Genomic DNA, 57671 nt, shown 5'->3' with positions numbered 1-57671 from the left:
GCGCCATGCACTTATCAAGGTACTTAAAGAACGCCTCCCCACCCTGGCTGCTGGCATAGAAAGAACTAAGCAATGAGTCATGGCTCCAAAATGAATGCCCCCCCCCAATTAGTATTGAGCACCGCTTCATCTAACGAGCAACACAAACAGTAACGAGCCGTATCAATAGTGTCCAAATCAACGTCGTGGTGGCGTAGTCGGTTCTCATAATCTCTAAGTTTTTGTGCCAACGTCTCTTTTAGAAACAACGGGTCAGAATGAGTCGCTGTCGCTCGAATTTGACCAATAATGGATAAAAGACCATTCGCTTCTGCCAATAAAGGGTTGTTCCCATAAGCAACCACTGAATCGTTATTCACCAATTCAGGACTTTTTGAGATAACTACCGTATTATCCGCTGACTTTTCTGATGGTGGTTTCGGTGCGGGCGCTCTTCCACCCGGTGTTGGTTTTACGATCGTTTGTTCCATACTGAGCACACCTATTGACTAATACTCCACAGCTCAAGGTCAGCATTCGGAAAATGCCCCGATAAATGCAGCGCAATACCACCACTGTCTTTCAGCCTCATCCAAAACGGGCCTTTCTTGACTACTTCGAAGTAGACATAACCCGTTTGGTAAGGGATCTGCCTCGGTACTACACTCAATGGCGCTACGTTTATGCCATTAATCTGATTGTTGATCAGATCACGAATCTGCTCCGCTGGTCCAAACTTGAGCTGCGCCGGGACTAAACGTCTGATTTCATCTGTTGTCGTATCAGCTTTGACCGCAAGCACAAACTGGCATGATTCAAGTAAACGCTTATCTGGAAGTGGCGTCACTTGAATTCCATATTGTCGTGGCTCCAAAGGAAGTTTGCTTGCTGTTTGATCAAGGACAACGCTCAGATATTGACTCAGAACTTGATTCAATTCGCTATAAACACTTGATACATCTAAGTGATCGTATGTAAGTAAGCTTGGCATCCTCTTGGTTTTGTCAGAAAACGTAGCTAATTCACCAATATAACCTTTCAGGGTCGTAGCTAATTCCAATGGATGTAGCCTGTCTAGGTCACTAAAGTGCTTTAACATCGCCTCATACCTGTTCAACATTTGTAGCATGATGAAATCAACAGCAGATGCAGATGCGGCTTTGCCCTTAATCAATCGCTGCGCAATAACGTCGGCACGCATCTTTGTCATCGCAATAACGTTACGCAAGTAAGCCGACATAACTTTGTCGCTAAGTAAATTGATAAGCGGTGGAACATACGAATCGTCTAGTATTACTTCGCCTTCTGCCGTTACCTCTTTTATTTTCAAAATCGGTAACTCAACATAACCCGCTAATTTGTCATTGCTGGCTTTCAGTTCTAGGTTTAAGGCTGCGACTTGAATCGTTTCTTCATCCTGCCCAGTGAGATTATCTATAACGTCAACGTCTTTAAGTACATAACGAGAAACAATCGCCTCACTTACATCAGAAACATTTTTACCTTTGACATTTGAAAGGGGAAGAGTGATTTTTACTAACGTATTTTCTACGTCTTTATCAATAAATAAAGGCACAACCGAATCGCTGGCTGTTAAGGTATTAACCAGAGTCATATCTGGCAAAACTGCCTCAAAGTGATCTAATTCAATCAGACCATCTTTTAATGCATGTTCTTTTACTCGACATTTCCAAACCCCCCAATTATAAGCCCCACCAAACTGATGTAAGCCTTTGAATTCTTGAGAGGTTGCGCGTTCATGTTGTTGAAAGTGCTGGGGACGTAAAAACATCCCTTCGCACCAAGCCGTCTTGGAGTATTGCGTCATTTATAATTAGCCAACTAAACGTTATTTTACGACCAAAGACAGATCTTCTAACAGAATTTGATAGGTGTTGTAACCGGTCTTATCCACTTCAATGACTTGTCGCCAATTTGAATTTTCAATATCTCGAAACGCTGCGACAATGCCTAAGTATTCAGTCTTTGGAGACATACTTGCCTGATATGTTTCTTTCTGACCTGGAGTTAATGATATTTCATATTTATTCACTAAATCAGGACCTAAGACTTTTTCACTTTCTTCATAAATTGAAAAAAAATCCTGACTTTCAAAAAGGGTATTTGATGTTAATTCAAAAACATACACGACTACAGGGGATGGCCTACCATTGGAGTCAGGGTTAATATTGTGATTTGCTGTTATTTCTAAATCTGAATATGGATCAACAACTAAATTGGCTGCTGAGCATCCAAATAAAACCATTGAAATTAATAACAAAATGTACTGATAAACTCTTTTCATCACCCTATTTCCTAGCTTTTATTTTTTAATGCTAACTCATAGTGTTTAGCGAAATCTTCTAAATAAAATGGAGATTCTTTATTGATAATGTCATCGGATAGCTTTTCATGAATATCCTCAAACCGCTTCCAACTTTGAGCATATTTCCTTGCTGGAATAACCTTATTAATAACCGTGTCTTTAGCTAAAGCTTCTGAGTATATCGACGTAGGTTCAACAAGCGACATAACACTTGAAACCGTACCCTCAACACCTTTCATTAACGCTTGTTCATGACTTTCTATATCACTAAACGCTTCTTTAATGGCTGCACTTGGCTTTAGGAAACTTGCAGTTTGACGGTTATATAAGTTATGAATTGCATCTTCTAAATTCGCAGAGAACTTCAGAGGATTATTTTCTGACTTCCGAAACGCAGTATGACTAAGTCGATTTGTTTGTTTAAATACCGCTCGATTGTGCAGCGTTTCCATTAAACCAACTAACATCAAAGAAAATGATTCCCCCAGTTGTTCAAACCATTGCTCTCTGTTATCGCTGGGAATCATCGTTGGATCAATACCCGCTCCTTTAATGAACGCCGCAAGCTCGCTCCCTTTACTATCAAATTTGGGAGTTGATTGACGTTCTAGCTGTCGTGGGGTTTCCGGTACAGGTGTAGGATCTACACTCTGTTTTTCTGGTTTGGGGATATCAATAAAATCATCGACTAAGCCAATATCTAGTTGAAAGTCAGAAGGAACACTCTCATTCAAAAGCTCACTGGCACTAAGGCCGAGGTCTACAAACTCTGCTTCAGATGAACTCGAGAATGCTTCAGGTTCTGAACTGGAACGAAAGTTACTTTCCTGATTATTGAATGCCTCAGTGCTAGTTTGAATACTTACTGAAATTTGGTAATCCCCTAAACTAACCGTATCGTCGTCACTTAGTGCAATCTCATGTCCTTGGCCCACAGGTGTCACAGCGTTATTAACAAACGTGCCATTAGTTGATAAGTCTTTTATCAAGTATTTATCACCAAACTTGATGAGCTCTCCGTGAGTTCCGGATACTACTCTTTCAGGGTCTGGCAGTGTCCAATCACATTGCTCAGACCGACCAAACGTAACTTTGGCATGCTCATCACTTGATTCAAACACAAACTCACTCTCAATCTCTGGAGTAAATTTGTGAAAACTTGTTATGGTTAAAACCAACTTCATGTAAACCTCGCCAAAGACCTGCTAAATATTATTTTTAATTTTATTATTAGTCACTTTCTTATTAACAGTAAGATTAATAAAAACCTTAAACCTGCCATTGAAAATCATGCACGGAATAATGAATCATTTTTTTATCAAAGCAATCACGTATTGTTCAACAATTTTAATTATCCAACCAAGTTCAAATTTTTGACACTTAGACTTTCATCAATAAAAAAACGAATGTTAGTTTGGCCGCGAAATTCTAACATAATGACTTTTCATTGAGCAGAAAGGTATATATTCCCCCATCATTTATACGGAGTTCTTGTGATGGAAGACAGCAATAAAAACAATTCTATAAATAATAAAGATAGCGGAGACAAAACTAAAATTGTAAAGACTCAAAAACGAGACAATGCAATTCAATCAAATAAAGTTGCTAGCAATGAAGGCTCCGTTCAAAATAAAAATGAAACAAATACAAAACTGTCTCAAAAAGAAAACACTCCGTTAGTTAATAAGAAAATAAACAATAAAAATAACACATCAAATAATGACAAAGATGTTATTAATGAGAATTTAATAGGCACAACTGTCAAAAATCGATATGAAATCGAGTCGGTTCTTGGCCATGGCGGACTTTGTGATGTTTATTTGGCAAAAGATAAGATATTAGAATCTTCAGGTTCAGAAGCCCCTTACGTAGCATTAAAGATTTTACAAAAAGAGTTTGCATCTCAACCAGAGACTGCACGCATGTTGATACGTGAAGCTCAGCAAACACAAAGATTAAGCCACCCTAATATTATTAGGGTTTTTGATTTTGGTGTTGATGGCGAAATATATTTCTTAGTGATGGAATATATTAACGGGGAAACATTAGAGAATTTAATACAACGATCTAGGCCGCATGGGCTGAAGTTTAATGCAACTTTATCGATTCTAAATCAGGTACTTGACGCGCTGTCTTACGCCCATTCACTTGGTGTCGTGCATGCCGATTTAAAGCCCGCTAACGTCATTTTAACGTCTGAAGGTAATGTTAAATTACTCGACTTTGGTGTATCTAAAACTCATCAATTAAAGCAAGATCAATACGCAGCTAAACGTAAATCCGAAAATGTGGAGACTCTTGGTTATACTCCAAACTACGCATCGCTCAACTTGTTGTCGGGTAAAGAGCCAAACTTAAGCGACGATATGTTTGCGCTATTTTGTATTGCTTACGAGTTATTGAGTTGCAAGCATCCTTATTCAAGAACTCCTGTTAATGAAGCTCTCAAAAAGAAAATGAAGGTCTCGAAACCTACTAATATGCCAGCATCTAAGTGGCCTATCTTTGCACGCGTGTTTTCAACTGGCATCATCCCCAAAGACCTTACCCCAGAGCAGTTAAAACAAAAGTTGAACTTGCGATATTGGCCTATCGTTAGCGGTGTAGCTGCAAGCGTACTATTGGTTACCGGAATCGTGTTTGGCTATCAACAACAACAAGAAACCATCTCTGATTTAGAAATAGCTATTAACAAGCAAAATGATCAGATTAATGGGCAGGAATGGTTGCTTGATACACCGCCAGAAAAAAGCTTGTCACTGATTAATAGTGAGAAAAACTTACACCCGGTGATTAAAGCTGGCTTACTACGACAGCACAAGAGCTACCTTCTAAGTGAGTTTGAATCTGAGATTGATCAGGTTCTAAATTCTGATGCTAACAACTATCCAAATTATGATGAAATCGAGTCTGTACTAAACAAAGCAAAAACCTACTACCCTGACTCACATAAAATTGAAGTTCTGGCGTTAGATATTCAATCAAGCAAGCACTCCACATTGCTTTCGATAGCCAGACAAATCAATAGCCAACTGGAAAAGTCTCGATACAGTAAAGAAGAAGACAGTAAGTCCATCTATGAACTGAAAGATGAGTTAAATCAAATTCATCAGGATTACCCATTTACACCAAGCTCATTATCTAGCGATGTTTTTGGTAAACACCTAACTGAAGCACTCAAAAATAAAGATGCTGCAGCACTTGTTGCGCTAATTAAGGTTGGGAATACTTTCTTCTCAAACGTTGAAGAGCATCAAAACAACTTAAAAATAAGCAACGCGATGAAAGATGCAGTTCTCGAAATGAAACTGTATGAGACCGCGCTAGACTCTAACGATCCTCTACCATTTCCGGACGAGGCTGCTCGAATTTTGTTCCAAGAGGAATTCGAAAACTTCTATTACCGCCTAGAAAAGGCAAGAACAACAACTCACCTCGATAACTTAGTGAAAGATGTTGATCAGTTTTCGAAGAACTTTCCTATCGGTTTTCAAGATATTAACGATTTGAGATTCAAAACTGCAGATAAATACCTGCGCTTCTCCGACATACTACTCAATAAGAGAAGGACCACAAGCGCAAGACGTGCAATGAAGAAGGCGAACGAGTTAATGAGGCAGGTAGAACAGGACTCCAAGCAAAGCTAATTGTACAAAAGGGGCGCAAGGCCCCTTTTTTGCGTCAATCTACTTGCCATTATGCAACTAGGTTGCTAGCTTGTATTTGTACTCGATTAGGAGAGTTGACCTTGACTGAAGGAATAGTCAAAGTTGGCGAGCGCTTGGCTTACTTGTTTGATGATTGCTTTAAACTAGGTAGACAAGACTGTTCCCAACCCAGCATTTTATTTGTAACCCACTATCACGTAACTTGTGTTGCCACGACACGAGTGCAAAATGCTTTGCACAAAAGATTAGATCATAGACACTTGTATATAAGTCAAAGTGTACCGAACAATAACTTTGTTTTTATGAGTCTAGCTCAAGTGATAAGCACACTGTTCAGCGCTCAACTCCCCCCACTTCAACGTTCCTATCCGATACATTTTTCTACCTCGCGGTTAGTCAGAGGTAAACATGATTAATTTTGATGTTCTCAATAAATACATGGAGAACGACGTAGATCTTATCGTCACCGTTTTTTCCACATACTTAGAAGACCACGCCAATGACATACAGCGTATCAATGAGTTATACGCAAACAAATGTTGGCCGGAACTCTACTTATTGGCTCACAGCCTAAAGGGCATTCTAGAAAGCTTTGGTGAAGAAACCGCTGTCATTGTTTTCACAAAAATAGAAGCAGAAACAAGAAACGATAACGAGCCAGATAGCTCAGATATAGCTATAGTTACTAAAGAGCTAGCTGCCATTAATCAACAAATCTTTGCTTACTTGAAGAATATGCAATAAAACAAATTAAGGCTTAACTGGGGGAAATATGGCAATGAACAATAGCAATTTCAAGGAGCTGATTGAGTCTCTCAAAGACTTAACGCCAACTCAAAAGAGGTACTTGCTTAGTCGTACAAAGATGGCGTTAGATGATGAGAGCAATATGCTAAACATCAGTGATATACTGACACCAGAAGAGTTGGAAGCATTATTGTCACCTGCACCAACCACAAATACAAAATAACAATAACATACAACGTAACCTTCAGATTAACGCTAGGGACCAGGTGGGGTGAATAGATCTTGCTTGGTTGTTAGTTTTTCGCCGTTCCTCTTCACTAAAACAAACGTGTTTTTTCCAATCTCTTTTTCTAACTTGAACTGATCAGATAATTGAGCGACTAACATCAGTCCACGACCTGAAGCAGACCAACTATCATCATCCATTAAGTTAGGAGCCTCAATCTGTTTATTTTTATGTTGGTTGAATGTCATTTCATTGATTGACGCTCCGTAGTCAGAAACCCTAAGTTCAATGAAATCTGACATTGGGTCACATCTAATCCTACACTCCACGTCTATCGGCTTGCCTTCAATTTCACTGTAAGAATGGATGTAAGCATTGTTCATAAGCTCAACAACACAAAGCTCCAACGACTGAGCCGTACTTAACGATACTTGATTATCCATTAAAAACTTAGCAACCTCTTTACTCGCACTTCGAGAGCGAGTAAGGGATCCACCGTAAGTTCGTTTAAACTCGCTCTGGAACATTCTTTTCCTTTATCCCTAGGCTATCAGCCACGCCACCTTACTTGTAAAAGACTCGCATCATCATCAAACTCATCTTTGTTCTGCCACGATTGTACTTGTTCAAAGACACATCTAGCCTGCACTTCTGCTTCTAATTGCGAAGTACAAACAGCTTTTATACTTGATGCCAACCTTTGTACTGAAAACATCGCCTCGCCTCGCCTCGCTTCTATCAAACCATCCGAATAAAGCCATACTACATCCCCCTCACTCAGAATAATTTGATTATCAACGTACTCCATCGGCTGCAAAGCGCCAATCATAAAGTTGTCTTCACCCGCCAGCTCTGTAGTTTCGGTGCTCGCTCGCCAAACAAGGAACTTAGGATGACCAGCAGTACAATAGCGAAGTTGTCCTGATTCTGTATTAAGAATGGCATAAACCATGGTGAAATAAAGCTGACTGTTCCTAGTTTGCTGATACCTTCGGTTTAGCCGATCAATAACGGCTGCTGGTTCACTGATACAGTAGTCGCCATCTCTTAGCTCCATGGTTATCGAATCAGGTCCCAGATTTTGAGATAACGTCTGTTGGATAGAAAAAGCCATCAAAGCAGACGAAACACCATGACCTGAAACATCGAAAACATAAAATGCGACATGTTGTTCATCAAGCTCAAAATACCCCAACATGTCACCACCAATCTGGGAGCACGGTTTGTAGGCGTAACTAAATTGCATGTTCTGGATCGACGACTCCGCTGGGAGTAGTTGCTCCATCAGGTGACTAGCAGACTGTAAATCTTGATGGATCATTCGATAGGCTGCATCTAACTCTTTATTTCTCTCAACGAGTTTGTTGTGCAGTTCTAAAGTACGAAACCCCGCGCGGATTCTGGCCTGAAGTTCCTCTACAGACGTCTTCTTATCCACAAAGTCATCTGCGCCAGCATCGATGCCTTTCACGATCGAGCTTTGGTCATTTCTAGAGGACAATAAAACAAAGAAAATGTAACGTTCGCTAACTTGTGATTTTAATTGCCGACACAGCTCAATACCATTAATGCCAGGCATCATTAAGTCACTAAGTACAAACTGAATATCTTTGCGATAAGTCAGCACTTCAAGTGCGGATTGTCCGTCTTCAACAGCAATAACTTCATATCCCTGCTTTTCTAATGCACTGCTGATATAAAGTAGTACTGTTTTACTGTCATCGACCAAAAGAATGGATTTCATTCGCCTCCTTAAGACGGTAGTCGGGCACGCTAACGTAGAACACTAGTCACTGATTGCTCATTTCTAAAACGACTATAATCTTCAGCTAATAACTGGTGTTGATATCGAGTGTAAGACAGCGCCTCATTGGAGATTAATATCTGATGCTCTTTCTCTATTAACTGACTTTGCAGTTTTTCAATCTGTTCATTCTGCTGTGTGTTATTGAGGTACAGCGCGACGAGACCAAAGACCGAAACCATTAAAAGAGCAATAAGAACATTATTGATAGTTTTAACTTGAATACGCATGACCTCTCCTTGTCTATTAATAGACTTCCCACTATGAAAAGAACGTCTACAGACTAAGAGCGCTAGGCTCTAAAACGCATTGAAGCCCATTGAGGTTGTTTTTCCAATTATAGGCGATAGGAGACAAAATAAGAAAAAAGCTGAAGAATTTGAATATCCTTGTGAATTCGAAAGGCAATAGCAGCGAGCAATGATCTACTCGCTGCTGGTACATCAACTTAGAAATGCAGGCCGAGCTGAAACTTGCTCATACCAACGCGCAATGTTTGGTGCAGTAGTAAACACATCGATTTCTAGGCCTTTAATTGCAAAACCAATCAAAATAAAGCCTGTAATATCGACGATAGTAAAATGGTCAGCGGCAATGAACTCGCTTTCACCAAGTCGCTTATCTAACAACGGTAAAAACTCTTGCACGCGTTGCTTGGACTCTTCGCCCCACTCTTTAACACAACGCTCTCTATCTTCATAGATAGCTGTGATGTTTCTAAATGCTTGAAAAGCAGCATACAGACCTTGAAACTCCACCACGCGATGCCACATTTCCACTTGCGCGCGCTCAAGTTGGTTTGCCCCAAACAGAGCTAAATTATTTTCAAACGCTTCATCCAGATAACGACAAATTGCGACGCTCTCACAAATCGTCGTGCCATCTTCAAGCTCAAGCAATGGCACTTTTCCATTGACGCTTTTTTGCTTGAAATCTTCCGCTAGATTTTCGCCGTCACGCACATTTAAAGCGATGCGTTCAACATCGCCACCAATTTCCTTTAAAAAAATGCTAACTCGCTTACAACTTGGAGTTATCGCAGTTTCGTAGAGCTTCATTTTATATCCTTTTTTCTTTTTCTAACCGATTGGTTAGGATATACTGTAGCCAGTTTATAAACGATCAGTCAAGAACTTCATTTCCCAAAAGTTGTTCAATAAGTTTAGGAGTGGTTTGAGAAAAACCGCTCAGGTAGGTACGCATATGGCAAGAAAAGCCAACTTCGATCGAGAAGAAAAACTATTAGTCGCTATGGACGTTTTTTGGCGCAAAGGTTTCGCTAATACATCCATTTCTGATCTCACCGACGAGTTGAACATCAACCGCTTCAGTCTTTACAACACCTACGGTGATAAGCAGCAGCTTTACTACGAAGCACTGGATGCTTATCTAAAAAAAGTCTCGTTGCCCTCACTCACCGACTTAGAGAAAGACGGCGCATCCCTGCCAGAACTTGAGTCTTTCCTTAAGTCCTTTGCAGAGCTGCAACGCAAGCGAAGTTGTGGGTGTTTTATTCAAAATGCGTTGATTGAGCATGCAGGTGAAGACGATGACGTACTGCGCAAAGGGCATTTTTTGTTTGACCATCTTATCGACATCATTGCGGATGCACTAACCAATGCGCAAAAAGAAACCTTAGTGCCCAAAACGCTGAAACCAGAAGAGCTTGCTCGTTTTGTTCTCAACAACATGCAAGGTATGCGCGTGCTTGGCAAAGCCAAACGTTATGCCGATTTGGATACGGCGCTTTCCTGCTTGCTGGTTTTGATTAGGAAATAACATGTCGATTGAAGTGATAGCAGTACGCCTTACCAAAGGCATGGACTTAAAGCTGAGCCTAGCGAAATTGGTCGAGCAGCATGGTATCAAAGCAGGCTCGATTGCTTCATGCGTTGGTTGTATCTCTGACCTAAACCTTCGTTTGGCTGGTGCAGAGAGTACGTTAACCAAACAAGAGCCATTTGAAATTGTCTCTGTGATGGGAACCCTAACGCCTGAACATCAACACGTTCATATCTCGGCGTCAGATCGTGATGGACGAGTCTGGGGCGGGCATTTAATGGAAGGCACGGTTATAGACACCACCGCAGAATTGATCATCCATTCTTATCCAGAACTTGAGTTTACCAGAGCGATGGACGACTCGACTGGCTATACCGAGCTACAAGTGAATTCTTGCAAATAGTCAAAAGCTCCAGAGCCACACTCTGCTGTCTCTGGAGCCTTATTCGCTTGTCTCTTACGCCAATAATTTATTCATATCGAGCAAGCTAATTTCGAGGATCATTCTTCGACTAAGTAACAAACCTGATTATCGTCGACCGTTACTTGCCACGTTTTTAGACAGTGCGCTTCGTCTTCCAAACACTGCCCGCTCTTTAGGCTGAAATGCTGTTTGTACAGTGGTGACGCAACACACATCTCACCATCAATATCGCCGACAATCCCTCGACTCATCACGTAAGCCTTGCCTATTGGGTCCCAATCTTGAACGGCGTAAACACCGCTATCAGGAATGTAGAATAACGCGACATGCTCGCCTTCAATCAACACAGTGGCACCGATGAACGGCATTAGGTCATCAAACTGACACAATTTCACTTTGGTTAAAGCTGCCATTTACACCTCCTGTTTCACCGGAATACGCTGACCGCGCACACGTTGGTACGGCAAGACTTTGCTGCCCGACGTGCTGTTCAAGAAAGGACGGAAGCGCTGCAGTTTTTGAGGATTATCCAACGTACTCTTCCACTCACACTGATAGGTATCTACGACTCGTGCCATTTGCTCATCCAATGAATCACATAGATTCAGAGAGTCATCCAAAATCACTTGTTTAAGGTAGTCTAAGCCCCCTTCCATGTTCTCCATCCACACTGACGTACGCTGCAAGCGATCTGCGGTGCTGACGTAGAACATCAATACTCGGTCAATCATGGTGATCAACTCTGATTTGGATAAGTCGGATGCAAACAAATCAGCGTGTCTTGGTCTCATGCCGCCATTACCACAAACGTATAGATTCCAGCCGTTTTCGGTGGCGATCACCCCAATGTCTTTACTTTGCGCTTCTGCACACTCGCGAGTACAGCCCGATACGGCAAACTTAAGCTTATGGGGCGCTCGCAATCCTTTGTAGCGGTTCTCTAACTCAATGGCTAATCCAACTGAATCATCAACACCATAACGACACCAAGTAGAACCCACGCACGATTTCACGGTGCGCACCGATTTACCGTAGGCGTGCCCTGTTTCAAAACCAGCATCAATTAAGGTTTGCCAGATTTCAGGAAGCTGTTCTAACTGCGCGCCAAATAAATCCACGCGCTGACCGCCAGTGATCTTGGTGTACAGATCGTATTGCTGAGCGACTTCACCAAGTACGATGAGTTTGTCTGGTGTAATTTCGCCCCCCCGGAACACGAGGTACAATCGAGTAAGAGCCGTCTTTTTGCAGGTTAGCCATAAAGGCATCGTTAGAATCTTGCAGAGACTGATGCTGTGGCTCCATGATGTGTTCATTCCACAAAGAAGCAAACACAGATGCTGCTGTCGGCTTACAGATATCACACCCATGCCCTTTGCCATGCAGTGCGATTAAGGTGTCGAAGTCTTTGATCTGTTCCACTTGGCAAATATGGAACATCTCTTGGCGACTTAACTCAAAGTGCTCACAAAGGTGGTTGTTAACCTCTACCCCCATGGCTGCCAATTGCGTATCCAATACCGACTTCACCATATTGCTACAGCCACCACAGCCAGTACCGGCTTTGGTGTTCGCTTTAAGGTCCGTCAGGTTGGTAGTGCCAGCTTGAATCTCGGCAACTAAGTCGCCTTTTGTGACGTTGTGACAAGAACAGATAATGGCGCTGTCTGGCATCTCTCCATCAAGCATTCCGGTATCAAACAGCAGGTTCGCCGCGTGGTTTGGCAAGACAGTTTTGTTCAAATAACACTGCAAAAGCGCATCGTAGTCACTGTTGTCACCGACGAGAATCGCACCAAGTAATTGGGTACCACTCGCATCAACCACCAGCTTTTTGTAGATGCTTGCTACCGAATCTTGCAAGACCATTTCTTGTGCGCCTTCGGTTTGCATTTGTGCATCGCCGATAGACGCCACATCCACCCCAAGCAGCTTGAGTTTGGTGCTCATGTCTGCACCTTTAAAACCTTCGCTTGGCATTCCAGTCAAGACATCGGCAGTGGTTCTCGCCATGGTGTAACCGGGTGCGACTAAGCCAAAGATCTTCTGTTCCCAAAGGGCACATTCGCCAATCGCGTAAATGTTCTCATCGCTGGTTTGGCATTGGTTGTTAATCACAATGCCGCCTCGCTCGCCTATTTCTAGCTCAGCCAGCCTTGCCAACTCATCTTGAGGACGAATGCCTGCGGAGAAGACAATCACATCCACTTCGAGAGGATCTTTGTCTTTAAATACCATACGATGCTTAGCCGTTTCACCATCGCAGATTCGTTCCGTACCCGTTGAGGTGTGAACGGTTAGCCCCAGCGCTTCAATCTTCTCTTTTAGCACTAAGCCAGCACCATCGTCTAACTGCACGGGCATCAGGCGGGGAGCAAATTCAATAACGTGAGTTTCTAACCCCAATAGCTTGAGTGCGTTTGCCGCTTCTAAACCCAATAAGCCACCGCCAATCACTGCACCTGTTCTTGCACCTTCACATGCCTTCTTGATTTGTGAAAGATCATCAAGCGTGCGATAGACAAACACGTTGTCTCTGTCTTTACCTTCAATTGGCGGCACAAATGGGTAAGAACCGGTCGCGAGCACAAGTTCGTCGTAACCCAGCACATCTTCACCATCAAGAAGAATGCGCTTTTGCTCTCTGTCGATGCCTGTTACTTGGCTGCCAAGTACGAGTTGGATGCCATGCATGTCGTACCATTCTTGGTTGCTCAGCATCAAATCATCATGAGACTTACCCGCAAACAAAGAGGACAACTTTACACGGTCATACGCGATAAAACGCTCTGCACCAATCACGGTAATTCGGTGCTCCAAATGCGCGTTTTTCTGCACTAATTGCTCGACGAGGTGTTGCCCGACCATACCGTTGCCTACCACAACGATGTGGCTCAATGCGTTCTTTACTGGAATCGTTAAAGGACTGTTCATCGCTGCCTCCTTATGCCGTTTGCGCTGCGTTTTTGGGTTGGTCTTCTTTCGAAGCAGGAATCTCGACTTTGGATTGCTTCTCGTAAAGGAACTTCAGCACCGCTTGTCGACACTTCTGATACTGCACATCATCCGCCAGTGCGACACGCTCACGAGGGCGAGGTAGATTCACTTCTAACACTTCACCAATAGTTGCAGCCGGTCCGTTAGTCATCATCACGATTTTGTCAGATAGCAGCACCGCTTCATCCACATCGTGAGTAATCATAATGACGGTGTTGTTTAGCTCGGCTTGGATCTTCATCAGTGCATCCTGTAAGTGCGCACGAGTTAACGCATCCAACGCACCAAATGGTTCATCCATCAGTAGAACCTTTGGTTGAAGTGCCAGTGCTCTCGCAATGCCGACTCGCTGCTTCATACCGCCCGAGATTTCATCCGGCTTTTTGTGCGCGGCATGCTGCATTTGAATCAACTCCAAATAGTGGTTCACTTGTTCCTGAATCCACGCTTTGCCCTTTTTGCCGGCAATTTGTTTTACAGCTAACTCAACGTTTTGATACACGGTTAACCAAGGCAATAATGAATGGTTTTGGAACACCACTGCGCGGTCAGGTCCTGGTCCAGCTACTTCTCGTCCATCGACGATCACGCCGCCATCTGTTGGCATGTGTAGCCCTGCGACTAAGTTCAATACCGTTGATTTACCGCAGCCAGAGTGACCAATTAGGGATACAAACTCGCCCTTATTGATTTGTAAATCGACGTTTTTAAGCGCGATGAACTCGCCATCTGGCGTTGAGAATCGCATCCCTAAACGCGTTAGATCTAATAATGCTTTTTCCATGATCTTTTCCCTTATCTCAACGCTTGTTGTTTATTCCAAGACAGCCACTTTTGAAGTTGCAGCATGCCTCTATCGAGCATCAAACCGATAAAACCAATAGTGATGACTGCCACCATGATGCGACCCAATGATGCCGAACTGCCGTTTTGGAACTCGTCCCAAACGAACTTGCCTAACCCTGGGTTCTGCGCGAGCATTTCTGCTGCAATCAATACCATCCAAGCGATACCTAAAGAGAGACGTAAACCGGTGAAGATCATTGGAATGGCAGAAGGTAATACGATGGTGCGGATGTGCTGCCACCACGAAAGTTGAAGCACTTTACTCACGTTGATTAAGTCTTTATCAACGCTCGTTACACCCACTGCGGTATTAATCAGCGTCGGCCATAAGCTACATAGCGCTACTGTGATCAGAGAGTTAATGAACGACTTAGCAAACATCGGGTCATCACTCACATAAGTGGCACTTACAACCATAGTAACGATAGGCAGCCAAGCTAAAGGTGAAACAGGCTTAAGCAATTGAATGATTGGGTTGAACGCTTGATACAGCCCTTGATTAAGACCAAGCACGATGCCAAGCGGAATCGCGACAACCGTCGCCAGCAAAAAGCCCGCAGTTACGGTCACTAAGCTTGTTATGATTTGGTCGAAAAACGTCGGTTTACCTGTGTAGGGACGAATCTTCACTTCCGCGTCCGGATTCTTGGCTAACTTCGCAGCATTGCGTTTTTCCTGACGCTCGATAAAAGCTTGTTCCTTTTCTCGTTCTTGCCAATGGTCATCGATAAGGTTGCTGAACTGCTGAAAAGTTTGCACAGGTCCCGGTAGCGTACCTAATGAAGTTTGCACTTCTCTCGCTGCTAAGTGCCACATTGCCAAAAAGATCAGCAAGCCAATGACGGGCAAAAGCACCAACCGACTTCGGTTCACTACCTGCTTAGCAGGAAAAAGGGAAATGACATTACTAGACATACTCACTCCTAAGAAATTTACATCCTTGTTATTGCGGGCAGACTCACCTGCCCGCTGTATTTTTTGTAGGACTGCTCATCCTAAACTTTGTCTTTTCCTTTTAGCCCGATAGAGAACTTCTCTAGATATTTATTTGGCTCGCGACCGTCATAAACGATGTTGTCGATAAAGTGTGTTTGTGGCGCGCGAAAACCATCTTCAGCGCTGAAGTCTGGGAAGTCTTTTTTGCTCAACACACCATCTTCAATTAGCGCTTGAGCTGCTTGTTGGTAGATATCTGGACGGTACACCTCTTTTGCGACATCCATGTACCAATCATCGGATTTCTCGCTTGAGATTTGCCCCCAACGGCGCATTTGAGTCAGATACCAAATCGCATCGCTGTAATACGGATACGTGGCGTTATGACGGAAGAACACGTTGAAGTCTGGCACGTCTCGTTTGTCGCCTTTCTCGTATTCAAATGTGCCCGTCATCGAGTTGGCGATAACTTCGGCATCGGCTCCAACGTATTCGCTTTTTGATAACATCTTCACTGCTTCTTGGCGGTTGGCATTGTCGTTTTCATCCAACCAATGTGCCGCTCGAATCAAGGCTTTCACTACACGAATGTGCGTGTTTGGATACTTCTCAGCCCAAGCTTTGGAAACACCAAACACTTTCTCTGGGTTGTTCTTCCAGATCTCGTAATCGGTCACGACTGGCGTACCAATACCTTTAAATACGGCTTGCTGGTTCCATGGTTCGCCTACGCAGTACCCTTTGATCGTGCCCGCTTCCATTGTGGCTGGCATTTGTGGTGGCGGTGTAACACTCAATAGAACGTCAGCATCCAACTGGCCACTGTTATCGCCTGAATCTGGTGCATAAAAACCTGGATGAATCCCACCTGCCGCTAACCAGTATCGCAACTCATAGTTGTGCGTCGATACAGGAAACACCATGCCCATGTTGAAGGGTTTACCTTTATCCAGATAGCTGTCGACCACAGGCTTCAGTGCATCCGCTTTGATTGGATGAACAGACTTGCCATCCGGTTGTTTTGGAATGTATTGCTTCATCTGCTCCCAAGTATCATTGGAAACCGTGATTGCGTTGCCGTTCAAATCCATACTGAACGCGGTAATCACTTCTGCTTTTGTACCGACACCAATCGTCGCGCCCAATGGCTGACCAGCAAGCATATGCGCGCCATCGAGTTCACCATCGATAACGCGGTCCAACAGCACTTTCCAGTTTGCTTGCGCTTCGAGCGTGACGTATAACCCTTCGTCTTCAAAAAAGCCTTGCTCATAGGCAACCGCTAGCGGCGCCATATCGGTTAACTTAATAAAACCAAACTTCAGGTCTTCAATTTCTGGCTCACCCAACTCTGCCTTTGCGCTAACCGTGGTGATTACCGATAACGAAATTGCTGACACTTTCAGCATCGAACTCCATTTCATTGGATTGCTCCCATAAAAAAAGCGCTACTACTCCGAAGAGCAGTAGCGCCGTTGCTAAGTCTGCAATTACCGCCATTGATAATTGAGATAAGCGATTCAACAATAAACCCGTTCTAACTAATCCAATTACTGTGCCAACTAATTTTTCACTTTAAATACAGCAAATTAGAGTTGACCCTAGTTACCAAACAATTGTATTTGCTTACTGTTAGTGCAACACGCACCACAGTAGAATTTTCACCATAACTCCAAAGTAGTAGAGAAGTTAATCCATTAACTGCAATGCGGTAATCAGGTTCTTCGCAACTTGAGTAAGCGTTTGACTCGATTGCATTGCAGAGTTTCGCATTGCTTTGTACGCGTGTTCCTCATCTACATTGTGCACTTTCATCAATAAGCCTTTGGCTTTTTCCACCAGCTTTCGCTCTTCAATCTTGTTCGTCAGCGATTCAATTTCTGAATTCATTCTCTCGAACCGCTCACGTACCAAGGTTGCGTGGTCAATCCAAGGTTGAAGAGCAAACTCAGTATCATGAGGCATCAACACATAATCCATTTGGCTTGATAACCGATTGATATCATTAGAAGATAGTTGCTTTAGCACGATAAGAAGTGGTACCGATTTTTGTCGGCAGAAATCGACGATCAAACGCAGCTCTGCGGTTGGCTGCTGCCATCCAACCACAACTCTTGCCGATGGTTCTCTCCGTATCAGCGTTTCTAGCTGTGCCAATTGGCTACCGATGATGTTGTCGTAATCTTTGCTCAATAAGCCGGACAATCGAGCTTGCTCTTGAAGGCTGTCACAGCAGACGATAATGGGTGTTTTTGACGTTGATTGAGTCATGCACATTCCTTGTTAATATCTCACTCACTAAAGGAGATAAAACAAGGAATGTGCCAACTCCGATTAACTGACGATGAGATGTTCTTTGAAGAAAGCTAAGGTACGTTCCCAAGCAAGAGCCGCTTCCTCGGGTGCGTAACGTGCGGTTGAGTCGTTGTGGAAACCATGATTGACGTTTTCATACATCAAAGCTTGGTACTTCGCACCTGAAGCAATCAACTGCTGCTCGTACGAAGGCCAAGTGTCATTCACACGTTTATCCAACCCTGCGAAATGCAACATTAATGGGCCTTTCACTTGTTTTTGAATCTCTTCTGCAGCGGGTGTTCCATAAAAAGGTACGCCTGCATCGAGCTCATTTGGCATAACTGCTGCCAGCATATTGACGACATAACCACCAAAACAGAAACCAACCGCGCCAAGCTTGCCGTTTCCATGTTCGTGCTGTTTGATAAATTTAGCGGCCGCTATAAAGTCTTGCTCAATCTTGGCTCTGTCCATCTCTTTTTGCATTGCTCGCCCTTCATCATCATTTCCCGGATACCCACCTAACGGGTAGAGAGCATCGGGAGCAAAGGCGATAAAACCATCTTTCGCTAGTCGTCTCGCGACGTCTTTAATGTAAGGGTTGAGGCCACGGTTTTCATGAATCACCAAAACCGTTGGTGATTTGATGGTCTTTTTCTGAGGCATCACCAAGTAACCACGCCCTTCACCATGCCCATTCGGCGACGAAAAGGTTTCGTACGTGGCTTTGATTTCAGGATCATTGAAGGAGACTTGCTCGGCAAGCGCGTAATTTGGTGTCAGCGCGTCAACCAGTGCGGTCATGCTAAACCCGAGCACCGCAAGGCCACCAAGCCGATTAAGAAATTCTCGGCGCGAAATCTTTCCGTGCGCGTATTCGTCGTACCAATCGAAGGCTTCTTGCGGGATGGGGTGAGCCGCCTTTTCACTTGACGTCGTGTGCTTTAGCATTATCCATGTCCTCATTTCTTATCGAAAAGTAAACCCATCACCGCAATGGTGATGTTTATGCTAACCAGCAAAGAGAGACTTGTGGTGATAAATTCATCACTGACGAGCATACACAAACAATAGATAAAGGAATCCGATCCAACAACTTTGTATCGTTAGGCAGTCATGCAATCAGTTCGCTGCGCAATACGACGCCCAGTACAAAAATGCACGTTCAAAAGCTTGTTCTCTGTCATGCATTTCAGCAAACAAGACAACCGTCATGGTAGCTAACACCGTGTTCGCCATTTGATTCATGTCGGTTTCTTCTGTACCAAATGGACAAGCCGTAGGCATTGGCACCTCTGACAGCATTTGCTCTGTCCAGTAGTGAGATGTCACGCCACTGGTTTGACTAAGCCATACTGTCTGGCTTACTTTCGGGTTGTATTCGGACTCACCCGACTGGCCTTTAAACGACACCACAGCATGCGCCGTTTGGCCAATTTCGTGCTCGACTTCAGCGTGGAGCTGCTGGAAACCAGGATGGAAGCTACCACGAATACCGACTGTCGCCTGCCCCGGGTTCAGTGCTCGAACCACGGTATTAATCGGCGTTCTAAGCCCATAACGATTCTTCCAACCGATCATGGTTTCTGCTTGCGGCGCAAACGCACTCAGCGGTAGATAAACGATGTTTTGTGTTTCTAACACACGCTTTGCGTCTTCTGCTGATTCCGCTTTCTTGATAGCAAATTTGTCGAGGTAATCTTCTGCGTGTAAACGACCAGATTGGCGGTCGTGATAACCATGCATCAACACTTTATGACCATTATCGGCAAGGATCTTCGCTGCCAACAGGTGCCAAGGCTGACCTGCCGCCTCACGTTTGCCTGCGTAACATGGCCAGTCAATGTCTGCGCCAATGGCAGGCATGCGGGATTGGAATGCTTTCACAAAGCCAGCGATTTCTTGTTGAGTCTCGTTCTGTACGCGGATAAGCATCAATAACATCGCCATCTGATCGTCGTCGCACTCACCGTTTAGGTATTCATCCATAACTCGAAACGCTTGGTCAAAGTTCAGTGGTTTTCTACCACGCTCGCCACGACCGACTGTTCTGATACATTCCAAAATGCTGCTCATATTCCCTCGTATTCCGTCACTGACTGTACGGTTTCTATTAGTTGTTCGCGCAGTTTGACAACTTCTCCCATCACAATCAATGCTGGGCTGATGCCTTTGAGTGTAATCGATAACTCATTGAGCTGATTGAGTTGTGTAACGTGCACTTGTTGTTGAGGGCTGCAACCATGAGTGATGATCGCGACTGGGAAATTTTCTCTCAAACCAGAGCTAATTAAACCCGTTTGTATTTGCGATGACTTTTCTAACCCCATGTAGAAGACTAACGTTTGTCCGCTTTGCATCAGTTGGCACCACGATTCAAATGCGCCCGTGACCACTTGCCCTGTTACAAAGGTAACGCTGCGAGCAACACCACGATGAGTCAGCGGAATCAAGCTATTTGCGGAACAACCAATCGCTGCAGTAATACCGGGGATGACTTCATACGGAATCGCATGTTTGACTAGAGCTAACGCCTCTTCGCCTCCACGGCCAAATACAAAAGGATCTCCCCCTTTTAAGCGCACAACTCGCTTTCCTTGTTGAGCGAGCGATACCATCAAGTCACAGATTTCTTCCTGACCTATACTAGGTTGTCCGCATCGTTTGCCCACGTAAATCCAATCGGCTTGTGGCGAAGCCAACTCCAAAATATCTTTGTTAACCAAACGGTCGTACAACAACACCTCTGCCGACATAATCGCTTTCACTGCCTTTACTGTTAACAAGTCAGGATCGTGCGGCCCTGCTCCGACAATCCACACAAAACCTTTGTGGTTCGCGTCGAGATCTACGGATTGGTCTTCTAAAAGCTTGTTCAGTTTGCTTGCTTGGTCATGCCTAGAAAAGCGAGACGAGCGTTTTTGACTCTGGTCCGCTTGTCCTTTCTTAAACCAAGACTTTTGATAAGGCGCTTCCATGTGCTTATCCTCTTTATGACTTACTTTATTTGAATAGCCAGACTTTGCTGGCTCGCTTGTTGTTTGCCCTTTTGATGCTGATGGCTGTCGACCATTTGTTGGATTTGAGAGACGCACGAGCCACAGTTAGTTCCACATTTGAGTTTGTTTTGAAGTTGAGTCAGTGACGTGCAGTCTTGTTTCTCCATCGCGTCATGTATTTGTTTATCGGTGACGCGGAAACAACTACAAACCAGTTTGGCACTGCTTTGCGATTGAGTGATGGTAAGAAGCTGCGATAGCTCCATCGGCTTACCAATCAAGCCGGTAAAGTTGGTGTAGTCGGTTTGAATCGGTTCACTAGACACCACCAAAACAGAACGAATGATACGAACGTCTCCAACAAGGTCGTAATCCACCGCTAGCCAACCTTGGGCAATATCTATCGCAATTCTGCGGCTCTTTTCCGTTCGACAAAAACTCTGCTTTTTCGGTCGTTTATCGTGTGCAAAGCGCCAGATGCCCAAATTACTTTCTGCTTGAAATGCGCTGTAGAGAAACTTGCTGGAATCAAACTGTGTACCGATGAACATACCGTAGGTTTTTACCGCTGCGTCTTGCACTTCAACATAAGACGACTTAAACGCAGGTTGCCCAGAAATAGGGTCTTTTGCGCTGTTTACTATCGCGTTAACACTGCTTTCACCGCCATATCGACCCGCCCAGTGCATTGACATAAACAGCTCCTGAAAACCTAAACCTTCATCAATGGCAACTTTGGCATAAATACCGGTGTTTGAAGTAGGCTGAAACAGCTTGGTGAGTTGTCCTGCTTTTAAGCGATTTTGAGTGGCGGAGAGTGTATTCATGTACACGGTTGGCTCTAACTCAGAGGCGGCTAGGTGTGCGATATGCCCTGTACGCGTCATGGTATGCCATTGGTCACGTTGCCTGCCCGTATTGAGCCACCAGCCTTTTGTTCTTTCTAAACGCGTTGGAGATTCACTGGTCAGGACAAAACGCGCTTTACCATCTGGGTGCGAATAGATTCCATCAGCAAAAGGACGCTCTCCTCCCCATTGTGTCGGCACCCACTCTTCGTATTCTTGCTCGGTTAAGTTGGCGTATTGAGAAAGATCTAGCTTCAATGGCGAATCGGCATTCATGCCTGTCATCGCCGCATATTCCCTGAATACCGCCCGCTCAGAAGTAAATGCAAAGCCATTTTGTGTCTTTTCCAATGCACACAGAGCTTGTCCGACTTGGCTTATCGCCCACCAATCTGATTTTGCTTCACCCGAAGGTGTTTGAAACTGGCGCTGCCTTGAAAGTCGACGCTCAGAGTTGGTCACCATGCCTTGCTTCTCCCCCCAACCAGCGGCTGGCAATAAAACATCTGCATATTTAGCAACGTCCGACTCCGCGGTAATATCAGACACAATCACAAAAGGACAAGCCTCTAACGCGCGCTTAACCATCTGATTATCAGGCAAAGAAACCACGGGATTGGTTGCCATGATCCACAGAACTTTAATCTCACCACGTTCTACCGCCTCAAACAGCTCAACGGCTTTTAATCCGGGCTGAGTGGCAATTTCTGGAGAATCCCAGAACGCCTGCACTTGCTTGATAGACTCTGCGTCAAAAGCACGATGAACCGCTAATTGATTTGCCAAACCACCCACTTCTCGTCCACCCATCGCATTCGGCTGACCTGTAATAGAAAATGGCCCGCAACCTGACTTGGCAATTTTACCTGTCGCCAAGTGTGCATTAATAATGGCATTGCCTTTATCGACACCATTTTCGGCTTGGTTAACCCCTTGGCAAAACAACGTGATTGCGGTTGGGCTTTGCGCAAACCATTGGAAGAAGGTGGTCAGCTTTTCTTCTGAAATGCCAATGGAAGACGTTAAATTAGTGACATCGTAACGCAAGTCAGAAACTTCTTCTGTAAGTGCATCAAACCCGTCGGTATAGGAATTTATGTATTCAGAATCAACACATTGCTGCTCGATAAGAAACTTGAGCAGCCCATTGAAAAGTGACACATCCCCATCGTTTTTAATCGGTAGATGCAAATCGGCTTGCTGCGCTGTGACCGTTTCACGCGGGTCAATGACCACCAGCTTGAGATTAGGGTTGTTCTCTCTCGCTTGTTGAATACGTCGAAATAAAACAGGATGCGTCCAAGCAGTATTCGCACCGCAGATGATCAATAGCTCAGTCTTATCAATGTCGTCGTAATTAACAGGAACCACATCTTCGCCAAATGCTCGTACATGAGCCGCAACCGCCGAAGACATACACAAACGGGAATTGGTATCGATGTTCGCGCTACCCACATAACCTTTCATGAGTTTATTCGCGACGTAGTAATCTTCAGTAAGCAACTGCCCTGAAACATACATCGCGACAGAATCTGGTCCAAACTCCGCTTTCGCTTGATGGATCTCTTGTGCAATTAAGTCTGTGACCGACTGCCATGACACTTCTTTTTCCCTTAGCTTGGGGTAGAGCAACCTTGAAGGCATTTTTAAGCTTTCTGCTAATGCGACACCCTTTACACACAGTGAACCGGAATTGGCCGGATGAAGCGCATCTCCAATAATCTTGTTATTGCTGATTTCAATTCCGCAGCCTACTCCGCAATACGGACAAGTTGTCTTTCTACACCCTTGTGACATAACGCCTCCTACGCGACTAATCCTAAATTACAGGCAAAAAAAAGCCTCTCCCGAATCGAGAGAGGCAGCAATGCCTTTAACGCTGTTAGTACATTTTCAAAAGTAATACCCTATCCCGCTCTCGCCTGCTATAGAGAGCGGCGCATCGAGTTAACGATGAACATTTATCTCAAAGCAAACGAGGTGCCAAGATTGAAAGTCTTTAATTTACAAAACGTTAGAATGCAAATAACTATTGCAAAGTAATACCGCGCACTGATTGAGTGCAAGTTTCGTTCATTATCGTGCAGGGTTACTTTACTAATTCCATGACCAATCTAGACTCTTCGTCACCGAAATAATGCGCTTCTTCTTTTAATACTTTGAAGCCAAGGGACAGGTACAAAGACAATGCAGGCTGATTATTCGGATCGACCGTCAACTTCACACTTGAGCTCAACTTCAACGGCGCGATGGCACTTTCAATCAGAGAACGCGCAATACCCTTACCACGATGTTGAGTATCGACAGCCAGTGACATGACCCAATATTGCTGCGCATTTGTGCTTGTCGTCAGCAAAATATACCCTGCGACTTGCTCCCCCTCTTTCGCCACTAGTAAGCTTTCCCCCCAACAATCAAAAGCTTGTCGAAAGAAAAATTGAGGATAGGCATGTTCTCCAAATAAAGTATTTTCAAGCGTATACACAGCCAATAAGTCGTCTTTATGTGCAGACAGAATGTCCATTCAATAATTCCTCCTTTAACATTTGTGGCGGCAGTATATACCTAAAACTCATCTAAATGCAGGACTCATAGACCTGCCACTTGCTAGCCCTACAATATGCACCATGGCTCATTAAGTAAGAGCAAGCTTCTTTAGCATATACATCCATGATTAAGTTTTAACCACGAAATCAAAAACCACCCATTAGTAAAAATTTGAAATATAACACCAATTTATTACTCAGATATCAGATTAAAATTCTAGTTTTTAAAAAAATTCATAGTTTGATAAGTTACAACCACCCCTTATCTTCAGCATGATTCACCACACTTCCGATGTGATAACAAACACCAAAACCTATACCATTCTCCGCATTATTATTTTTATAAAAGCGAGTTTTAAGTGAAAGAATCTCGAAATGCGTTAAATTCCAGTGAATTAAACACAACAACATCTTGGTCAAAACACGATACACATTGGGTCCTTAGTCTGTTTGGAACAGCCGTTGGTGCAGGCATTCTATTTCTGCCGATCAACCTTGGTATTGGCGGGTTTTGGCCGTTAGTCGCAATGGCTGTGCTTGCTTTCCCAATGACTTATCTTGCCCACCGTGGTTTAGCTCGCTTTGTACTGTCTTCCAAGATCAAAAATGCAGACTTTACTGATGTAGTAGAAGAGCACTTTGGCGCAAAAGCGGGTCGCTCTATTTCACTGCTGTATTTTCTTTCGATCTTCCCGATCCTGTTAATTTACGGTGTCGGTATTACCAATACCGTAGACAGTTTTATGGTTAACCAAGCTGATATGGCTTCTTTGCCTCGCCCTCTGCTTTCAGGTGCACTAGTGTTTGCATTAATTGCCATTATGATGGCGGGCGAAAAAGTCATGCTACGGGCTTTTGCCATTATGGTTTACCCATTAGTGGCTATTCTTGCCTTTCTTTCATTTTACTTGATACCAAACTGGACCATGCCAATCATGGACGTCCCTGAAGCGTCTGCTTTTGCTAGCACTATGTGGTTAGCGGTTCCTGTGGTTATTTTCTCGTTTAGTCACGCGGCTGCGATTTCAAGCTTTGCAAATGTGCAACGTCGCCATTATGGCGATCAAGCGGATGCGAAATCCGAAGTAATTCTTCGACGCACTAGCATCATGTTAATTGCGTTTGTGCTTATTTTTGTCTTTTCGTGTGTATTAGCGCTGTCACCAGAGCAATTGGCTCAAGCTAAAGAACAAAACGTGTCGGTGCTGTCTTATTTAGCCAATGCAACAGACAACCCATTTATCGCAACGCTTGGTCCTTTGGTGGCTTTTGTTGCTATCACTTCCTCTTTTCTTGGGCACTTTTTAGGTGCACGCGAAAGCTTAAATGGTTTAATTACTAAACACTCTAAACTGTCTGAAAAGCGAGTTGATCGTATCAGCGTTGCAGTACTTTTCTTTTCTATCTGGGCAGCAGCGATCATGAACCCAAGCATTCTTGGTATGATGGAAGCGTTGTCAGGGCCTGTTATCGCGATGATCTTATTTATTATGCCAATGTTAGCGGTATACAAAATCGATGCATTGAAACAATATCGTGGGAATGGCTCAACTTACTTTGTTTTAACTGCGGGCATTGTAGCGGTAAGTGCATTGATTTTTAGCTTCTTCAGCTAAAAAGTAGTTATTAGGTTGGATTTTCAGGGGAATACCTTATACGAGATTAAGGTGATTCCCTGAATTTTCTTACTCTTAAGCGGGTAACCATCGTTACCATTGACTCTTAGATAAGAGCAAAAACGCCCGCAATCATAAGCACTGAAGCGATACAAGTGCGGCCAATAATACCGAAGTGTGAAGGTTGAATCATTTCATTATGCATAGTTAATCTCCTGTTTATTATAAAAGCCATTTTTTATTGGCTTAATAACACTATGTCTAATATCGAGTTTTTTAACAACCCATACAAACATTAAATATTTATGACAGAAAGATAATTTTTTAGCGAACCAGCCATCTTTCGAGATGCGAATCGCACCGACTAAATGATGAAACTTACACCACTAACAATGTTCGACACACTAGATTCGTCGTACTGTTTATCTTGTCGTTAAATCAATCTTTCCATTTTTGAACAGATTTATCATTATAAATCATAATATTAGCCTCACCTTTCGCGAAGCTTTCTTCACAAGCCGTTTATAACTCGGAATCCATCCGCACTTAGCCAATAAGAAGTGATAGACTTACCTAGTATTAGGGTTAAACGAGATCACATTTTATTAATAAGCTCATGCACTTTCCGATTAAAACGCTAACTTGCGCGCTGTTCTCAGTACTTGGATTCTTCTTCCATCCAACCCATGTACTTGCCAACACAGAAAAACAGGGCTATCTGGAAGAACACATTTCTCCTCAAAGCAGCTCCATGCTCAATCTCTATTTTCGTTCAATGGGTAAGCCGCGCTCAATTGAAGAAGATGAATTAGTTGCGCCACAGAATGCGTCAGCGGAATCTCTTGCCCTTTATTACTTTGCGCGCCTTTACCTAAAGCGCTACGAAGGCGTTCCGCTGCCCAAAGATATGCCTGATTTAATTGAGTTTGGGAAAGCGCATCATTTACCATGGGTAGTCGCTGAAGCACAGCTTAATAAAGCGGTAACCATGATTGAACTAGACGACAATTGGAATGCAGAACTTGTACTCCATGACATCATCGCTGAAGCCCGCGATCTCGGCTATTTAGCGCTAGAAGGAAGAGCATATCGCTGGCTAGGGAACTTAGAGGTTTCACGGAATCAACTACGTAGCGGACTCAAGTATTACCGAACCGCCTATGAGTTGTTAGAGAGAACCGTATTTGAAATGCAAGTTGCCATGACGCTGAATAACATCGGTACCGTCTATATCGATGCATCCGATTGGGCTCGCGCCAGTAGCTACCTTACGCAAGCACTCGATACCTATTTAAACAGCGAATATCAATATGACAACAGCCTTTTCATTGGGGTTATCTACGCAAACTTAAGTATTGTTCACTTAAGCAGTGGAGATAGCGAAAAGGCAGAATACTATTTTAATGAAGCAATCCGACTCTCAATGCAAACGGGGTCAGACGTCATCAAACACTATTCATTATCCAGCTTCTCACAAATGTTAAGTTCGATAGGGAAAATTGATGAAGCGTTGATGGTTGCACAGCGTTGCGTAGCTCTCCCTATCACGGGAAACGTAGAGGCGAAGAAAATGCCTTGTTATGAAGCATATGCAGAAGCATACCTCGCAGATGAACAATACGATAAAGCTATTTCGACAGCTATCAACGTACTTGAGCAAACTAAATCAACCGATGAGCTAGAAATACGACAGCGCATTGATATGCTGTCGGTCCTAGTAAACGCGAATCAAACCCTTAATAATTTTGAAGCGGCTTTTCGTTACTTAACTCAATTAAGAGAGCTAGAAGCTGAATTTTCTCATCATATTCACGGCGAAGAGATGATTAACATTAAGTTTGACCTCGAAGCTAAGTTAGCTCAAAAAGAACTCAAGCTACTAGAAACGAAAAATGCGTTGCAAGCCTCAGAGCTGCGCTCACAACGCTATAGAGAAATGTTCTACTTTATCGCTATCGCAGCGATTGGTGTCGTTGGCTTTCGTTACGTACTGCGCGTTAGGCGTATTAATAAGGCACTCACTCAAGAAAATACTACCGATCCATTAACTCAACTGCACAACCGTCGCTACCTTCCCATTTGGCTGGATAAAATGGCTCGTAGAAGCCCAGATAGAACGTTTGCCTTAGCCGTATTAGATATCGATCATTTTAAAACGTTTAACGATGAATATGGGCATGATATTGGCGACAAGATGTTAATGCATATTGCCAGGTTATTTAATGAATCGACTCGCTCTGGGGACCTACTCATCCGTTGGGGTGGAGAGGAGTTTGTCTTATTATTTGAAGTAAACAGAACTGAAGATTGCGCTAAATTCTTGGATCGATTGAGATATATCGTGGAAAACACGCCACTAGTGGTTGACTCTAAGTCATTAAACGCGACAATTTCTCTCGGGGCTGTCGACAGACTGTCCGTAAAAACTATTCAACAAGAATGGGATCAATGGTTTTTCTTCGCAGATCAAGCTTTGTATGACGCAAAGCAAGCAGGAAGAAATCGCTTCGTTATTCACCCGACGTCATAAGAGCAAAATGAAAAAAATCCTAACCATCGCTATTTTTGCGCCTGCACTTCTCACTGCGTGTAGTAACCATCAAGCCTCTCAACTGGGAATGCGCAGCAGCAGTGTTAACGTATATGCCCAGCAAATGAGTAACACTCAGTTGTGCGAGACCCTCTACTACAACCGTGCAACCAACCAAACCAAAGTTGCGATTGGCGCTGAGTTTAACCGACGTGGTTTAAACAAGAAGTGGTGTGATAGTGAGTTCAATAAGCTATACATCAAAAAGTGGATTGATAACGTGTTACCCAAAGAAAAGGCCAAACCGAAGAAACCAATGGCGACAATTCAACCAGCTTCAACTAAATAATCCTTCCTCTCAAAGCAGACAGTACGACCGTATTTTCTGCTTTTTACTTTTCATGCATGCGCTATTCGACATTAAAAAACCCTATAATTTCAGTGAATTAACACTGACTCATGTTGTTCGTCGAACTTTTGACGTAAACAAGTTGTAAATGGTTTTCGTCCTTATTCTTTGTCGTTAGCTTTGTTTATTCCTGTTAGAGGAATATGAAACAGGAGCTAAAAAATTCCAAACAAAGACATGAGGTCAAAAATGGAAATACGCATTAACCGCCTATTTGCTGCTATGTTGGCAGTAGGCATTGCACCTGCCGTCTCGGCGTTTGATCCACTCTATTCTGAACAATGGCACTTAGACAACACAGGGCAAACTGCTTTTGCAGCTAACCCAGCTGTTGCTGGGAACGACCTAAACACCAAGCTCACTCAAGCAATGGGTATTGCGGGTATTGGTGTAAAAGTCGCGGTCATTGATTCTGGAGTGCAGATCGATCACCCAGATCTTGCAGGTAATATAGTTACAGGTAGCAGAAACTTCGTCGAAGACTCTTCTTTCCCATTAAGTTATCCGGTTGATACCAATGGTCACGGCACTGCTGTAGCCGGTTTGATCAGCGCAGTCGGCAACAATGGTGAAGGTGGACGCGGTGTTGCTTCTCACTCTTCTCTTATTGGTTTTAACTGGTTAGCCAACCAGACATTAGAAGGCTGGCTAATCTCTCACGGCATGGACCCAGCCACACGCGATGTTCGTGTATTTAACCAAAGCTATGGTTTCAGCCCGATCAACCCAATAACTTTTGATGAAAGCGATCCTCAACTTAAACTTGAAATGGACGTGATAAAAAATGTCAGTGAGAGTAACTCATGGGGACGCGGTGCTGTATTTGTTAAGTCAGCCGGCAATGGTTATCGCTATTTCAATGCGGGAAGATTCTTCGTATTACCAAATAACTTCTTTGCTGGTGGAGACAACCAAGGCTTGCCGATGCACAACTCCGCTCAGTCTTATGACAACGCCAACTATTTTAATTTAATCACCAGTGCACTACGTGCGGATGGCACGCGAGCGAGTTACTCATCGGTGGGATCTAACGTATGGGTTGCCGCACCAGCAGGTGAATATGGGCAAGACTTCCCTGCCATGGTCACCACCGATTTGATGGGTTGTGAAGAAGGGCAAAATACCAGCGACGGCCTTGGTATCAATGGCTTACACGGCGGTACGGAGCTAGACCCGAACTGTAACTATACCAGTACAATGAACGGAACCTCGTCGGCTGCGCCAAACACGTCCGGTGCCATCGCGGCAATCATGTCCACAAATCATGCACTTTCTGCTCGTGATGTACGTGCTTTGCTAGCAGAGACAGCAAAAGTAACGGATAAAACGCATCCAGGCGTACAACTTGAATTTACTAACCACAAAGGTGAACAGGTTAGCTACGAGGCCATTTCTCCTTGGCAGAAAAACGCTGCAGGCGTAGATTTCCATACTTTTTATGGCTTCGGCGCTGTCGATTTGGATGAAGCAATGCAACGTGCTCGCATGACAAATCGTGTTTTACCGCCTCAAGTTATTACGCCTTGGGTTAATAATGCTAAAGAAGTCAGTGTACCCGATGCGAGTCTGGCTGGCGGTTCATCAAGTATCGCCATTGCCGATGATCTGAAGGTAGAATCCGTTCAAGTGAAATTGACATTAGACCACTCTCGCCTGCCCGACTTAGCTATCGAGCTCGTTTCGCCATCAGGGACTCGTTCCGTTTTGCAAACACCACGTAATGGTCTTGTTGGTCAATCTCTTGACCCAACGATTACTGGCTACAAAGACCAATTAATGTTGTCTAACCAGTTCTATGGCGAAGATGCAAAAGGCGAATGGACATTACGAGCAATAGATACGAATGGCGACGAAGTCTTTTCTTACATTGCATATTTTAACTCTTCAACCATCTATGATGTTCCGATGGCAAACAACACTCAGCCAGGTGTTATTAAGAACTGGTCGATGCGCATCTTTGGACACTAAGGAGTCAATTACATGAAATACATATCATTTTCTATGCTGGCTCTTTCTATGATGACGGCTAGCGCATACGCTGAGCAACAACTCTCTCAACAACCCGCACCTGAACTGTTCGTGCCTTCAGAAGCGGTTGAGATTAATGGCCAAGATTATCGCAAGGTGCAAACGGGTACAGCTAGGAGCCTATCCGAAGAAGTAAAGCTTCAAGCCGGTGATGAAGTGTTTAAGAATGCATTTAGCAATGTATCCAAGGCCACTGGACTGGTTTACATCACGGTAAACAACCCTAACGAAGCGAAAGCGGTCGCCAAAGAGCTAAAGCTGGAAGTTGTCTTCGCAGAGGGAGAATCTGCGGTGTTAAAAGCATCTCAAGATCAAGATCTACTGAGCATTAGCGACTATCTAAACGCAGACAGCCGGGTAAAAGCGTCTAAAATTGAACTAAACAGCGGTAAGTACCGTGCACAATAATTCTCTAGCAAGAGAAGTTGGCTGATAAAACCATGCCTCGGCAATTGCTGAGGCATTTTTATAGGTGGGTATAGAAACCCTCTTTTTCTTTTGTTGATTACTACGGAACTAGCATGATATTTAGAGGAGCGTGTCCGGCTGCGCCTGTCATTTCTTAAATAAAATAACTTCGGTTCTTAGTTTATCCTGCGTGGTTTCTTGCGAGTTATCTAAGTAGCGCTCAATCCCTAATGGACTGGTTTTGGCTTTCATACCACTCTGACGAACCAAGTTCATCGCTAAAGCCCATGCATTTCCCAAAAACTGATATTCCCCACGGTGCTCGACGACGAATGTTTCACTCTCAGGTATGGTACCGGAAACCGCTCCCTCAGGCGCAGTTACTGCGTTATCAAGTGGCAAGCAAGTGATAAACTCAAACGTGCCTGTCTGCATATCCATCGACTGGTAATAACAAAATAACTCGCCGTTCACAGATAAGCCCTTGTCATCAACTATCTGCTTTAACTTGTGAACTTGTTCTTCTATTACCGGACCTAATTCTGGAATGGTGGCCTCGCCTTTTATTCCGATGTAATGAACCTGAGGCTGGGTTCGATTACCAATTTCAACCAAGTCTGATAGCACTTGTCCGGTTTCAAGTTTGCTTTTGAGCATGCGTAGCCCACGTTGATAATCCACCTCTATCATCGACTTAAACATACTTTTCAAAAAGAACAGGTACCAAGGAACGCGTGATTGCATTTGCCATTCGACTAAACAACCATTTTGTGACGGCGTCACTATTAGAGTTACCTTTCCGTGACTCTTGATTGGGCGAAAGAAATGAAGCTCCATATCTAACCGATGTTCTTGAGTGCTTTCCAATACAATGGCACCAGTTCCAATACGCTGACCATTCCATTGGTAACCAGCTCCAACGTGACCTTGATTATCACTGAATGTCAGCTCGCAGCTCGGTTCAAGAATGATCCAAGGTGACCAATCAGGCCAGTTATTAAAATCCTTGAGATAGCCAATAATCTCGCTTTGATTCTTATTAATTTCAATACTTCTGCTGACCTGATAAGAAAGCATAACGGTTCCTCAAGTTTCCGCGTCACTAACTTCAGTCTAATTCAAATTCCAGTTTTTTCTTGTTTGACTGTGGGTTAGACGCACAAAGCTAGGAACAGAATTCCACTTTCGCACTAAATCGAACACCATCATCGTCCAGTATTAACGCCCATCCCATCCGTTCACATATGCGTTGTACGATAACAAGCCCACAACCGTAGCCGGCGTTGTATGTCTCGTTACCATCGTGACGATTCAGGATCTTAAGAGCATGACCATCCAACTCAATCTCAATATCTCCCACACTATAGCTAAAGGCATTTTTAATCAGATTGTTGATTACAATGGTCACAAAACTCTCTGGTGCCTTCACGACACCACTATGTTGTTCGTGCAAAGCGTAATTCGAATCTTGCTTGGCAAATAAAGGAGCTAGCTCTTCCAACTGTTTTTGTAAACAAGTGAGAAGCTGATGCTCTCCGTAATGCTGAGGCTCTATTTTCTCTTTACCGAGCAAGAGAAACGCTTCTGTTAGTACGCGCATGTCTTCACAAGCTGACTGCATTCTCGCGATGGCTTTTTGCGCGACTCGAGGTTGTTCTGGGATACGCGTTAGAATGTCTGTTGAGCCTTTGATCACCATGATTGGCGTTCTCAACTCATGCGATGCAAAACGACTAAATTCTTGTTCTCGTTTGAAATAGCCTGCGATATCGTTTTTATTATCCAGCAAAGTTTGCTCTATTTGGCGTGTCTCGCTGAACTTAGTTTCAACTTGGAAAGCGGGTTGATCCGGTGACATTTGGCTGATTTTGTCTTCGATTTGCGCGAGTGGTCGAGACAATATTCGCACCATATAAATGCCATACCCGACCATAACAAATGAAAATAAGCCACCGAGCAGTAGCGTAAACTGATGCAGCGAACTTTCGTATTCGTCGAGGTAATCATCGGAGTCATCTTGAAACACAATGTACATAAGCCCCTTCCCTGAGGGGTGTTTCAATACGACAAAGTGTTTGTCTTCTTCACCAAGCAGATATTCGTAAAAACCGGGCGAAGTAAAAGAGAGCAACCAATCCGGTGTCGGTGCTTCACTCCAATATGAGTTGAACTCCAATACGTTTGGCAATGGCGCATCCCAGCCCTGTTTCTCGAAATTCTCACTATAAAGCGCAGCTTCAGTATCAAGCCAGTGATGTAAACTCAGCACTTCAAGTTTGTTTTCTGCCACATAAATCAGCGACCAAAAAAGAGTAAACATCACAAGCGTCATCACCCCAAAACCCCAACGGATCTTGCGATAAATACTTGGATATTCGTTATGCTTTAAGTCGGTAACCTTGTCCATGAATAGTCTCTAATCGTGATTCTTCAAAACCTTTGTCTAACGCGGTTCTTAAACCATAAATATGGCTACGAAGTGCATCACTTCCGGGTGGTTCGTCTCCCCACACACTATCGATCACTTCTGTGCGCGAAACCGATGCTGGAGCACGTTGGAGAAGTAACTTTAAAATCTTGGTTTGAATTCGGCTCAGCTTAATTTCTTTGTCTTTTCTCGTCACTTTGCCTGTGCGCGCATCTAAACAAATGTCCGCAAACTTGAGCGTGCCAATATCTTGCCTTGGACCGCGATTAGCCAAAGCATGAACACGCAAACTAAGCTCTTCCATCGCAAATGGCTTCATTAAATAGTCATCGCCTCCCGCTTTAAATGCCGCGATTTTGTCATCTAACGTATCTTTTGCGGTTAGGAAGAGGATTGGCGTTCCACAGAGCTGATCTTGTCGAAGTTTCTGTACCGTACTAATGCCATCGAGCTTAGGCATCATGATATCCATGATGATTACATCGTAATGATTATCCTCGATTAGCTTCAGTGCGGCCTCACCATGATACGCACAATCGATAATCATGCCTTCAAGCTCAAGATAGTCCGCAATCGTCTCCGAGACATTGTGGTTGTCATCTACAATTAAAATTTTCATAAAAATCACATTTCTTCACGATCTCTTCACGATATGCCCAATAAGATACAGGCAATTTCCTAAACTAGCTCGTAAATTGAGGTTAATACAATGAAAAAACTCGCTCTTATTTCTGTAGTAGGTTTGGCATTGTCTGGTTGTGGTGGTTCAGGTGGTGGCAGCAATAGCGATAGCACACCAACTCAACCAGTAGTGAAACCAAGTGTAGCGATTGGCTCTGTTGAAGCGGTCAACGCTGAAGAAAACACGTTAACCGTCAATGGATATACATACCATGTTTCTGGGGTGGTTTATGGCGATACATCAATGCAATTGGCCGATGTAGAACCAAAAATGATGGTTCAAGTAGGAACAGATGTTCGTAAAGCGTCTGACGATGGCTTCTTAGTAACACTTGAGCCAACCATTACCGGACGTGTTACAGCAATTGATTATGTGAAGAAAACATTTGCGGTAAACGGCGTAGATCTGCAGTTTGACGGTTTAAGTGATGATATAGAGATCAACGACTGGGTGATGGTGTCATCCTTGCCGACTGCTGATGCGGGTTATCGAGTGTTGTCTGTGGTCGAAATCGACGTAGATAACGATTACCCAACTCTTGGAAGCTACTACGAACTGGAAGGTCGCATTACTAGTATCGATGAAAATGCTGGCACGTTTAAGCTTGGTACAAATATAACCGTATCTTACGACAACATTAGCCAACTTAGCATCGGTCAATGGGTGGAAGTAGAAGGTGAAATGCAAAACGGCATCTTCATGGCAAATGAGGTAGAAGTTGAAGGCTACGACGTCATAAGCAATGACAGCGATGTGGAAGGCATCGTGACTTGGGTTGCAAATGATTACAGTGAGTTTTCATTAAACTACCGAGGTGCATTCTTCATCGATAACGCAACACGATTTGAAGATGGCAGCAAAGCGAACCTAAAACAAGGCCAAGAAGTGGAAGTAACGTCTGTCATGAAAAATGGCAAACGCATCGCTACCATTATTGAGTTTGAGCAACCAGACTTTGACGATAACAACCAATGGCAAGGTAAAGAATTTGAATGTGAAGGATACGTATCAAACTACGATGTTGAAGCAAGAACATTTGACATCGAGCGTTGCGAAAACGACGCAGATCAATTGCTAAACAACACTACCGTTGTGATTGATGCACAAACACGCTTCCAAGGCATCGAAGAACTTAACCTAAATGGTGCTCGTGTCGAAGTCGATGGTGTAATCATCAACGACCAAAATATTGCCCGTGAAGTGGAGTTGGACGTTTACGACAACTGATCCCTTCTACACTAAAGAAAAAGTGTCACTTCGGTGGCACTTTTTTGTTTTTCTATTTTTAAATCCTCTCTCTTCTTTTGGCTCACTTTAGTAGCGAAACCTTACAGTAAAAAAGAGCGCCGATTGACGCTCTTTTCGATCTCTAATTGATAACCAATTATGCGGCCTCTGTCTGACCTATCCAATGATAATGGTGGTTGGCTTTTTTACCCACTAAACCGAGCTCTGCCAATTCCTCAAACACCTTGTCTACCTCTTCCGCAGATAGCCTAAATTGTTTTGCAACGGCTTTTTTAGTGCACGTAATTTGATGCGTTTTAAGTGCATCGCTCACTTGCTCTAACAAAGTTTTCGGTTCTTTTGGCTCTTCAGGCTCCGGCGTTACTGGTATTTCTTGCTCTTCTTCCTCTTTGATATGAGGAAGATACCCCACTGGCTCTGGTTCGATATCGCGAACCGTTTTCAGTATCATGCCCTCATTTCGGCGGTAGAAATGTCGAAACCGTTGCTCTTCACCAATCAGGCCGACAAAAAATGCAGCAAAGAAATCCAACAGAATCGAAAGAAATACAACCAAGCCAAGCTGAGCTTGCTGAGAGGTGGTACCAAATGCGTTGGCTAGGCTATCAATCAAACCAATCACTGAGCCTTGCGTGACCGGTGGCAAATTATCACGTTCCATAGCCAAGCGTTGCTGCTCTTCGCGTAAGGTTTTGTTTTGCTCCTGAATGCGAGTTACACCGGTCGCGATACGCTCCATCTCGATGTATTTCTGCGCTGCCATATTGTTGAGCTCAATCTGTTTATCGATTGCCGCAATTTGGCGATTAAACGCTTCCACTTTCGCCTGCTCTACCGAAATATGACTTTGTGCGCTGTTTGTTGCACTGTTAATGCCACCAATACTACCGCCAATGGAGATCGCAGCTAAGACTAAATAAAACACGAGAGCGGTGGCCGCCCCTGTATAGTTGCGATGGGCTCGGCGCTCACCGTATTCATACCAAGCGTAGAACTTACCCGCTTCAAAAATAATCGCTAAACCACCAAATAAGGTTTGCATCATCGGGTTTTCGTCGATCGACAAAAACAGCAATAGAGAAAAAATAGTCGATGCTAAAATCGCAGCACCAGTGAATGCGTATACACTCACCATGGCAAATCGACCTTTAGGGTATCGATATCCAATCTGTTGTTCGTATTTCATTTGAGAAATTTCTTAAGATTAATCGCCCCTCCGACTAAGTAGGACGGACGTTCTGGCATGTACAAAGGAGCGCAGAATACCGTATCCTTTATTAAATTACTGTCATAATTCCGTTAATGGAAAACAAGTGAAGATTCGGTGTGCATTTTGAATCGATATCAGCCAAATCTAGCACGTAAAAACATCACTTCGGCACCCACTAACCGAAGTTTCAGTGACATATAGGAGAGATTAATTCAGTATCTTCAAAAGCGACTAGGCAAGACAGACAAGCTGAATTGGAGGTTATGAATGCAAGCCGAATCAAGACATGCCATCTGCCGTAACACGTTGCTTTAAATCGTAAAGAGCCAAGCTATTAAAGCGTTAAAAATAGGCAATAAAACAAATAATGCACACTTGCATCACCTTTTAGTAAACTGATAATTACATTGTTTGGTTAATTTGTTAGTATCCCGCGCCGAAGAAGATAAGCACTCAATTGTATGGAAAACACTCTAATACAGCATAAACACCATCGCTTGCACGCTATTGCGGTTATTATCGCGGTGTTGTTTCAGTTGTATTTAGCGTCCACAGCGACTCTTAACCCAACACAAGTTCACAGCACAACCTGGCTTAACAAAGTTCAAAGTGAAAAGGTCTTACTGTGTACCGCAGATGGTTTCAAATGGGTGGATATCAATACGCTGATTGAAGCTAACGCTCAACCTTCTTCTACGCTCATTCAAGATCTTAATTTACATGAAGGCTTTCAGTTTGAATGTCCGCTTCTTCAAGCGGTTCAATTCTTTCTTTTGGTTGCGATTGGGCTATACCTGACTACCATCCATTGGCAGCGCCGAGTCAAGAAAGCTCTGACGCCTTACCGATTTTCAAAATGCGATAAGCTCGTTTACAAACACATCGCGCCTAAGCACTCTCCGCCGAGTGTTTTTCCTGCCTAACAGGCATCTAATCATTAACAACTTTATTCAAAAATAACGATGACTCTGTTTGTTGTCCATTCAGAGAAGCTATTCATTCAAAAGGAAAAACACATGCTTAAATCATTAAAAACCGCCGCTATCGCGCTTATTGCTGTCATCGCTAGCCCACTGAGTTTAGCGCACGATTATGAAGCAGGAAAAATTCATATCGACCATCCATGGAGCCGCGAAGCGCCACCAAACGCACCTGTTATCGGTGGTTTTTTTCAATTAACCAACCACGGTGACAGTGAAGATGCATTGATCGCAGCAGAAAGCCCAATCGCAGGACATGTCGAAATTCACACGCATAAGAAAGAAGATGGTGTGATGAAAATGATTAAGATTGACGAAGTGCGCGTTCCCGCCAATGACTCAGTGTTGTTTAAGCCAGGCAGCTTCCATTTAATGATTTTCAATCCAACACAAGCGCTCAAAGAAGGTGACCGCTTCCCTATGACGTTAACATTCAAAAACGCGGGTAAAGTGGAAGTAGAAATGGCGGTTGAAAAACAAGGACACATGGAAAAACACATGCACCATTAATGACGTAAACAAAAATGCCCGCTGATTTAGCGGGCATTTTTATTTCAGCTTAGTAGAAATCATTATTCCGATAGATCATAACCCGATTCTTCAGAAGAATAGCAGCGAGTAGCGCTTAGCGAGACGAAGTCATATACATAACAGCATGCTCGGACAATAAATTCTGAATCACGCTCGTCCCTCATTGTTCAGAATGACATTGAAAGATTTAAGAACCCTAACAAGGTTCCCTACTCGCATGAAACTCAATCTCTCAGCGAAGTCTTCCAACCATCATTTGATAAGCCTAAGCGAAGTCATAAATTTGGTAACAATGCCCATAGCGCAATTAGTTTTCTTTCTACTTGAAACAGACCTCAGCCCAACGAGCTAGGCCAGCAGTTACCGAGCCAAAATAATTTCCACTTACGACCGGAATATTTGGCAGTACGGTTTGCACCGCATCGCGCAAAATTGGCGAGCGTGCCGAACCACCAGTCATAAAGATAGCATCGGGTTTCACCCCAGCTTGCTCTACCGCTTCTGTCACCAACGCCGTCATTTTATTCTTCGGCGACTGAATCGCTTCGATCATTTCGTCTCGTTGCACATCGACTTCAATCAGTTCTGACAGTAAGTTGATGCCAGTTCGGTAAGAAGCTTGTTCTGAAAGCGCCACTTTCGCTTCTTCGGCACGGCGAACAATGTTGTAGCCTAAAGACTCATGATACACCTCTAGCAAACGAGCAAGCTTTTCTGGCTCTTGAGCCTGCTTTTGAAGCAACTTCAACGCGGATAGGTTCTCTCGCGAATAGAAATCACTCTGCGCTTCTACATTGTTGATTGCTATCGGGTTCCAGAATTGGGTGGTCGGCATCACAATACCTGACTCCATTTTGCTTTCCATGCCAAACGGGAACATGAGCTGCTTAAATGCTAACGCGATATCAAGATCATTCCCGCCGACGCGCTGGCCACTATGAGCTAACAAGCTTGCGGTCCTATCCGCTTTGCCACGCCAAGACGGCCCCATTTGAATCAACGAGCAGTCCGTTGTACCACCGCCAATATCGACCACTAGAATGGTTTTGTCTTCGCTGAGTGTCGCTTCATACTCTAGGCCCGCCGCGACTGGCTCAAACTGAAACTCCACATTTTGGAAGCCCGCACGTTTCGCTGCCCGCAACAAAATACGTTCAGCCTGAATGTTAGCCGTTTCACCGCCACGCCCATGGAAGTTAATTGGCCGGCCGATAACAGCATCGGTAATACTTTGCTGCGCATCGTTTTCGGCTTGCGACTTAATATTGTCCATCATCGCGCAGACAAGATCTTCGAAGAAAGCCAATTGCACGTCACGCAAACCAGAAGCGCCAAGAAAAGACTTCGGCGACTTTACGTAATAGATATCACGAGGATCTTCCAAATAAAGATTAAGCGCCGCCTGACCAAATGCAATGTCGTCAGATTCGAGATCAATACTTTCTTCTCTGTTTAAATTGATTGCCCGGCGTAAAACCTGCTCACCAACTTGATCTAATGGTTTAATATCTCGATGGCGAAATAAGTGCTCGGATACCGATTCACGAGTCGGTGCAGCAAGGGTGGAAGGAATAAATGGACTGCTCCCTTCTAGGTTAAGCATTACTGGCTCACCCGATTCCATTTTTGCCACTGAACAGTTTGCAGTGCCATAGTCAAAGCCGATAAACATAGTTCCTCCCACTAATAAGGGCCTGTAGACCGTTAAAAAGCCGGCAATGCTAACTTAATGGCATAGGAATTACTATCCTAAAATCGTGTGTAATTTAACGTGGCAAGTCTATCTAAGGTTTATTGCTCTCTTTTTTCATAGATGGCAAAACAACCGCAACCAATAACGCTAATAATAAGAATACAGGAGTAAGCGTTAATCCGTGCCAGATCGAATAACCGTCATGGAACAACCAGAAAATACCAACTGTCAAGAGATACGCAAAGTAACTGCAAAACACTAAGCTAATCGCAACAAAGCGCGTTCGATTGATAATAAGAATCCGCACTAGATACTGACTAAGAATACCAGAACAGTGCATGGCAAGCTGCCAATTGATGATAAAGAAAGCAAGCGCAATAAACCCTGCAACCACTAGTGAATCGTGAGTATTTAAAATAAAGTAGCTACCAAATCGGCTTATGATGATCGGGTAATCCCCTTCATATACTGTTGACCAAGATATCGCATTTGCTGCTGCAATATAATTCGCAAAATAAGCGATGGCGTAAAAAGTCGTTTGAGAACTGAACGGCTGAAATACATCCGTACAATATCCTCGCCATTCTTCTTTGTTGGCTGTAGGTCCAACCCAGTTACGTTTTTGATGAGCGACGCGCTCGGCGAATGCAGGTCCGTTGCGAAACAACAACCAAAATATATACAGTGAAAGTATGACCAAGAGTATCGAAAACATACCCTTCCCCCTCAGAAATTATCGGCTCCACTGCCAATGGCGTTGGGGTCGTAAACTGCACTTCCCTGCTATACCTATTTCATTTATCTGAACTTATTATTTTATTGCTGCCAAAACTTATTTAACGACATGCTAAACAGAAACATGGTCTCACTTGATGTTTAAGCTCAAAAACCTACTTGTAGGTTTAGCACACAAAAACAGGGCCTGCAGAATGGAGAAAAGGAAATCGCGACTTATTAACGAACATGAAAACGCTAACTTGCTACGGTGACCGCGATGAGGGGAGAAGCATTCAAAGCGGTCATACATGCGGGAGGAACAGCTATTTCTCTAGCTTCTCTTCAAATACACCAATCTCTCTACCCAGCCAAATCGCGCGTTCCGTATGATCGAGCAACTCTTCTTCACTCACAGGATGGATAAGCACAGAAAAATCACCTCGAATTGTATCGAGCCAAGCCAAAAACTCTTCACTCAATGACTCTAGATGAATTTCAAACATCGGCATTTTATGTGGGCCAACCAATCTTCCAACCAAAGGAAACACACGCAGCACATCTTGACGCTCTTGACGGATGATCTCGTTCAAGGCTTGCGCTTTATCTTGTTCTCTTAAAGGAAAATAAACATGAGCGTGATACATAATTTCTCCATAATCACTTCGACTTGAGCGCCATCTACTGCTGATAAGCTCAAGGACCGCCGAGGGTATACATTTGTAATGCCGTCACCCTACCTTGATTCCACTCTGTTGGGAAGAAGTTATGTATTCTCATAAGGCCGGAGTTTCGGGCACAACAAAAAATCTCAATACAACACATAACAACTACTTGAGTTGATTCATTAATAATGACTCACTTTGTCAAATTTTACAGCCAAATTTTGTTGCAAATATATTTCATTAACCAGTAATTAAATTCGAGTTTAAAAATGCCACCAACAAAATAACAGCATATTACTCTACCAAATCAAGGTGTAAGCAAAACTTTACTACTGGTCAAAAGTCAAAATGAAGCACAATTTAACAATTTGTTTACACTTATTGTATCTGGCTATACCACGATTTAGTTAGAGGGTTAGATGCAGAAAAAATGTTTCTCTGTGTCTTGCGATGAAATAGCCGCAGCGGTGTTATCGGAAAATAGTTTAAAGGACGTACAGATGCCTACAGCTATAGAAAACACAAGCAACCTTAGGTATGGCCTTTGCGCTGATATCAGAGTTTGAGTACCCATACAAACTCTGGTTTGATATGAACAGCTGCAGTCCAAAAGACACGCAGCGTCAAAAGGAGCTTGAGATGAACGTTCAGGCATTACCCATGCATCGGTTTATCGACCATCATGGGGACCTAGTCGGCCAACTACCCAACTGGGCTGACACTGAAACTTTGGTCGGGTTTTACCGAGACATGGTATTGACTCGCACTTACGACAACAAAGCCGTTGCGTTGCAACGCACCGGCAAGTTAGGGACCTACCCTTCGCACCTAGGTGCTGAAGCCATCGGCATTGCGGTCGGCAGAGCGCTGAAAGCCGATGATGTATTTGTCCCTTATTATCGCGATATGCCTGCAATGTGGTGTCGTGGTATTGGCATGGAGAAGAATCTTCAATACTGGGGCGGTGATGAGCGCGGTAGTGATTTTGCTCCTGAGGGCAGCCCAGTTCCTAGCCGAGATCTTCCATTCTGCGTCCCCATTGCGACGCAATGTACGCACGCTGTCGGGGTGGCTTCCGCATTGAAAATTCAAGGTAACCATGAAGCTGCGCTAGTCATGTGTGGCGATGGCGGTACATCCAAAGGGGATTTTCTAGAGTCAATAAACTGTGCGGGTGCTTGGAATATTCCACTTGTTTTCGTTGTGAATAACAACCAGTGGGCAATTTCAGTGCCGCGTAGCCTTCAATGTGCTGCCGATTTCTTATCAGAAAAAGCGCAAGGCGCTGGTATACCGGGCATTACGGTAGATGGTAACGATGTCGTCGCCGTTTATGATGCAACCAAGACCGCACTTGAGAGAGCGAGAAAAGGGAAAGGCGCAACACTCATCGAAGCGGTCAGTTACCGATTAAGTGACCACACTACTGCCGATGATGCGACTCGTTATCGTAAAGAGGACGATGTTCAAACCGCATGGCAATACGAACCTATAGCACGTCTTAAAACGTATCTCCTTAATCAAGGTGCTTGGAGCGATGAACAAGAGCAACAATGGCTAGAATACTGCAAGGAACAAGTGGAACTGGCAGTTGAACGCTACCTCAGCTTACCGTCACAAGCACCAGAAACTGGGTTCGATTATTTGTATGAATCGCTTCCCCAAGAGCTTCACGCTCAAAGAGATGAACTCATCAACAAAGCAATGCGAATGCAGGGAGGCAAACATGGCTGAGCTAACGTTAGTTGAAGCAGTAAACCTCGCTCTGCACCACGAAATGCAACAAGACCAAAATGTTGTCGTGTTAGGTGAGGACGTAGGTGATAATGGTGGCGTATTCCGTGCCACCGTAGGGCTCAAACAAGAGTTTGGTCTCAAACGAGTGATCGATACGCCCCTCGCTGAAGCGTTAATCGGCGGTGTTGCGGTCGGCATGGCAACGCAAGGATTACGACCTGTCGCCGAATTTCAATTTCAAGGTTTTGTTTTTCCGGCAATGGAGCACTTAATGTGCCACGCGGCACGCATGCGTAACCGAACTCGCGGTCGCCTCACTTGCCCTGCGGTTTTTCGTGCGCCATTTGGTGGCGGTATTCACGCTCCAGAGCACCACTCAGAAAGTGTAGAGGCGCTATTTGCGCACACTGCTGGCTTTAAAGTAGTGATTCCTTCTTCACCTCAACGCGCATACGGCCTGCTTCTCGCCGCGATTCGAAGTAATGATCCTGTCATGTTCTTCGAACCGAAACGCATTTATCGAACCGTAAAATCTGAAGTCGTTGATAATGGCGAAGCACTTCCACTCGACACCTGCTTCACCTTACGTAAGGGGCGAGATATCACGCTTGTTACTTGGGGCGCATGCGTCGTAGAGTCACTTCAAGCCGCACTGACCTTATCTAGTCAAGGAATTGAAGTCGAGGTGATTGATTTGGCGAGCATTAAGCCAATTGATACCGCAACGATTTTCAGCTCACTAGAAAAAACCGGACGTTTACTCGTTGTTCATGAAGCGAGTAAAACTTGTGGTGTGGGCTCTGAGCTTTTAGCTCGAACAGCCGAACACGCCATGTGCTTACTAAAAGCCCCACCTAAACGAGTAACTGGAATGGATACCATTATGCCTTATTACCGTAACGAAGATTATTTCATGGTTCAGGAAGAAGACATTGTGACCGCAGCGCGCGAACTCGTGGAGGATTGGAAATGAAGACGTTTAACTTACCCGATCTCGGCGAAGGCCTTGCTGAATCAGAAATTGTAAAATGGCACGTTAATGTCGGTGACATGGTTAAGTTGGATCAAGTGATCTTAACTGTCGAGACAGCAAAAGCGACGGTCGACGTTCCCGCCCCCTACTCGGGCCGTGTAGTCAGCCGCCATGGGGAAGAAGGTGATATCGTCAATATTGGCGCATTGCTACTCGAAATTGACGAAACTGGCGCAGAGCGCGGGGCTACGGTAGAGAAAAAAGAGACTGCTGACGCCGCGACCGTTGTCGGCAATGTTTCTCATCAAGCGCATCACGTTAACGTCGATGACTTCTGGATTGGAGGCAATCACAACACGACTGAGAGTAATCTAGTTACTGCTCTACCGTCGGCTCGTCTATTGGCACAAAAACTTGGGGTAGATCTTAATCTCGTGTCAGGCAGTGGTCCAAACGGTCTTATCGTTGATGCCGACATTTACGACGAAGCCGGAAAACAGCGTCCGGGCACAGAAGTATTGAAAGGTGCTCGACGCACCATGGTGTCCTCGATGACTGAGTCACACGAGCACGTTGCTGCCGTGACCATTACAGAAGAAGCGTTGCTGGAAGACTGGCTGCCGAACGAAGACATCAGTATCCGCCTGGTTCAAGCGATTGTTCATGCGTGTCAGGAAGAGCCCGCTTTAAATGCTTGGTTTGATGCAGAAACCATGACGCGTTGCGTGCACAATACAGTTAACCTTGGTATTGCTGTAGATAGCCGTCATGGCTTGTACGTACCCGTATTGCGCCACGCAGATGAATACGAGCCACAAGATGTTCGTCGTTGGCTCGATCAAACTGTTGAAGGGATCAGAGAGAGAAAAATCGGTCGAGAGCAATTACAGCACGCGACGATTACGCTTTCCAACTTCGGAGCGATTGCCGGCATTTACGCGACACCTGTCGTCACACCTCCACAAGTCGCTATTGTTGGTGCTGGTCGAATACTCGACCGAGTGGTGATAAGAAATGGTCAAGCAATTTCGGTGAAAGCAATGCCGCTATCCGTAACGTTTGATCATCGCGCTTGTACTGGTGGTGAAGCAGCAAGGTTTACTAAAGTGCTTGCAGAACACCTGCAACGCCCGAGCGAAAAGTAACTGGTAAAAACCAAATGATAAAGGCTTCCATTTCGGAAGCCTTTTGTTTGAGAGAACAGATTATATCTACAGCTTCTCTAGCAACTCCGGCATCACCTCAAATAAATCGCCGACCAACCCATAGTCAGCGATGTCAAAAATAGGCGCATCGGGATCGCTGTTAATTGCGACAATCACCTTTGAGTCTTTCATTCCCGCTAAATGTTGAATAGCACCAGAAATTCCGACGGCAATGTATAATTCAGGTGCAACAATTTTACCAGTTTGCCCGACTTGATGGTCATTAGACACATAACCCGCATCGACCGCCGCTCGGGACGCTCCTACCGCTCCACCTAGCTTGTCAGCCAATTGTTCGACTAAAGCAAACTTCTCTTTACTCCCGAATGCACGACCACCGGATACCACCACTCTAGCCGCTGGCAATTCTGGTCGCTCACTTTCTGGCGTTTGCTGCGAAATAAACTCACTAAGTTTGTTGATAATCACCGTATCGACTTGAGTAACCTTAGGGACAACTGGCGTATCTGACAGCTCTTGGGCATCAAAAGCCGTACTTCGTATGGTCATCACTTTAAAGGGGTCGTTCGACGTGACTCTCGCCAATGCATTCCCGGCATATATTGGACGAATCACCGTATCGATAGACTCGATTGTCATCACGTCCGAAAGTTGCCCTACATCGAGTAACGCCGCCACGCGAGGCATCACATTCTTACCAAATGTACTGGCAGGAGAAAGAATGTGTGAGTAATTTTTGGCTACTTGTGAGATCAAAGGCGCAATGTTTTCCGCTAACCCATGCTCGTATTCCTTCGCGTCAACCCAGATAATTTCTGCAACGCCCTTAACACACTTCAACTCATCCAAAACCGATTGGCACTGATAACCAATAAGCAATACAGACACAGGAAGCGATTTATCACCATCCTTGATATCAAATGCCGCTTTAATTGCACACAGCGTCCCTACAGCCAACGATTGGTTGTCATGTTCCGCAATGGCAAGTGTTGCTAATGGTCGGTCATCCATGGTCATGCCTCGTATAACACGTCAGATCCATTACTTGAGCTTAGTTCACTTCACGTTAACGTCAACTGAGCTATAGTTTTCTGTATAGAAACCAAAAACCTGTCACGCAGATGACGATAATAGAAAGGAAGCATAGAGATGGAACGAGAATGCATGGAGTTTGATGTCGTGATCGTGGGAGCCGGACCTGCGGGCTTAAGTGCCGCTTGTCGCCTAGCTCAACTCAACCAAGATAGTGAAGGTGACGCACTTTCAATTTGCGTTGTAGAAAAAGGCTCAGAAGTGGGCGCACATATTTTATCTGGCGCTGTTTTTGAAACCAATGCCTTGGATGAACTTTTCCCCGATTGGAAAGAAATGGATGCCCCGCTATCAGCCTCAGTTCAGCAAGACCATTTCCTTTATCTTACTACTGAGCAAAACCATATTCGCGTCCCTCATTTCCTTACGCCACGTCCAATGATAAATGGCGAAAATAATTATGTAATTAGCCTTGCCAACCTTTGCCGTTGGCTCGCTAACCAAGCAGAAAGTCTTGGGGTGGAAGTTTTTCCTGGCTTTGCCGCTGCAAACATCAATTATGATCAGAGTGGCGCCGTGACAGGCATTAATACGAGCGATATGGGACTAGATAAGAACGGCCAAGCCAAATCTAACTTTGAGCCAGGTATCGAGCTAAAGGCAAAATACACCCTTTTTGCTGAAGGTTGTCGCGGACATCTGGGTAAAGAACTTATTCAAAGGTTCGACCTAGACGCAGGCAAGCAACCTCAGCACTACGCGCTTGGCCTAAAAGAGATATGGGAATTACCCACTGACAGCAAGGATGTATCTGGCAGTGTTATCCACTCCGCTGGATGGCCTTTGAGCGAGACAAATACCACTGGCGGCGGTTTTCTATATCACATGGAGAACAACCAAATCGCGGTCGGTTTGATCGTAGATTTAAACTACAGCAACCCTTACTTAAGCCCGTTTGACGAGTTTCAACGCTTTAAGCATCATCCAGCTATCGAGCAGCACCTAAAAGGTGCCCAACGTATCGCATATGGTGCAAGAGCCATTGCAAAAGGTGGGCTTTCTTCCCTGCCGAAACAGCAATTCCCCGGCGGTTTATTGATTGGTTGTGATGCAGGAACTTTGAATGTCGCTAAAATTAAAGGCAGCCACACAGCCATGAAGTCCGGAATCATTGCAGCAGAAGCAGTACATACTGCCCTACAAACTGGGGCTTCTGAGCCAGACTACCAGTCATTGTTTGAATCATCATGGTTGTATGACGAGCTCGCCGAAACACGTAACTTTGGTGCGAACATCCACAAGTTTGGCAGCATACTGGGCGGTGCACTTTCGACCTTTGAGCATAACCTATGGCAACCACTGGTTAAGAAGCCGTTACCTTGGACTGTCAAGGACTATTCGTACGATCACGAACAGTTAAAACCTAAACAAGAGTGCCAACCAATTACATACCCAAAACCAGATGGTGAAATCAGTTTTGATAAGCCTTCGTCGGTATTTTTGTCGGGAACACAGCACGAAGAGAATCAACCTTGTCACCTTGTTCTGACTTATCCTCACATTCCAATTGATGTGAATTTGGGTATGTATGACGAGCCGAGCCAGCGCTATTGCCCTGCGGGGGTTTACGAAGTGGTGGAAGTTGAGAGTAAGTTGAAGTTTCAGATAAATGCCGCCAACTGCGTGCATTGCAAAACCTGTGACATCAAAGATCCTTCACAGAACATCACATGGAAAGCGCCAGAAGGTGGTGGCGGACCAAGCTATCAAAACATGTAATCAAAGAACCACTTAAAGTGCAGAAGCAGTGCATTTCTACTGCTAATTTTTAAAATGGTTAAGCAAAAAGTCGGTAGCTAACAACAGCAGAAAAGAAAAACAGCACCTGATGATTCAATCAGGTGCTGTTTACTAAAATAACTTTATCTTCAGGTAATATTAATCCACGCTAAAAACTTGGTGATGGAACAGCTGATCAACGATTTCATGAGATGTCGCTGACGACCCTAGCTCCAACCCTGATAAATCAAAGTTCTCTAATGCCACGGACATTGTGTTGCTGCCTTCTCCAGTAATCGTCAAATTCAGAGTATCTAGGGCACTATCGTAGTCTGCACTTACGTGTTCCAACAAGTTATCCATATCCGTTGTGTCGTCACCGACAAACTCAAGAATGTCACTCAAATCCAACTTGTCTTCATCCAGCCTAAAGTCTTTAATCACATCTCTTGATGGCGTCATGTCCAGTGATTCTTGAGTAAAGGTGAAGGTGTCAAGACCCTCTCCACCTGTCAAGATGTCACTGCCTAGGCCTCCCATCAGGATATCGTTTCCAAGCCCACCAACCAGAATGTCATCGCCTGCGCCACCATTCAACGTATCTTCACCTGCTTGACCTAGCAAAATATCAATGCTTTCGCCACCAGTGATGCTATTCGCAAACTCATCTCCCACCGACGCATGGCGCTCAGTTTGCACAATATCGGTGCCAGAATCGTTCAATGTAAGTGTAAAGACGTTTTCACTTATGCCACCTTTACCATCAGACACTTTAAACAAGAAATGCAAATCCGCCTGCTGGTCTCCCTGTAGAGTAAGCTCATCGCTTTGAGTAAAGCTATAACTGCCATTGGATGACACTTCCAAAGTGCCGAACGCTGTCTGGATATGAAGCTGACCATCTACGTCACTGGATGAAGAAACTAACGGCTGATTTACAGTTACACCGTGCAGATCTGCGCCCAGCAGAGTGAAATCGCCTTCTGCGAAAGAAACGGTCATGCTATCACCATCAGCGTCCTGGCTTCCCGCCAGTAACTCACCGGCAATTGGATCGGGAGAGAACTGGTTTAGGTACTGCCCCAAGTCTTCACCTGAGTCGATAAACACCACTTTGTCGCTAAGCTCATCTAGAGCCTCTGCGGCTTTGACATTATCAGAGAGAGCAATACCAATCCCATATACCTTGGCGTCATGAGTCTGTTTGTAATCCTCCCAGCGCTCGTCTAGATCAGGAGAAGTAACAGCGCCCTCGCTAGGGTTGGGTTCGCCATCTGAGATAAAGAATATGGTGTCCTTACTCTCTGACGGTTTTTCTGGACCGAAATAGTCCCAACCATCCTGCCAAGGGTAAACGGCATTACTTGCCTCACCAGGCTCCATTACAGCCTCTAAAGCTTTATCGTAATCCGTATTGGTACCGTATTCTACGTCACACCAGTTGCGCACATATTCTGACACTTCATTTTGGAAACTTAAATCGTTTGGATCACGGCCATTCATCTCTGGTGGGCGTGTCATCAACTCAACTTCACTCAAGGTCAGCCAGCTATGTGTGGATGTATCACCGTCGAAACGTACCAGACGGATATAGGTGTTTGATTCTCCTCCATCGGCAATCATGTTTTCAACCATGGAATGTAACGCTGCTGCTGCTTTGTAAGCTCTCGATTCAGTTTTCGGTGCGGTTGCCTCACGCCCCACGGTATTCTCACCGTCAAAGGTACGGGTCATGCTGTTCGAGTGGTCGAACACTACCGTCACTTTATTGATCGGTAAGTCTTCCATCTGAGCAAAGCCCTGAACTGGAGATGAGGTTGGGGCATGGTTCTCAGTGACATTCAGGATAACCTGAGTTGTATCGGTATCAACACCATCGCTTGCAGACACTTCCAACTGATACGTTTGCTGAGTCGAGTGATCCAGTTTTACACCATCTTTCAGCCAAATCTCACCGCTATTCGAGTCAACACGGAATAGATCAGCATCACCACCACTCAATTCATACTTTATGGTGTCACTGCCATCCGGATCAAACGCTTCCACCTGGCCGACTAATACCCCAACTTCTTGCTCAGCGACGTCAAAGCTTGCTGTATCTTCTGTTGGCATACCGTTGGCATCGGTGCCATGGGTTTGGTCTGTATCACCGACACTGATGAATTCTGGTGCGCGATCTCGGATATCAATGGTAACTTCGCTATTTGTAGTATCACCGTCAGCATCGATAACCGTAACGTCAAGCTTCTCTTGTTGATGACCTACAACATTGCTCGCTTGATAGTCGTAGTGACCATTTTCAAAGTTAATGGTCAGCTTGCCGTGGTTGGTATCAATTTGCGCCAGAGAATGATCCGATATTTTCGTGCCATCGCTGGTAATGACATCACCGTCTATATTGTTGTAGTAATATATCTCGCCATCGATAGTGATGTGATCTACCCACTGAGCATCACCGCCATTGTCATCCAGAAGGTCACCTTGCAACTGGCCTGAGACCGTTTTGCTAAGCAAATCCCCAATCTGAGAATCATCTACAACGACAATAGCACTGCCTTTATCTGTCGCGATCGACTCCAGGTGTTCCAGAGACGCACCATTACCGATACCGACAGACCAGATATTTTCAACATCCTGACCGCTACTGCTGATGCCATTTTCCATCGCATTTTGCAGAATGATGCCCTCTTCTTCAGAAGTAGGCTGAACCCGACCATTCACTATGTCCTGATAACGCTGTTCACTTTCAAAATCATCTGATGTTGACCACTTAATCAAGTTTTCACGGGTTTGAATTTCTCCCACGTTCGTTTGATTTGTCCAATAGGTAAAATCGGAAGGTCGACCATCTGAGATAAAGTAAAGCTGGGTATCGGTATTACTAAGCAATGCATCATCTTCTGGATCACTAAGTATTTCATTTATTTGGTCAACGGCCTGGTTATATGGCGTCGATGCATATGGATGTATACCAGAGATAAAGGAATCAATGGCCTCGGCAGAATCTAGCCACTCAGAAATCTGGCCAGATGGTTGTCCGCTGTAAGTTGCAATTCTAAAACTTACTGGACCCAAATCTTGGTATTGCTCAAACATTGACTTAATAGAGTCTTGAGCAAGTTGCCAGCGAGTAACATATTGTCCGTCTGCATCTGTTACCCAGTCGAGCATTGATTCTGACGCATCAAGTGCAATCACAACACTATTACTTTGTGAATCAACATCATTTATTTCGTAGTGAGCTGAAGACGATGACGGTAATGAATCCGTCACATTCAGATGCAAGGTGGCACTCTCAGACTGACCTCCGGCATCCACCTCGACGCTAGCGCGGATATCCAGCATGTCCGCCCCCTGCTCCGCATGATCAAGAGGCATATGTTGATCAACTGTGAAATGACCCGTTTTGCTATCTATGTTGGCTTGAACCACTTTGATGCGGTCGGCACCTGTTCCAGTATAACCAGTTAGAGTGCTCTGATCTGCACTCACTTCAAACACAACCTCTTTACCATCACTGGTGAAACCACCTAGGTTTTGATCGGCGTTGAAGTGATATTCAGCCTCCGTTGCAGAACCGAGGTTTGCGATAAAGTTGCCTTCAGCATGTACGCCAGTATCCGTATCAACTTGAGATTCATCCAATGCTGCGTGTGCATCACTGAGCGACATAGGCTCACCCATCACACTAACGGTAACTTCTGCTTTATCAGTCAGACCGTCGTCATCACGGATGGTGTATTCGAAGGTATAATCTTTCACTTCACCCGTTTTCAGGGTTTGTTGATCAGCTGGCAGTGACTCTAGGTACTTGGCCGCATCAAAGACCAACTTACCATCTTGCAGACTAAGGAAACTTTCTGATGGATAGTCGATAATAGTCAGAGCGTCACCATCTGGGTCGCTATCATTCGCTAGAACATCCAGCTCTAAAGTGCCTGAGCCGTTGGTCTGGTAAGCGTCATCAAAGGTCGTCATGTCCGCTGATACCTGAGTAATAAAGTACTCTGAGCCTTTAGGATCAATGACACCGTCTTTATAGCTGGTAGTAGACATCTCAATACTATCGAAGAAACGCCCATCTGCATTGATGTTGACTACTTGATTACCACCACGGGTACCTTCAAACACACCTGTCGCAACCAAGTCACCTTTGTAGTAAGCCTTCCAAACACCGCGCTCAATACCAGGCTCCCAGCTACCGTTCGAAGTGTCTGTCCATAGGTTTTTCACTTCAACTTCAGCATGATCGGCAACCTGACCATTAGCGAAGGAGAAGCGCATTGCTTCACTTTGTCCAGTTGCATCATCATATCGAATCTGACCATCTTGAACCCGGTCTGAGCCGCTGTCTAGCGCAGAACTAACGCCATATTTGTGGTCGCCGTCACCAACATAATCAGCTTTCGATGCATCAGAAACCTTGTTTCCAGATCGAGTATCAATCACATAATAATCAACTGTGATATCAGTGCTATCATCCCAGTTGCTCTGGTCAAGTGTCTTGGTTGTTTTTTCAATGCCCTTATCATCTTCAGCAATAGGGGCTTCATTAATATCGCGAACCAACACTTCGACCTGAGCGGTGTCTTTACCGCCAAACTGGTCACGAGCTTCCACTTCTAGCTGGTAGTTATCGATAGATTCATGGTCCAGATTTGCGCCATTTTTGACACTGATCTCACCAGTAAGACTGTTGATTTCAAACAGTTCGCTATGACCGTTTAAGTGATACGTTATCTGACTGTCCTGATCGACATCGAATGCATTTACTTTTCCAATTACACCCGATTGACTGTTTTCATCAACGCTAAACTGGTAACTATCGATGTCGGTTTTACCTTGAGCATCCAGACCAAAGTTGTCATTACTCCCACTAACAAATTCAGGAGCATCATTAGTGCCCGTAATATCAATCACGATCTTTTGTTGGGTGCCATCGGTCGCCGTGAGAGTGATGATGTCTTGCACCTGGTCACCCTCGTCCAACTGTTGAACCTGGCTTTGATCCAGCGTATACGTCCACTTTCCATCCGCCAATACTAGCTCACCGTAGGTGCCCGTAACGGTAGTGTTGCTGAACACTGGCTCATCGCCATTATCAACATCAGAGATAGTGATGGTGCCTGTTGCGGTCGCGACATCACCGAGGTTGCCTTCGCTCACCTTGCCAGTAAACGTACCGTCAACAATAGGCGTGTCTTCGGTGCCCGTAATATCAATCACGATCTTTTGTTGGGTGCCATCGGTCGCCGTGAGAGTGATGGTGTCTTGCACCTGCTCCCCCTCGTCCAACTGCTGAACCTGGCTTTGGTCCAGCGTATACGTCCACTTCCCGTCCACCAATGCTAGCTCACCATAGGTGCCCGTAACGGTGGTGTTTGCAAAAATCGGATCGTCGCCGTTATCAACATCAGAGATCGCAATGGTACCTGCTGCGGTCACCACATCACCGAGATTGCCTTCGGTCACCTTACCCGTGAATGTGCCCGTCACGACTGGCGCGTCTTCAGTGCCCGTAATATCAATCACGATGTTTTGTTGGGTGCCATCGGTCGCCGTCAGGGTGATGGTATCTTGCACCTGCTCCCCCTCGACCAGCTGTTGAACCGGGCTTTGGTCCAGCGTATACGTCCACTTTCCATCCACCAATACTAGCTCACCGTAGGTGCCCGTAACGGTGGTGTTTGCAAAAATCGGATCGTCACCATTATCAACATCAGAGATGGTAATGGTGCCTGTTGCGGTCGCGACATCACCGAGATTGCCTTCAGTCACCTTACCGGTGAACGTGCCCGTCACGACTGGCGCGTCTTCGGTGCCCGTAATATCAATCACGATGCTTTGTTGGGTGCCATCGGTTGCCGTCAGGGTGATGGTGTCTTGCACCTGGTCACCCTCGTCCAGCTGTTGAACCTGGCTTTGGTCCAGCGTATACGTCCACTTCCCGTCCACCAATGCTAGCTCACCATAGGTGCCCGTAACGGTGGTGTTTGCAAAAATCGGATCGTCGCCGTTATCAACATCAGAGATCGCAATGGTACCTGCTGCGGTCACCACATCACCGAGATTGCCTTCGGTCACCTTACCCGTGAATGTGCCCGTCACGACTGGCGCGTCTTCAGTGCCCGTAATATCAATCACGATGTTTTGTTGGGTGCCATCGGTCGCCGTCAGGGTGATGGTATCTTGCACCTGCTCCCCCTCGACCAGCTGTTGAACCGGGCTTTGGTCCAGCGTATACGTCCACTTTCCATCCACCAATACTAGCTCACCGTAGGTGCCCGTAACGGTGGTGTTTGCAAAAATCGGATCGTCACCATTATCAACATCAGAGATGGTAATGGTGCCTGTTGCGGTCGCGACATCACCGAGATTGCCTTCAGTCACCTTACCGGTGAACGTGCCCGTCACGACTGGCGCGTCTTCGGTGCCCGTAATATCAATCACGATGCTTTGTTGGGTGCCATCGGTTGCCGTCAGGGTGATGGTGTCTTGCACCTGGTCACCCTCGTCCAGCTGTTGAACCTGGCTTTGGTCCAGCGTATACGTCCACTTCCCGTCCACCAATGCTAGCTCACCATAGGTGCCCGTAACGGTGGTGTTTGCAAAAATCGGATCGTCGCCGTTATCAACATCAGAGATCGCAATGGTACCTGCTGCGGTCACCACATCACCGAGATTGCCTTCGGTCACCTTACCCGTGAATGTGCCCGTCACGACTGGCGCGTCTTCAGTGCCCGTAATATCAATCACGATGTTTTGTTGGGTGCCATCGGTCGCCGTCAGGGTGATGGTATCTTGCACCTGCTCCCCCTCGACCAGCTGTTGAACCGGGCTTTGGTCCAGCGTATACGTCCACTTTCCATCCACCAATACTAGCTCACCGTAGGTGCCCGTAACGGTGGTGTTTGCAAAAATCGGATCGTCACCATTATCAACATCAGAGATGGTAATGGTGCCTGTTGCGGTCGCGACATCACCGAGATTGCCTTCAGTCACCTTACCGGTGAACGTGCCCGTCACGACTGGCGCGTCTTCGGTGCCCGTAATATCAATCACGATGCTTTGTTGGGTGCCATCGGTTGCCGTCAGGGTGATGGTGTCTTGCACCTGGTCACCCTCGTCCAGCTGTTGAACCTGGCTTTGGTCCAGCGTATACGTCCACTTCCCGTCCACCAATGCTAGCTCACCATAGGTGCCCGTAACGGTGGTGTTTGCAAAAATCGGATCGTCGCCGTTATCAACATCAGAGATCGCAATGGTACCTGCTGCGGTCACAACATCACCGAGATTGCCTTCGGTCACCTTACCCGTGAATGTGCCCGTCACGACTGGCGCGTCTTCAGTGCCCGTAATATCAATCACGATGTTTTGTTGGGTGCCATCGGTTGCCGTCAGGGTGATGGTGTCTTGTACCTGATCACCCTCGTCCAGCTGTTGAACCGGGCTTTGGTCCAGCGTATACGTCCACTGACCATCCACCAATACCAACTCACCGTAAGTACCCGTAACTGTGGTGTTTGCAAAAATCGGATCGTCGCCATTATCAACATCAGAGATCGCAATGGTACCTGTTGCGGTCACAACATCACCGAGATTGCCTTCAGTCACCTTACCGGTGAACGTGCCCGTCACGACTGGCGCGTCTTCGGTGCCCGTAATATCAATCACGATCTTTTGTTGGGTGCCATCGGTCGCCGTGAGAGTGATGGTGTCTTGCACCTGCTCACCCTCGTCCAACTGCTGAACCTGGCTTTGGTCCAGCGTATACGTCCACTTTCCATCCACCAATACCAACTCACCGTAGGTGCCTGTAACGGTAATGTTGCTGAACTCTGGCTCATCGCCATTATCAACATCAGTAATAGCAATGGTGCCTGTTGCGGTCGCGACATCACCGAGATTGCCTTCAGTCACCTTACCGGTGAACGTGCCCGTCACGACTGGCGCGTCTTCGGTGCCCGTAATATCAATCACGATGTTTTGTTGGGTGCCATCGGTCGCCGTGAGAGTGATGGTATCTTGCACCTGATCACCCTCGTCCAGCTGTTGAACCTGGCTTTGGTCCAGCGTATACGTCCACTTCCCATCCACCAATACCAACTCACCATAGGTGCCCGTAAAGGTGGTGTTTGCAAAAACCGGATCGTCGCCATTATCAACATCAGAAATAGTAATGGTACCTGTTGCGGTCGCGACATCACCGAGATTGCCTTCAGTCACCTTACCGGTGAACGTGCCCGTCACGACTGACGCGTCTTCGGTGCCCGTAATATCAATCACGATGTTTTGTTGGGTGCCATCGGTTGCCGTCAGGGTGATGGTGTCTTTTACCTGATCACCCTCGTCCAGCTGTTGAACCTGGCTTTGGTCCAGCGTATACGTCCACTGACCATCCACCAATACCAACTCACCGTAGGTGCCCGTAACGTTGGTGTTTGCAAAAATCGGATCGTCACCATTATCGACATCAGTAATAGCAATGGTGCCTGTTGCGGTCGCGACATCACCGAGATTGCCTTCAGTCACCTTGCCCGTGAACGTGCCCGTCACGACTGGCGCATCTTCAGTGCCCGTAATAGAGATCACAACTTCATGCTCAGTGCCATCTACAGATAAAACGGTAATACTTCTGATGATTGGGTCACTGTCATGATCCAAAGCCTGCACTTCTTCGTGCTCATTATTCAGCTGATAATTCCAGTTACCGAAAGCATCAATTGAGAAGACGCCCCAATAACTATCTTGAACCTCACTCTGTGATTGGAATAACGCTTCACCTGTATTTGGATCAGTAACACTGAGGTTGCCAGAAGTTCCAAGCGTCACGTCTTCTTGAACGGCACCTCTATCTTCACCATCAATCAACGCTTCAGTTTCACCAAGCTCTGAGGTTGTGAATCGAGAAATATTAAATAGCGTTGTACTTTGCTCTGTCGTCACGCCGGCGGTTTCAAAAAAAGTACTTGCTAGTACTTCTGCCCCCGTTCGTTCAACAGTACCAGAGGCCGTCAAACTTGAACCCGTAATTTCACCAGCTTCAGTAGCATATTCATCACCTAGTTGACTCGGGTCTTGTCCTTTTTCGATGGCCTCTAATATTTTCGCAAGCTTGTCGGTAGAATCAGTTTGAGCTTCACCTTCTGTGTCAGCAATATATACATGCTGAGGTTGGATCTTCCCCTCTACTAATTCAACGACCACTTCTCCCGGTAACAAGTTTTCTTTAGACGCAAAAGCTTTAATTTGACCATCTAGGCCGATTACAACATAGGTTTGTGCGGTTAATTTTGATGGTCCAACCAAGAGCTTATACCTCATTTAGTAAATACAAAAATCTCAAAGTCCATAAAACTAAGAAAGTAATAAGACTTATTTTCAAGAAGCGATATACACAATTGGGCGTAAGCTAG

Annotated in this window: 43 protein-coding genes and 2 pseudogenes (1 of these 45 cut by a window edge); 17 read left to right on the top strand and 28 right to left on the bottom strand. The window is 45.0% G+C overall.

Annotation, left to right across the window (positions count from 1 at the left end):
• The 4 genes and pseudogenes from tssL to tagH all read right to left on the bottom strand — a co-directional run.
• A pseudogene (tssL, locus tag EX191_RS08205) lies at positions 1-470 on the bottom strand (type VI secretion system protein TssL, long form); it reaches 824 nt to the left of the window's first position.
• 11 nt (positions 471-481) lie between these two features.
• Positions 482-1807 (bottom strand): type VI secretion system baseplate subunit TssK, encoded by a 1326-nt coding sequence (tssK, locus tag EX191_RS08200; protein ID WP_081441242.1) that lies wholly within the window; start codon positions 1805-1807, stop codon positions 482-484.
• 21 nt (positions 1808-1828) lie between these two features.
• Positions 1829-2284, bottom strand: a complete 456-nt coding sequence (gene tssJ, locus EX191_RS08195) for a type VI secretion system lipoprotein TssJ (RefSeq protein ID WP_005395676.1) — start codon at positions 2282-2284, stop codon at positions 1829-1831.
• 11 nt (positions 2285-2295) lie between these two features.
• Entirely contained in the window at positions 2296-3489 is a 1194-nt protein-coding gene (gene tagH, locus EX191_RS08190) for a type VI secretion system-associated FHA domain protein TagH (RefSeq protein ID WP_193447528.1), read from the bottom strand.
• A 312-nt stretch (positions 3490-3801) separates the two neighbouring features.
• On the opposite strand from tagH, the gene EX191_RS08185 reads away from it, so the two are divergent.
• The 3 genes from EX191_RS08185 (at position 3802) to EX191_RS08175 (ending at position 6943) form a co-directional block, all read left to right on the top strand.
• On the top strand, positions 3802-5952 hold the full coding sequence (locus EX191_RS08185; protein WP_172605944.1) for a serine/threonine-protein kinase: 2151 nt from the start codon (positions 3802-3804) through the stop codon (positions 5950-5952).
• Between the two features lie 429 nt (positions 5953-6381).
• Complete coding sequence (locus EX191_RS08180; protein ID WP_005395669.1) at positions 6382-6717, top strand: Hpt domain-containing protein; 336 nt, start codon at positions 6382-6384, stop codon at positions 6715-6717.
• A gap of 34 nt (positions 6718-6751) precedes the next feature.
• Positions 6752-6943, top strand: coding sequence for a hypothetical protein (locus tag EX191_RS08175; protein WP_012842175.1), 192 nt, complete (start codon positions 6752-6754; stop codon positions 6941-6943).
• A gap of 32 nt (positions 6944-6975) precedes the next feature.
• Here the strand turns inward: EX191_RS08175 and EX191_RS08170 are convergent, their stop codons facing one another.
• The 4 genes from EX191_RS08170 to EX191_RS08155 all read right to left on the bottom strand — a co-directional run bounded on the left by EX191_RS08170 (position 6976) and on the right by EX191_RS08155 (position 9808).
• On the bottom strand, positions 6976-7389 hold the full coding sequence (locus EX191_RS08170) for an ATP-binding protein (protein WP_243238664.1): 414 nt from the start codon (positions 7387-7389) through the stop codon (positions 6976-6978).
• Positions 7390-7496: 107 nt separating this feature from the next.
• On the bottom strand, positions 7497-8690 hold the full coding sequence (locus EX191_RS08165; RefSeq protein ID WP_145535213.1) for a PP2C family protein-serine/threonine phosphatase: 1194 nt from the start codon (positions 8688-8690) through the stop codon (positions 7497-7499).
• Positions 8691-8719: 29 nt separating this feature from the next.
• On the bottom strand, positions 8720-8980 hold the full coding sequence (locus EX191_RS08160; RefSeq protein WP_005395662.1) for a hypothetical protein: 261 nt from the start codon (positions 8978-8980) through the stop codon (positions 8720-8722).
• 213 nt (positions 8981-9193) lie between these two features.
• Positions 9194-9808, bottom strand: coding sequence for a glutathione S-transferase (locus tag EX191_RS08155; RefSeq protein WP_047009249.1), 615 nt, complete (start codon positions 9806-9808; stop codon positions 9194-9196).
• A gap of 145 nt (positions 9809-9953) precedes the next feature.
• Here EX191_RS08155 and EX191_RS08150 point away from each other — a divergent pair, with 145 nt between their 5' ends.
• Both EX191_RS08150 and EX191_RS08145 read left to right on the top strand, forming a co-directional pair.
• On the top strand, positions 9954-10529 hold the full coding sequence (locus EX191_RS08150; RefSeq protein WP_017447463.1) for a TetR/AcrR family transcriptional regulator: 576 nt from the start codon (positions 9954-9956) through the stop codon (positions 10527-10529).
• Position 10530: 1 nt separating this feature from the next.
• Positions 10531-10935, top strand: coding sequence for a PPC domain-containing DNA-binding protein (locus EX191_RS08145; RefSeq protein ID WP_193447527.1), 405 nt, complete (start codon positions 10531-10533; stop codon positions 10933-10935).
• A gap of 98 nt (positions 10936-11033) precedes the next feature.
• Here EX191_RS08145 and nirD read toward each other — a convergent pair whose 3' ends face one another.
• The 11 genes and pseudogenes from nirD to EX191_RS08090 all read right to left on the bottom strand — a co-directional run bounded on the left by nirD (position 11034) and on the right by EX191_RS08090 (position 24404).
• Positions 11034-11369, bottom strand: coding sequence for a nitrite reductase small subunit NirD (gene nirD, locus EX191_RS08140; protein ID WP_124007993.1), 336 nt, complete (start codon positions 11367-11369; stop codon positions 11034-11036).
• A pseudogene (gene nirB, locus EX191_RS08135) lies at positions 11370-13890 on the bottom strand (nitrite reductase large subunit NirB).
• 10 nt (positions 13891-13900) lie between these two features.
• Complete coding sequence (locus EX191_RS08130) at positions 13901-14737, bottom strand: ABC transporter ATP-binding protein (RefSeq protein ID WP_193447526.1); 837 nt, start codon at positions 14735-14737, stop codon at positions 13901-13903.
• Between the two features lie 11 nt (positions 14738-14748).
• Positions 14749-15714: an ABC transporter permease gene (locus EX191_RS08125; RefSeq protein ID WP_009696302.1), complete on the bottom strand. Its 966-nt coding sequence runs from the start codon at positions 15712-15714 to the stop codon at positions 14749-14751.
• 80 nt (positions 15715-15794) lie between these two features.
• Positions 15795-17159 carry a CmpA/NrtA family ABC transporter substrate-binding protein gene (locus tag EX191_RS08120; protein ID WP_193447525.1) on the bottom strand — a complete coding sequence of 455 codons (1365 nt, stop codon included), beginning with the start codon at positions 17157-17159 and terminating at the stop codon, positions 15795-15797.
• Positions 17160-17424: 265 nt separating this feature from the next.
• On the bottom strand, positions 17425-18006 hold the full coding sequence (locus EX191_RS08115; protein WP_025500874.1) for an ANTAR domain-containing response regulator: 582 nt from the start codon (positions 18004-18006) through the stop codon (positions 17425-17427).
• A 63-nt stretch (positions 18007-18069) separates the two neighbouring features.
• Entirely contained in the window at positions 18070-18984 is a 915-nt protein-coding gene (locus tag EX191_RS08110) for a dienelactone hydrolase family protein (protein ID WP_062907270.1), read from the bottom strand.
• A 171-nt stretch (positions 18985-19155) separates the two neighbouring features.
• A complete protein-coding gene (locus tag EX191_RS08105) occupies positions 19156-20109 on the bottom strand; it encodes a glycosyl transferase family protein (protein WP_025626441.1) in 954 nt (317 codons plus the stop codon).
• Positions 20106-21011 carry a uroporphyrinogen-III C-methyltransferase gene (gene cobA, locus EX191_RS08100; RefSeq protein ID WP_193447524.1) on the bottom strand — a complete coding sequence of 302 codons (906 nt, stop codon included), beginning with the start codon at positions 21009-21011 and terminating at the stop codon, positions 20106-20108. Before cobA ends, EX191_RS08105 begins: the two co-directional genes overlap by 4 nt.
• A gap of 20 nt (positions 21012-21031) precedes the next feature.
• Positions 21032-23677 carry a nitrate reductase gene (locus EX191_RS08095; RefSeq protein ID WP_193447523.1) on the bottom strand — a complete coding sequence of 882 codons (2646 nt, stop codon included), beginning with the start codon at positions 23675-23677 and terminating at the stop codon, positions 21032-21034.
• 292 nt (positions 23678-23969) lie between these two features.
• Positions 23970-24404 (bottom strand): GNAT family N-acetyltransferase, encoded by a 435-nt coding sequence (locus EX191_RS08090; RefSeq protein WP_193447522.1) that lies wholly within the window; start codon positions 24402-24404, stop codon positions 23970-23972.
• A 381-nt stretch (positions 24405-24785) separates the two neighbouring features.
• On the opposite strand from EX191_RS08090, the gene EX191_RS08085 reads away from it, so the two are divergent.
• From EX191_RS08085 to EX191_RS08065, 5 genes are all read left to right on the top strand, one after another.
• Complete coding sequence (locus EX191_RS08085; protein WP_193447521.1) at positions 24786-26042, top strand: aromatic amino acid transport family protein; 1257 nt, start codon at positions 24786-24788, stop codon at positions 26040-26042.
• Positions 26043-26658: 616 nt separating this feature from the next.
• Entirely contained in the window at positions 26659-28572 is a 1914-nt protein-coding gene (locus EX191_RS08080) for a tetratricopeptide repeat-containing diguanylate cyclase (RefSeq protein ID WP_193447520.1), read from the top strand.
• A 7-nt stretch (positions 28573-28579) separates the two neighbouring features.
• Entirely contained in the window at positions 28580-28921 is a 342-nt protein-coding gene (locus EX191_RS08075; protein ID WP_012842508.1) for a hypothetical protein, read from the top strand.
• Positions 28922-29170: 249 nt separating this feature from the next.
• Positions 29171-30949, top strand: coding sequence for a S8 family peptidase (locus EX191_RS08070; protein ID WP_193447519.1), 1779 nt, complete (start codon positions 29171-29173; stop codon positions 30947-30949).
• Positions 30950-30961: 12 nt separating this feature from the next.
• On the top strand, positions 30962-31417 hold the full coding sequence (locus EX191_RS08065) for a hypothetical protein (RefSeq protein WP_012842506.1): 456 nt from the start codon (positions 30962-30964) through the stop codon (positions 31415-31417).
• Positions 31418-31564: 147 nt separating this feature from the next.
• On the opposite strand, the gene EX191_RS08060 is transcribed toward EX191_RS08065, so the two are convergent.
• The 3 genes from EX191_RS08060 to EX191_RS08050 form a co-directional block, all read right to left on the bottom strand.
• On the bottom strand, positions 31565-32494 hold the full coding sequence (locus EX191_RS08060) for an SRPBCC family protein (RefSeq protein ID WP_193447518.1): 930 nt from the start codon (positions 32492-32494) through the stop codon (positions 31565-31567).
• Positions 32495-32582: 88 nt separating this feature from the next.
• Positions 32583-33824, bottom strand: a complete 1242-nt coding sequence (locus EX191_RS08055; protein ID WP_193447517.1) for a sensor histidine kinase — start codon at positions 33822-33824, stop codon at positions 32583-32585.
• Positions 33796-34464, bottom strand: a complete 669-nt coding sequence (locus tag EX191_RS08050) for a response regulator transcription factor (protein ID WP_005395631.1) — start codon at positions 34462-34464, stop codon at positions 33796-33798. Before EX191_RS08050 ends, EX191_RS08055 begins: the two co-directional genes overlap by 29 nt.
• A gap of 90 nt (positions 34465-34554) precedes the next feature.
• On the opposite strand from EX191_RS08050, the gene EX191_RS08045 reads away from it, so the two are divergent.
• Complete coding sequence (locus tag EX191_RS08045) at positions 34555-35754, top strand: DUF5666 domain-containing protein (RefSeq protein WP_193447516.1); 1200 nt, start codon at positions 34555-34557, stop codon at positions 35752-35754.
• Positions 35755-35911: 157 nt separating this feature from the next.
• On the opposite strand, the gene EX191_RS08040 is transcribed toward EX191_RS08045, so the two are convergent.
• Entirely contained in the window at positions 35912-36961 is a 1050-nt protein-coding gene (locus tag EX191_RS08040; RefSeq protein ID WP_193447515.1) for a Preprotein translocase subunit SecY, read from the bottom strand.
• Between the two features lie 485 nt (positions 36962-37446).
• On the opposite strand from EX191_RS08040, the gene EX191_RS08035 reads away from it, so the two are divergent.
• Positions 37447-37908, top strand: a complete 462-nt coding sequence (locus tag EX191_RS08035; protein ID WP_046875326.1) for a hypothetical protein — start codon at positions 37447-37449, stop codon at positions 37906-37908.
• Positions 37909-38001: 93 nt separating this feature from the next.
• On the top strand, positions 38002-38475 hold the full coding sequence (locus EX191_RS08030) for a copper chaperone PCu(A)C (protein WP_046875325.1): 474 nt from the start codon (positions 38002-38004) through the stop codon (positions 38473-38475).
• 340 nt (positions 38476-38815) lie between these two features.
• On the opposite strand, the gene yegD is transcribed toward EX191_RS08030, so the two are convergent.
• The 3 genes from yegD to EX191_RS08015 form a co-directional block, all read right to left on the bottom strand.
• A complete protein-coding gene (yegD, locus tag EX191_RS08025; protein WP_006742470.1) occupies positions 38816-40168 on the bottom strand; it encodes a molecular chaperone in 1353 nt (450 codons plus the stop codon).
• A gap of 112 nt (positions 40169-40280) precedes the next feature.
• The gene (locus EX191_RS08020) at positions 40281-40904 is read right to left on the bottom strand and encodes a hypothetical protein (RefSeq protein ID WP_005395624.1); all 624 of its coding nucleotides are present in this window, start codon (positions 40902-40904) and stop codon (positions 40281-40283) included.
• 325 nt (positions 40905-41229) lie between these two features.
• The gene (locus EX191_RS08015) at positions 41230-41550 is read right to left on the bottom strand and encodes a DOPA 4,5-dioxygenase family protein (RefSeq protein WP_005375836.1); all 321 of its coding nucleotides are present in this window, start codon (positions 41548-41550) and stop codon (positions 41230-41232) included.
• A gap of 657 nt (positions 41551-42207) precedes the next feature.
• On the opposite strand from EX191_RS08015, the gene pdhA reads away from it, so the two are divergent.
• From pdhA to EX191_RS08000, 3 genes are read left to right on the top strand one after another with little or no spacing between them, the layout of a single operon-like run.
• Positions 42208-43302 carry a pyruvate dehydrogenase (acetyl-transferring) E1 component subunit alpha gene (gene pdhA / locus EX191_RS08010; protein WP_167427578.1) on the top strand — a complete coding sequence of 365 codons (1095 nt, stop codon included), beginning with the start codon at positions 42208-42210 and terminating at the stop codon, positions 43300-43302.
• A complete protein-coding gene (locus EX191_RS08005; RefSeq protein ID WP_193447514.1) occupies positions 43295-44278 on the top strand; it encodes an alpha-ketoacid dehydrogenase subunit beta in 984 nt (327 codons plus the stop codon). Before pdhA ends, EX191_RS08005 begins: the two co-directional genes overlap by 8 nt.
• A complete protein-coding gene (locus EX191_RS08000; RefSeq protein ID WP_047009272.1) occupies positions 44275-45423 on the top strand; it encodes a dihydrolipoamide acetyltransferase family protein in 1149 nt (382 codons plus the stop codon). Before EX191_RS08005 ends, EX191_RS08000 begins: the two co-directional genes overlap by 4 nt.
• Positions 45424-45489: 66 nt before the next feature.
• On the opposite strand, the gene EX191_RS07995 is transcribed toward EX191_RS08000, so the two are convergent.
• Complete coding sequence (locus EX191_RS07995) at positions 45490-46455, bottom strand: electron transfer flavoprotein subunit alpha/FixB family protein (protein WP_182033540.1); 966 nt, start codon at positions 46453-46455, stop codon at positions 45490-45492.
• A 138-nt stretch (positions 46456-46593) separates the two neighbouring features.
• On the opposite strand from EX191_RS07995, the gene EX191_RS07990 reads away from it, so the two are divergent.
• Entirely contained in the window at positions 46594-48255 is a 1662-nt protein-coding gene (locus tag EX191_RS07990; RefSeq protein WP_193447513.1) for an electron transfer flavoprotein-ubiquinone oxidoreductase, read from the top strand.
• A 159-nt stretch (positions 48256-48414) separates the two neighbouring features.
• Here EX191_RS07990 and EX191_RS07985 read toward each other — a convergent pair whose 3' ends face one another.
• Positions 48415-57579, bottom strand: a complete 9165-nt coding sequence (locus tag EX191_RS07985) for a VCBS domain-containing protein (RefSeq protein WP_414718287.1) — start codon at positions 57577-57579, stop codon at positions 48415-48417.
• Positions 57580-57671: the final 92 nt, after the last annotated feature.

Origin of the sequence: Vibrio chemaguriensis (assembly GCF_012275705.1) — a bacterium.
GTDB lineage: Bacteria > Pseudomonadota > Gammaproteobacteria > Enterobacterales > Vibrionaceae > Vibrio > Vibrio diabolicus.
This window is presented reverse-complemented; position numbering and strand designations above follow the sequence as displayed.

Bases quoted from the DNA above. Each gene is read 5' to 3' on its own strand.
- tssK (WP_081441242.1), bottom strand. From the start codon at position 1,807: ATGACGCAATACTCCAAGACGGCTTGGTGCGAAGGGATGTTTTTACGT.
- tssJ (WP_005395676.1), bottom strand. From the start codon at position 2,284: ATGAAAAGAGTTTATCAGTACATTTTGTTATTAATTTCAATGGTTTTA.
- tagH (WP_193447528.1), bottom strand. From the start codon at position 3,489: ATGAAGTTGGTTTTAACCATAACAAGTTTTCACAAATTTACTCCAGAG.
- EX191_RS08185 (WP_172605944.1), top strand. From the start codon at position 3,802: ATGGAAGACAGCAATAAAAACAATTCTATAAATAATAAAGATAGCGGA.
- EX191_RS08180 (WP_005395669.1), top strand. From the start codon at position 6,382: ATGATTAATTTTGATGTTCTCAATAAATACATGGAGAACGACGTAGAT.
- EX191_RS08175 (WP_012842175.1), top strand. From the start codon at position 6,752: ATGAACAATAGCAATTTCAAGGAGCTGATTGAGTCTCTCAAAGACTTA.
- EX191_RS08170 (WP_243238664.1), bottom strand. From the start codon at position 7,389: ATGGATAATCAAGTATCGTTAAGTACGGCTCAGTCGTTGGAGCTTTGT.
- EX191_RS08165 (WP_145535213.1), bottom strand. From the start codon at position 8,690: ATGAAATCCATTCTTTTGGTCGATGACAGTAAAACAGTACTACTTTAT.
- EX191_RS08160 (WP_005395662.1), bottom strand. From the start codon at position 8,980: ATGCGTATTCAAGTTAAAACTATCAATAATGTTCTTATTGCTCTTTTA.
- EX191_RS08155 (WP_047009249.1), bottom strand. From the start codon at position 9,808: ATGAAGCTCTACGAAACTGCGATAACTCCAAGTTGTAAGCGAGTTAGC.
- EX191_RS08150 (WP_017447463.1), top strand. From the start codon at position 9,954: ATGGCAAGAAAAGCCAACTTCGATCGAGAAGAAAAACTATTAGTCGCT.
- EX191_RS08145 (WP_193447527.1), top strand. From the start codon at position 10,531: ATGTCGATTGAAGTGATAGCAGTACGCCTTACCAAAGGCATGGACTTA.
- nirD (WP_124007993.1), bottom strand. From the start codon at position 11,369: ATGGCAGCTTTAACCAAAGTGAAATTGTGTCAGTTTGATGACCTAATG.
- EX191_RS08130 (WP_193447526.1), bottom strand. From the start codon at position 14,737: ATGGAAAAAGCATTATTAGATCTAACGCGTTTAGGGATGCGATTCTCA.
- EX191_RS08125 (WP_009696302.1), bottom strand. From the start codon at position 15,714: ATGTCTAGTAATGTCATTTCCCTTTTTCCTGCTAAGCAGGTAGTGAAC.
- EX191_RS08120 (WP_193447525.1), bottom strand. From the start codon at position 17,159: ATGAAATGGAGTTCGATGCTGAAAGTGTCAGCAATTTCGTTATCGGTA.
- EX191_RS08115 (WP_025500874.1), bottom strand. From the start codon at position 18,006: ATGACTCAATCAACGTCAAAAACACCCATTATCGTCTGCTGTGACAGC.
- EX191_RS08110 (WP_062907270.1), bottom strand. From the start codon at position 18,984: ATGCTAAAGCACACGACGTCAAGTGAAAAGGCGGCTCACCCCATCCCG.
- EX191_RS08105 (WP_025626441.1), bottom strand. From the start codon at position 20,109: ATGAGCAGCATTTTGGAATGTATCAGAACAGTCGGTCGTGGCGAGCGT.
- cobA (WP_193447524.1), bottom strand. From the start codon at position 21,011: ATGGAAGCGCCTTATCAAAAGTCTTGGTTTAAGAAAGGACAAGCGGAC.
- EX191_RS08095 (WP_193447523.1), bottom strand. From the start codon at position 23,677: ATGTCACAAGGGTGTAGAAAGACAACTTGTCCGTATTGCGGAGTAGGC.
- EX191_RS08090 (WP_193447522.1), bottom strand. From the start codon at position 24,404: ATGGACATTCTGTCTGCACATAAAGACGACTTATTGGCTGTGTATACG.
- EX191_RS08080 (WP_193447520.1), top strand. From the start codon at position 26,659: ATGCACTTTCCGATTAAAACGCTAACTTGCGCGCTGTTCTCAGTACTT.
- EX191_RS08075 (WP_012842508.1), top strand. From the start codon at position 28,580: ATGAAAAAAATCCTAACCATCGCTATTTTTGCGCCTGCACTTCTCACT.
- EX191_RS08070 (WP_193447519.1), top strand. From the start codon at position 29,171: ATGGAAATACGCATTAACCGCCTATTTGCTGCTATGTTGGCAGTAGGC.
- EX191_RS08065 (WP_012842506.1), top strand. From the start codon at position 30,962: ATGAAATACATATCATTTTCTATGCTGGCTCTTTCTATGATGACGGCT.
- EX191_RS08060 (WP_193447518.1), bottom strand. From the start codon at position 32,494: ATGCTTTCTTATCAGGTCAGCAGAAGTATTGAAATTAATAAGAATCAA.
- EX191_RS08055 (WP_193447517.1), bottom strand. From the start codon at position 33,824: ATGGACAAGGTTACCGACTTAAAGCATAACGAATATCCAAGTATTTAT.
- EX191_RS08050 (WP_005395631.1), bottom strand. From the start codon at position 34,464: ATGAAAATTTTAATTGTAGATGACAACCACAATGTCTCGGAGACGATT.
- EX191_RS08045 (WP_193447516.1), top strand. From the start codon at position 34,555: ATGAAAAAACTCGCTCTTATTTCTGTAGTAGGTTTGGCATTGTCTGGT.
- EX191_RS08040 (WP_193447515.1), bottom strand. From the start codon at position 36,961: ATGAAATACGAACAACAGATTGGATATCGATACCCTAAAGGTCGATTT.
- EX191_RS08035 (WP_046875326.1), top strand. From the start codon at position 37,447: ATGGAAAACACTCTAATACAGCATAAACACCATCGCTTGCACGCTATT.
- EX191_RS08030 (WP_046875325.1), top strand. From the start codon at position 38,002: ATGCTTAAATCATTAAAAACCGCCGCTATCGCGCTTATTGCTGTCATC.
- yegD (WP_006742470.1), bottom strand. From the start codon at position 40,168: ATGTTTATCGGCTTTGACTATGGCACTGCAAACTGTTCAGTGGCAAAA.
- EX191_RS08020 (WP_005395624.1), bottom strand. From the start codon at position 40,904: ATGTTTTCGATACTCTTGGTCATACTTTCACTGTATATATTTTGGTTG.
- EX191_RS08015 (WP_005375836.1), bottom strand. From the start codon at position 41,550: ATGTATCACGCTCATGTTTATTTTCCTTTAAGAGAACAAGATAAAGCG.
- pdhA (WP_167427578.1), top strand. From the start codon at position 42,208: ATGAACGTTCAGGCATTACCCATGCATCGGTTTATCGACCATCATGGG.
- EX191_RS08005 (WP_193447514.1), top strand. From the start codon at position 43,295: ATGGCTGAGCTAACGTTAGTTGAAGCAGTAAACCTCGCTCTGCACCAC.
- EX191_RS08000 (WP_047009272.1), top strand. From the start codon at position 44,275: ATGAAGACGTTTAACTTACCCGATCTCGGCGAAGGCCTTGCTGAATCA.
- EX191_RS07995 (WP_182033540.1), bottom strand. From the start codon at position 46,455: ATGGATGACCGACCATTAGCAACACTTGCCATTGCGGAACATGACAAC.
- EX191_RS07990 (WP_193447513.1), top strand. From the start codon at position 46,594: ATGGAACGAGAATGCATGGAGTTTGATGTCGTGATCGTGGGAGCCGGA.
- EX191_RS07985 (WP_414718287.1), bottom strand. From the start codon at position 57,579: ATGAGGTATAAGCTCTTGGTTGGACCATCAAAATTAACCGCACAAACC.